A 51125-nucleotide genomic window follows, 5' to 3' on the forward strand; every position below is an offset into this window, starting at 1 on the left:
GTAAGCTTGTAAGCTTGTAAGCTTGTAAGCTTGTAAGCTTGTAAGCTTGTAAGCTTGTAAGCTTGTAAGCTTGTAAGCTTGTAAGGTTGACTATCCATCCGGTGTTTAGGGAGTTGCAAGTAAGCGAAGTGAGTTAACATTTTAAGCTGTCTGCATAGGAGAGGTAGAATTATTGCGCGACTTTAAAAAGATGCTTGACAAAAGAGCTATAAGTCGCAACTATAATCAGGAACGATAATCGTTCTCAGGGAAAACAAAGGAATGTAACATGGATAAGAAATTGCTCGGTATCGCTTCAGTTATCTTGGCAAGTTCGCCTGCCGTACAGGCTACTGCTTTGCCACCGGCACCGGTTGAGACTGAGGCGCAGCTTCAAGTCAATGCAGCGGGCCAACCAGTCGCACCCTTTACTAAACATGAACAACTCAAGGAGTCTCTTGCCAGCGTCTGCACACTTCCGAGTGCTCACCAGCATTCGATGTGCAATTAGAGCTCGTCTAAAGCTGTAGGTCTTTAAGCGGATCTGCACCAGCTTGACTCTAAATAGATGCGAAGCTTGTCTTCGCATCTATCTCTAATTATGCTTTCTCGGAAGGATATCTCGTGAACACCAAACGCGTAGACTTCAGTTCTATGACCTATCCTGATCTTGTAGCATTCATGCAGCAAGAGAATACACCTCCTGGTGCAAGTCATGCGCTCGACTATTTGATCGAGGCGTCGACTGTTACCTCTGGCTCTTATCTTCTAGATTTAGCTTGCTCTACAGGATTTAGTTCAAGGTATTGTTATGAGCAGGTAGGAAGCCGGGCCGTAGGTATTGATACAAGTAGTGCTGCAGTCAGCGTTGCTAATGAAAAAACAAACGAACTAAATGCGGCCGATAAATTACAATACTTAGTGGCCGATGCTTGCGCATTGCCATTCGAAAATGAGTCATTCACTCATGTGCTAGGTGGTTGTAACTTTGGTTTCATCCAAGATCGCCAGCGCGCATTGTCAGAATGCCATCGAGTTCTAAAGCATGCTGGAATCTTGTGCATCTCAAACTTTTTTTTCAGGTTGACGCCCCCGGAATTTATACTAAATGCGGTCGAGAAAGCACTAGGCTGGCGTCCAGAACCCTCTTGGACATACGATTATTGGAAGGAATTTTTTACGGAGCATGGATTTACACTCGGCTCCGAATTTACGTACGAACTGTTTGCTGAAAGTGAGGATGCACTGGCAATGCGTGTAAGGCGTTATTTATGTCAAGAAAATCCTGAAACTAGAGCTATGGCGACGGATCAACAAGAAGCTTTATATAGTCACTTTTTTGAAATTCGAAAAAGCTTGAACGCTCAGAAAGATTTTCAAGGAGTGGCTTTCCAGACATGGCACAAATAGCTCCCCCGGAAAAATTCATGGAGACTGTCCGGAATCATATCTTAGAGGAGGCCAGCCCTGATCGGCCTTTTTTCATTTTTGATCTTGAAAGTGCCCGAGCGAAAGCGGAAAGCTTTATGCATTCTGCAAAAAAGCACTTTGATGGGGTCGTGCTCGCGGCTTCGTTGAAATCGTGTAATTTAGGGGCGTTTTGTCAAATGCTCAAAGATAACCATTACTGGGTGGAGGCCTGTTCAATAGAGGAAATCAATTTAGCGTTACAAGCAGGCTTTGAAAGCAGCCAAATAATTTTTGATGGCCCGCTTAAGCTTGATGACGAACTGTTGTTCGCTGTTAAGCACGAGGTGCTGGTGCAGGTTGATAGCATTAGTGAAGTCGAGAGGCTAGGGTCTATATGTTCGAGCATCAGAAAGAAATGCCAGATCATAATTCGCTTATCGCATCTTTATCGAGACACTGGATATTCCCGCTTCGGCTGTACATCAAATGAGTTTGAAGAAATTCTCTTGCCCTGCCTTCGCAGGTACGAGTGCATAGAGCATGTCGGATTTCATCTTAATGCTGGGTCAAATCTGCCGGCGACGACAGCCATAACTGACACGCTGGCGCTATGGGCTTCTTTCCTAGTCAAACATATGCCGGAGCGAGGAATACTAGACTTGGGAAGCGGTTTTCCAGCAGACTCATTCTCAAAAGATATCAACATCAAAACACCCTCTGCTGACATTTTTTTTAAAGAAATCTCTCAAAAAGCTCAAGCATTGTTTGGGCAAGTAAATCAGCATTGGCGTTACATCTTTGAGCCGGGTAGATGCCTCAGTGAGGATTATGGCTATCTCTGCGGTAGGGTTTTTAGTACTAAGTGGCGTAATGGCATAGAGCTTCTCCAAACAAACGTAGCTTCAAACTGGGTTCCCTCAATCCATCAGTGGGCTCATTCGATCGTACCCGTATCAAATTTTCCAGAAGCACCGACGCGTCACGCTCAGTACCTAGTGGGTTTTAATTGCTTCGAAGCGGATTACATTACAGCTCTCGGGGAAACGTTTTCTCTCAAGGAAAATGATCATTTCCTTATAAAAGGGTGTGGAGCGTATGACCTTCAAACTATGACTCAGTGGGTCAGGTGTAAGCCTGTGGTTTATAAGTACGACGACAGACGTCTTGGTTTATGTCGGTCGCCATCCAAGCCTAATTGTCTGGTGCTTGACGACATTTATTGCGTATCCGAAGACATTAAAATTACAGAAACTCTGTCTTTGGTCAACGCTAAGCCTTCATACGCTAAGGACTTGTTCGAACTCATAACAAAAAATAAAAAAAACTTTGAAAGGTATATGCACTGGCCTAGAAACACAAGATGTCCGAAAGACGTAGAGGGGTTTTTAATTTCATGCTCAAAGGAACATCAAGAAGATATCTCCAAAACGTATATACTTTGTGAATCAGGTAAGCCCTGCGGTGTTCTGTCTTTTAATTCGATGGATCTCGTGAATAAAACCGCTTATTTAGGTTACTGGTTGGATGTTGATATGCAAGGGAAGGGCGTTCTATCAGTTGCGGTAAAAAAACTGATTGAAACTTATGTGGAAAAAAGCCAGATATGCCGCTTCGTTATCAAGGCTGCCGTAAAAAATGGAAAAAGCAATGCGCTGGCATTGCGCTGTGGTTTCAGTTATGAGGGCACACTTAAAAAAGCAGAGCGTATAGGGGATGAGTTTCTTGATCAAAATATATATGCGTTGGTTCTATAACCGCTTGACGCAGAGTTGTTAGCAACACTGCTGAAAGACGGCCTGTCGAGCAAAGAGGCTTTGATGCCCTGATAGATCTTAAGCGATCAAGCGGTGGTCGGGCCAACAGCGTGTGACCAGAGCCTTGGGGCGCAAAGCTGGGGGCGGCTCAGTCTGGTCGATTAGCCATCGTCTCTTTCTGCTTCATCTATTGGAGCGAAGATTTCTCAGGCGCCATAACCATTTTCCAAGCGCCTGATCTGCTCGATGGCGTCCTGGACGGGCAGATCATTGGGGGGCGCGGGTCAGCAAGGTCACCCTCTTTGAGCAGGCGGATATCGCTACCCTCCATAGGGTGCTCAACGAGCGCTCCAGAAACATCGTGGGGCGTGCTGAGCTGCAGCGAATGAAGCCCCATGCGTGGTTGATCAATACCGCCCGCAGTGGTTGGTTGATCAGCAAGCGTTGTTGAGCGCGCTTCAGGCGGGCCAAATTGCCTTCGAGGATCGATCTTTGCTGACAACCGATCCTGTCCGACCTGTTTGTAGGCGCTGGCTCCCCCGTGGTGCAAGCAAGGCTGCCGAATCCTGGTGGAAGGGGCTACCCGTGGGCAGGCTGTTCGTAGGAAATGCTAGCGATGAACCAAGTCGCTTCGCCCGTCGGAGTCTGCACCACGACCTGGTCCCCTTCCTCTTTCCTCAGTAGGGCGCGGGCCATGGGGGAATCAATCGAGATGTAGTCCTTCCGACCGTAGATCTCATCGTACCCGACGATTCGGAAACGCTTGCTCTCACCATCTTCATTGTCGATCTCAACCCAGGCGCCAAAGAAGACTTTGCCCTCTTGCTCGGGGGCATAGTTGACAACCCGGATGTCCTCCAACCGCTTCCGGAGGTATCTGATCCGACGATCAATCTCTCGAAGAAGCTTTTTATTGTATTGGTAATCCGCGTTCTCACTCCGATCCCCTAGAGAGGCGGCCCAGGTAACCTTCTGAGTGATTTCGGGACGGTAGGTGTGCCAGAGGTGGTCTAGTTCAGCCTTCAGAGCAGCGTGCCCTTCTCTGGTGATGATGTTGGTCGGCAACCTCTACTCCTGATACAGATACGGTGGCACCTGGATCAATGGGGACGGAGCCGCCAGGAGATGTCCTTAGGCAATCGCCGCCGAGATGATGATCCAAGTCAAATCCAAGCGAGACTACCACGCCTTGGATTGCTGTTTGAACAGCTTCCGATAGGGCAGTACTTAGGGCCTATGCCTAGGACTTTCCGGGTGGCTTCTGAGGCGCCGCTTCTTGAGTGACGCAGCGGCTTTGCTATGAGACCGGTTGTTTGGGGTGAACGGAGCTGCTGAATGGGTGTTCGTCTGTTGCTGCAAAGGTGGGCTTAACAGTTCTCCCTCCGTGATCTCTCTGGTGCACCAGAATATGCGGGCAGGGTGAAGCCGCCTCAGGCTGCTTGGATGGATTCGGCAGGTGCGGGGTACGTCCAGTGTGGAAGTGCTGCTTGGTTGGATCGCTAATGCTGTTCTGGGGTTGGGGTGATAATACCAGTACAACAAGAAGCTGCTGCGCGAGATCGACCGCCGCGTGCGTTACCTGCGCAAGCGCCTGGAAGACGTCAAGGTGGTCGAGTACTCGTTGCGCTTTTGCATCGTCGGCTATGACGAGATCCACGGGCGCAACGACTATATCTCCATCGACTCGCCCATGGCCCGGGCGTTGCTCAAGAAGGAGGAGGGCGACGAGGTGGTGGTGCACACCCCCCCGGGTGAGGCAACCTGGTACGTCAACCGCATCAGCTACCCGGCTAGCGATGCCCGATAGACCTCTACCAGCACTTGTGCCGCTGCTGCGATCTGCTCATCGGTGAGCGCTGCATAACCGATCAGCACGCCGGCGGGCCAGGTGTGTTTGCGGCAGAACAGACCGATCGGCTGCAACACCAGCCCGCATTGCCGGGCCCGCTCGCAGAACGCCTGCTCACTGACGCCGTTGGGCAACCAGAGGACGAAGTGCAGGCCGGATTGCTCGCCGCTGACGGTCATGCCTGGCTCTGCCGCGAGACGCTCAAGCAGCAGGTCCCGGCGGCGTTGGTAGGTCTGCCTTGCGATGCGCAGGTGCCGTTCATAGTGACCGCGCAGCAGATACTGGCGCACCGTCCGCTGGGCGATGATCCCCGGCGTCTGCCCTGTTGCCGCCAACCAGTCGATGAGCCGTGCGCGCAAGGTTCGCGGTACAACCGCGAAGCCCAGCCTCAGCCCACTGAACAATGTCTTGTTGAAGCTGCCGCAGAACAGCACCCGGTCATGCTGGTCGAGCGCCTTGATCGCCGGCAGTGGCGCGCAGGCATAGTTGTATTCGCTGTCGTAATCATCCTCGACGATGTAGGCATCTCGGGTCTGTGCCCAGTCCAGCAGCGCCTGGCGTCGCTGGACGCTCATGCAGATGCCCAGCGGAGCCTGGTGCGCGGGGGTGGTGTGCACTGCGCGGACGTTGTCGTGCCTGGCCAGTTGTTCTACGTCCAGGCCTGCCTGGTCCACGGCGACGCAGATCACACGCCTGCCGGTCTGTTCGAATATGCGTGCGGCCCAGGAGTAACCCGGATCCTCCAGGGCGATGGCGTTGTCCTTATCCAGCCACTGGCTGATGAAGTGCAGTGTGTGGCGAATGCCCTGGGTCACGACGATATCCTCGACGTCGCACTCTATGCCCCGATAAAGGCGGATGTGAGTTGCGATAGCCTGGCGCAGCAACCTGTCACCCGCGTGCGGAACGCTCTCGGTGATCGCCGCAAGGGCATCGGCGGCCAGTTGCAGATGACGCTGTTCAAGCAGCGTCGGGTCTGCCAGCCGGGCGACGAAGGGCACGCCCGTCTGCAACCGGGCTTCTGGCAGGGCGGCAGGGCTGGCGCAGGGCGCGGGCTCGCGGGGGCAAGCGAGCGCGGCCAGGGGCTGGTCGTTGGCCGCGATCAGCGCATCGGGACGCAGCGGTGCGACCACTGAGCCCGCGCCTTGTCGGCGCAGGATGCAACCTTCCAGGGCGAGTTGTTCGAAAACCAGCTCGACGGTGCCCCGCGCCACTCCCCACCGCTGGGCGAGAGTGCGGGTGGAGGGCAAGCGTGTGCCGGGCGCCAGATGGCCACAGGCGAGCAGATCTTGCAGGAAGGCATAGAGCAGCTGGTGCTTGCGGGCCGAAGGTTTGGCGGGCAGCTCGAACGGCAGGGCAAGGTCAAGGGCAAGCGGTTGTTTGCCTCTGGCCATAAGTGGTCCACATGCAGGAAGGCTTAATGGACCTTCATGGTAGCCAGCGCAATCCCTAAGCTCAATCCACGTAACAGTTTGTTGCGGTGCGCAAAGAAGCGCGCCCGATTCCATTGTGCGTTCAGGCGCAGACGGAACCGGTATTCATTCTTTGTCAGGAGTCAACGAGTCATGACGGTTCTGCAGTTGTTGCCCATGTTGCTGGCCCCGCACCACGAACAGGTGATGCTGGCATGAGTGCGCCGAGCGCGAGTCCCTGGTTGACCCTGGCGCTGTTGAGCGCCGTGGTGGTGCCGCAGGTGGGGCTGGGCGTGATGGTGCCGGCATCGGCGCGGTTGGCTCAGGACCTTCATGTGGGGATGGCGAGCGTGCAGAACACGCTTGTGGTGTATATGGTCGGCTACGCCGTATCGGTGATCATGGCCGGGCTGCTTTCCGATCGGTTCGGCCCCAGGGCCGTGCAGTTGGGCGGTCTGGCGCTGTCGATGGTCGGCGCCTTGCTGGCGGCCAGCGCCGAGGGCTTCACTCTGTTCATCCTCGGCCGTTTGCTGCAATCGCTGGGCGGCTGCGTCAGTACCGTGACCACACGCCTGGTCGTCAGGGAGGTGTACCCCGAAGCGCAACGTCTGCCGGTTCTGAGCACCCTGGCCTCGGCCACTGCCGTCACGCCTTGCGTGGTGCCATTTCTGGCCGGTGCTGTGCTGCCTGAGCTGGGGTGGCGCGGGGTGCTGGTGTGTGCCGGCGCATTCAACCTGCTGGTGTTGCTGGTGTTCGTCGGACTTACCCGGCCCACGGCAGGCGGCGGGCAGCCGATCGGCTCGGTTGGCGCCATCTGGCGCGTGTACCGGCGCAATATGAGCAACCCTGGCTATCGGCGCAATGCGGCCTGCATCAGCCTGGTGTGGATGAGCTACTTCGCGCTGCTGTCGTCGTCGTCCCATGCCTTCCAGCAGGTGCTGGGTTTCAGTGAGCTGGAGTATGGCGCGCTGATCGGCGCCTGTGCCTGTGGCTATGTGGCGGGCAGCACCATCGCGCGGCGCCTGAGCCAGACCCACGACCTGGACGCGCTGCTGGCGCTCGCCGCGATGATCGGCTTGGGAGGTTGCATAAGCCTGTCCCTGGGGCTGCTGTTGGTGGGCCTGGGTACACTGTTGTTCTTGCTGCCGATGATCGCGCTGCTGGTCTGTACCGGTATGGTCATTCCGATCACGCAGGCAGGGTTGTTGCGTTGCGTCAGCCAGGACGTCGGCATGTCGTCGGGGCAGTTCTTCTTTCTGCAGATGATGGCCGGCGCCCTGTACTCACTGTTCCTCAGTTGCATCCCGCCGCTGGACCTGAACCATCTGGCGATCGCCGTCGCTGCCCCGATAGTACTCATGGCGGGGGTGGTGGGCCGGCTGCGCCTGCGCGGCCGCCTACAGGCCAGCCAGCCCTGAACCCTGGCCTGCGCAGGGCTCAACCCTCGCGCAGCACGGTCAGCGGGCTGCTGTTCAGTGCCCGCCGGGTGCCATAGCCACCGGCGGCGCCGATCAGCAGCGCGCCCAGCAGCGGCAGCAGGAGCAGCGCTGGGTGCGGCGCCCAGGCCAGGTCGAAGGCATGGCGGTACAGGCCGAAGGTGATCAGCTCGCAGCCGAGTGCCGCGAGCAGGCCGCTGGCGGCGCCGAGCAGGCCGAACTCGATGCGTCGTGCCTTTACCAGCAGCGGGCGTGCCGCTCCCAGGGCCCGCAGCAGGGCACCTTGGCGGATGCGTTCGTCGAGGGTCGCCTGCAGGCCGGCAAACAGTACCGCCAGCCCCGCAGCCAGCACGAACAACAGCACGTACTCCACCGCCAGGGTGACTTGGGCGAGGATGCTGCGCAGCTGGGCGAGCAGCGCATCGACCTGCAGCACGGTCACCGCCGGGAAGGCCCGGGACAGCGCGACGATTTCCTGGTCGTGGCCCGGCGCCAGGTAGAAGCTGGTGAGGTAGGTGGTGGGCAGGCCTTGCAGGGTGCCCGGCTGGAAGATCATGTAGAAGTTGGGCTGGAAACTGTCCCAGTGCACGCTGCGCAGGCTGCTGACCCGGGCCTGGCGTTGCTGGCCGCCGATGTCGAAGGTCAGCAGGTCGCCCAGTTGCAGGTGCAGGCTCTGCGCCAGCTCCGCCTCCACGGAAACCCCGGGGGCTTCATCGTTGGCGGGTGTCTGCTGCCACCATTGGCCGGCGCTCAGGGCATTGCCCTGGGGCAGCTCGGCGGCCCAGGTCAGGCTGAGGTCACGCTGGATGGCGCGCTCGCCAGTGGATTCCTTGCTGACCAGCTGGCGCACCGGCTGCTCGTTGATATGGGTCAGGCGGCCGGGAATCACCGGGTACAGCGGCGCGGCGGTGGCGTTGATCTGGGCCAGGCGCTCGGCGAACGGCTGGCGCTCATCGGGCAGGATGTTCAGGGCGAAATGATTCGGCGCGTCCTTGGGCAACTGCGCCTGCCAGGTGTCGAGCAGTTCCGCCCGCAGCAGGGCGACCAGGCCCATTGCCAGGAGGATCAGGCCGAAGGCGAGGGCCTGGCCGGCGGCGGCCAGCGGGTGACGCAGCAACTGCCCGAGCCCCAACCGCCAGGCCAGCGGCGCGCCGGCCAGCAACCGGCGCAGGCTGCGCAGGCCGAGCAACAGTAAACCCCCCAGCAGCAAGGCGGCGATCAGCCCGCCGCCGAGCAGGGCGAAGGTCAGCAGCAAGTCCAGGCTCAGGCGCCACATGATCAGGCCCAGGGCGAGCAGTGCGGCGCCGTACACCAACCAGCTGCTCGGTGGCAGTGGCAATAGGTCGCGGCGCAGGACCCGTAGCGGCGGCACGCGACCCAGGGCTGCCAGGGGCGGCAAGGCGAAGCCGGCCAGGGCTACCAATCCGGTGCCGATGCCGGCCAGCGCCGGGGTGAGGCCACCGGGCGGCACCTGGCTGGGCAGCAGGCCTTCGAGCAGGCGGAACAACCCCAGCTGGGCGATCCAGCCGAGCAGTGCGCCGATGACTGCAGCGGCGACACCGAGCATTGCCAGTTGCAGGCTGTAAAGGCCAAGGGCCTGGTGCCGGGACAGGCCCAGGCAGCGCAGCAGGGCACTGGCATCCAGGCGCCGCGCGGCGTAGCGGCTGGCCGACAAGGCCACGGCGACGCCGGCCAGCAGCACCGCCACCAGGCTCGCCATGTTCAGGTAACGCTCGGCCTTGCCCAGTGCGCCGCCGATCTGCCGGTTACCGTCGCGAGTGTCGAGCAGGCGCTGGTTGGCGGCCAGGCTTTTTTCCGCCGCCTGCCGGTACGTTTGCAAGGCGTCGATATCACCGCGCCACAGGTCGCGGTAGCTGACCCGGCTGCCCGGCTGGATGACGCCGGTGGCGTCCAGGTCGGCGAGGTTCATCAGCACCCGAGGGGTCAGGCTGTAGAAGTTGCCGGCGCGGTCGGGCTCGTAGGTCAGCACGCGGCTCATGCGCAGGGTCTTCATGCCGACGTCGATGCTGTCGCCGATGGCCAGGCCGAGCGCCGCGAGCAGGCGCGGTTCGACCCAGGCCTCTCCCGGCGCCGGGCCGCCACCGGGCGTCTCTGCGGTATAGGGCGCCGGGGCGCTGCGCAATTGGCCGCGCAGCGGGTAGGCGGAGTCGGCCGCCTTGATGCTGGAAAGCTGGATGCCGCTGTCGCCGCCAACCACGCTGGTGAACTCCACCACCCGCGCATGACGCAGGCCCAGCGCGGTGCCGCTGGCGATCTGCTGCGCGGCGGGTGGGGCACTGCCCTGCAGGACCAGGTCGGCGCCGAGGAACTCGCTGGCGCGCAACTGCATGGCGCCGTTCAGGCGAGCGCCGAAGTAGCCGATGGCGGTGCTGGCCGCCACCGCAACCAGCAGGGCGAAGAACAGCACGCGGACTTCGCTGGCGCGCGCGTCACGCAGCAACTGGCGCAGAGCAAGGGTGCACAGGCGTGGGAACGATAGGCGGGTCATCAGGGCTCCAGGGGCGTCACCAGGCGTCCGGCATCCAGGCGGATCAGGCGGCGGCAGCGCTTGGCCAGGCGTTCGTCGTGGGTTACCAGCACCAGTGTCGTGCCGCGCTCCTGGTTCAGTTCGAACAAAAGGTCGCTGATGCGCTCGCCGGTGTGGCTGTCGAGGTTGCCGGTGGGCTCGTCGGCGAACAGCACGGCCGGTTGCGCGGCGAAGGCGCGGGCGATCGCCACCCGCTGCTGCTCTCCGCCGGAGAGCTGGCGCGGCGTGTGGCTCAGGCGTTTGCCCAGGCCGACCCGCTCAAGCAGGTCGCGAGCGTGCTCGCGGGCATCGCGGCGACCGTCGAGCTCCAGCGGCAGCATGACGTTCTCCAGGGCGTTGAGGCTGTCGAGCAGTTGGAACGACTGGAACACGAAGCCGACGTGCTCGGCGCGCACCCGGGCGCGCTGGTCCTCGTCGAGGGGGCCGAGGTCGTGTCCGGCCAGTATCACCTTGCCGGCACTCGGCCGGTCGAGCCCGGCGAGCAGGCCCAACAGCGTGGACTTGCCGGAACCGGAGGCACCAACGATGGCCAGGCTGTCGCCTTGGGCGAGGTCGAGGGAGAGCGTGTGGAGGATGGTCAGGTCGCCTTCCGCGCTGGGGACCACTTTGCTAAGGTTCTGCGCAACGAGAATGCTGGGGCTCATGGAGAATCCGATGCGAATGTGGTGGTTGAGTGCCGGTCTGGCCCTGTGTTGCCTGGCCCAGGGCGCGGCAGCGGGAACATTGCTGGTCGTGGGCGATAGTATCAGCGCCGGTTTTGGCCTGGATACCCGTCAGGGTTGGGTCAACCTGCTGCAACAACAACTGCGCAAGGAGGGTTTTGACGACCAGGTGGTCAATGCCTCCATCAGCGGCGACACCAGCGCGGGCGGCCAGGCGCGGCTGTCGGCGCTGCTTGCAGCGCACAAGCCGGACCTGGTGGTGCTGGAGTTAGGTGGCAACGATGGCCTGCGCGGGCAGCCACCGCAGCAATTGCAACAGAATCTTGCGGCAATGATCGACCAGTCCCGCGATGCGGGGGCCAAGGTCGTGCTGCTGGGCATGCGCCTGCCCCCCAACTACGGTGTGCGCTACACCACGGCGTTCGCCCAGGTCTACGAGCAACTGGCCACGGAGAAAAAGGTGCCGCTGGTGCCGTTTTTCCTGGAAGGCGTGGGCGGGGTGCCGGAGCTGATGCAGGCCGATGGCATCCACCCTGCAGCCGCCGCCCAGCAGCGCTTGCTGGAAAATGCCTGGCCGGCGATAAAACCCTTGCTGTGATGCTTTTATCGGGGGCCGCTTTCGGCTAATGTTGCGCCCCCCGTTTCGAGTGCCCCCGATGCCGCGCCCTGCCTGGTCCCTGTACGCCTACCAACTGATCGAGCCCGACGAGCAGCTCGACCTGTTTGCCTGCCAGGAAGTGCGCATCCACCTCGCCGCCCGCCAGCTCGAGCTCGGCGTGCCTGTCGACCGCACCTTGTGCGGTGGCCTGCTGCCCGCGCAGCCGCGCTGGTCGAGTGTCGAGCGGGCCATCTACCGTGACGAGCGCCTGTGTGAGTTGTGCAAGGCAATCCTCGATGCCCAGCGGCGTGGCATGCGCCCGGTGTGGCCGGAACTCTGAGTGCCTTTCATCATCTGAAATGCTTGCGCCTCCCGCTTGTTTCGGCGCGGGTGTACAATCGATTCCCTTGACTGACCTTTCGAAGGATTTCCCGGATGTTGCCGCGCTTTCCCGCCGTCACCCGTAGCCTGACCCTGGCCGCCTTGCTGGCGACAGGCCCCGCTGTTGCGCTGGAACTGCCGTTGCCACCCCCCGGTGAGGACGTCGTCGGTCAGGTCCACACCATCCAGGCCAAGTACGAAGACACTTTCGCCGATATCGGCACCGCCAACGACCTTGGCTACCTGGAGATGATCGCCGCCAACCCCGGCGTCGACCCATGGCTGCCGGGCGCCGGTACCGAGATCATCCTGCCGACCCGCTACATCCTGCCGCCAGGGCCGCGCGAAGGCATTGTCATCAACCTGGCCGAGTACCGCCTCTACTACTACCCGAAAGGGCAGAACGTGGTGCATACCTTCCCGCTGGGTATTGGTCGCGAGGGTTGGGGGTCGCCGATCGCGAACACCAAGATCACCGCCAAGACACCTAATCCGACCTGGACCCCGCCGGCCTCGATCCGTGCCGAGCACGCCGCCGATGGCGACATCCTGCCGACCGTGGTGCCGGCCGGGCCGGACAACCCGCTGGGGCCGTTCAAGTTCACCCTTGGGGTGCCGGGCTACCTGATCCATGGCTCGAACAAGAAGTTCGGTATCGGCATGCGCACCAGTCACGGTTGCTTCCGCATGCTCAACAACAATGTGCTGACGCTGTCGAAGATGGTCCCGGTGGGCACCCCGGTACGTATCATCAACGAGCCGTACAAGTTCGGTATCAGTGCTGGCAAAGTCTATCTGGAAGCCCACACGCCGCTGGACGATCAAGGCAATCCGTCGGTGGTCGACAAGCACACCGCCGTCATCAACGCGCTGCTCAAGCGTGAAGACCTGGCCAACAACTTGCGCATGAATTGGGACATGGTTCGCGATGTGGTCGCCGCCGAAGATGGCATGCCGGTCGAGATCGCCGTGCCTACCAATGGTGCAAGCGCGCCGATGGTGTCGAGCATTCCACCGGAATTGCAGTAAGCGATTACCCGCCGTTAACTAGCGGGGCACTTAGGGGTCGCCTTGCGGCCCATCGCGGGGCAACCCCGCTCCTACAGGTAGGCGTGCGCTGCGCTGTAGGAGTGGGCCTGCCCCGCGATGGGACGCAAGGCGGCCCCTGTTGTTTGGCCTTGCAGCAACAGGCTTTCTTCGAGGCAATAAAAAAGCCGACCCACAAGTGGGTCGGCTCCATAACAATCCGTGAGGATTATTACTTGCGGCTGGCTTTGTCCAGCATACGCAGAGCGCGCTCGTTGGCTTCGTCAGCGGTCTGCTGAGCCTTCTGAGCAGCTGCCAGAGCGTCGTCAGCTTTGCGGTAGGCTTCGTCTGCACGAGCCTGGGCGCGAGCTGCTGCGTCTTCGGTAGCAGTCAGGCGAGCTTCGGTTTCTTTGGATACGCTGCTGCAACCGGTAGCCAGAACTGCGGCCAGAGCCAGAGCAGAGAATTTCAGAACGTTGTTCATCGTGTTCCCCTTCAAGGACTTTCTATTAAATAGCCATCTCTCGGAAAAGAGAAACTGGCCGGCGTACATAGTACCCATTACTTGTAGTAAGTAAACTGACTGAGCGCAAGAACTGCAAAAAAAATGCTGCCGAGGGCTCTGGCGACAGGGTTTGTAAACAAAGTGTGAAAACCATGGGCAGCGTTCGCAAGCGATTGTAGTACAGGAACTTTTTTGTTGAACTAAGGGTGACTTTAACTGTCTGTCAGCGTCTTAGCCCTACAACATCCGGATGCTGTTGCCAGGCGGTGCAGGCGTTGCTGTCAGCATTTTCATTCAGGGCAGCTTGAGCATTCTTGCTGGCGCCGCCTACTATTTGAGGGTGCCATCGACGCAGAACGATCCAAATCGTGCTGCTGTCCAAGGGGCACAGGTGGCGTGGAGGTTCCTCCGCCGGATAAACCACATCGGTAAGGTATGGGTCTGCCGACAAGACCTGCGAGGAGTAGTGATGAGCGAAACGCTGACCATCCACCATGACCAGGCCGGTCATCAGTTCGAGACCACCGTGGACGGTCACCGGGCGTACCTGACGTACATGGACCTGGGCAAGCAGACGCTGGACATCTATCGCACCTTCGTTCCCAACGCCCTGCGCGGGCGCGGGATTGCCGCCGCGCTGACCGAAAAGGCCCTGGAGTACGCCGAGCAGATGGGCTATACGGTCATCCCGTCGTGCTCTTATGTGGAGCGCTACATGGAGCGCCAGCAGCGTCATTCGAGCAAGGCCTGACCTGGCAGCACGCACACATGAAAACGCCGGGCATTGCCCGGCGTTTTCGTTTGCGCGATTTCTCAGCCGCGCTGACGCTTGGGCAGCACATCCTTGAGCTTGGCGTGCATGCTGCGCAGGGTCTTCTCGGTGGCGGCCCAGTCGATGCAGGCGTCGGTGACCGACACGCCATACTGCAGTTCGTCGAGGTTCTTCGGAATGGCCTGGCAGCCCCAGTTCAGGTGGCTCTCGACCATCAGGCCGATGATCGACTGGTTGCCTTCGAGGATCTGGTTGGCCACGTTCTCCATGACCAGTGGCTGCAGGGCCGGATCCTTGTTGGAGTTGGCGTGGCTGCAGTCGACCATGATGTTCGGCTTGATCTTCGCCTTGGCCAGGTCCTGTTCGCACAGGGCGACACTCACCGAGTCATAGTTGGGCTTGCCGTTGCCGCCGCGCAGCACCACGTGGCCGTAGGCGTTGCCCTTGGTGGTGACGATGGACACGCCACCTTCCTGGTTGATGCCCAGGAAGCGGTGCGGCTTGGACACCGACTGCAGGGCGTTGATCGCCACGGTCAGGCCGCCATCGGTACCGTTCTTGAAGCCGACCGCCGAGGACAGGCCGGAGGCCATCTCGCGGTGGGTCTGGGATTCGGTGGTGCGGGCGCCGATGGCCGACCAGCTGATCAGGTCCTGCAGGTACTGCGGGGAGATCGGGTCGAGCGCTTCGGTGGCGGTGGGCAGGCCCTTCTCGGCCAGGTCCAGCAGCAACTGGCGGCCGATGTGCAGGCCGTCCTGGATCTTGAACGAGTCATCGAGGTACGGGTCGTTGATCAGGCCTTTCCAGCCGACGGTGGTGCGTGGCTTCTCGAAGTACACGCGCATGACCAGGTACAGGGTGTCGGAAACTTCCTCGGCCAATACCTTCAGGCGCTCGGCGTACTCGTGGGCGGCCTTGATGTCGTGGATCGAGCACGGGCCGACCACCACGAACAGGCGATGGTCCTTGCCGTCGAGGATATTGCGCACCACTTCACGGCCGGCAGTCACGGTCTGCAGGGCCTTGGCGCTGAGGGGGATTTCCTTCTTGAGCTGATCAGGGGTGATCAAGGTCTCGTTGGAGGCAACGTTAAGGTCATCGATCGGTAAATCAGCCATCGTGTTACTCGTCAGGTCACGGGTGCCGGCCGCCAGCAATCCCCGTGCGGCCCAGCAGCAGATTGTTCGCAGCGGGGAGGCCGAACCTTAGCGCGTTAGCGGGGGCGCGACAATGGGCTGGGCCCCGTCGATACGGGGTTTTTGCCCGCCAAGCGGCATTTGGGCGCGAGCTTGCGGCCTGGCGGGACGATTTCACCGTGGCAGCAACACCTGCGTATAGTGCTGACCCATAACAATGACTCTTGACCAGGAGCACGGCATGGCGTCCCTCGACCCTCAGGTTGGCAATCCCCGTATCGGCATCATTGGCAGCGGCGCAATCGGTGGCTTCTATGGCTTGATGCTCGCCCGCGCCGGCTTCGACGTGCACTTTCTGTTGCGCAGTGAATACCAGGCCGTGCATGAGCAGGGGCTGCAGCTCGACAGCGCCGTGCATGGCCAGGTGCGCATGCCCGTGCAGGCCTACGCCTCTGCCGCCGACATGCCGCCTTGCGACTGGCTGCTGGTGGGGGCCAAGGCCACCAGCAATGCCGAGCTGGCGCCCTTGATCGTGCAAGCCGCAGCGCCGCGGGCCAGGGTGGTATTGCTGCAGAATGGCCTTGGGGTCGAGGAGCAGCTGCGCCCGGCCTTGCGCCCGGACATGCACCTGCTGGGTGGGCTGTGCTTCATCTGTGTCAACCGCGAGCGCCCCGGGGTGATTCGTCACCAGTCGTTGGGCGCGGTGAACCTGGGCTATCACAGTGGGCCCGCACAAGATGATGCAGTGGTCGTGGTGGAGGAGGGCGCGGCGCTGTTCCGGGCCGCGGGCATCGACTCCCAGGCCATGGCCGACCTCGACCAGGCGCGTTGGCAGAAGCTGGTGTGGAATGTGCCCTACAACGGCCTTTCGGTGCTGCTGCAGGCCAGCACCACACCCCTGATGGGCGATGCCGACAGCCGTGCGCTGATCCAGGCTCTGATGGCGGAAGTGGTGGCCGGCGCCAGGGCCTGTGGCCTTGAGTTGCCGCAAGGCTATGCCGAACACCTGTTCCGGGTTACCGAGAAAATGCCGGACTATTGGCCAAGCATGTCTCACGACCATGCCTTGCAGCGGCCGCTGGAGCTGCAGGCGATCTACGCCGAGCCCTTGGCCCGCGCACGCGCGGCGGGGTGCGAGTTGCCGCGCATGGAGGCGTTGTACCAGGCACTGGCGTTTCTCGACCGGCGTAACCGGCAGGCCTGAAAGCCGCAGCGGCTGTGCGCCGGACGGCCAGGCGACGGCCCATGGCGCTGCTAAGCTCAAGCTTGCTCTGCCGAAGCGGCAGTCGAGGAGGTCGAATGATCCGTTCCATGCTGTTCGCTACAGACCTCGGTGTTTACGCGCCCTTCGTCATGCAGCACGCCTTGGCCCTGGCGCGGACCTTCAACGCGGAGCTGTATGTGATCCATGCCGTGGAGCCCATGGGCCAGTTCGCCGAATCCTTGCTGCAGAGCTACCTCGATGAGCAGACTCTCGATGCATTGCACAGTGAGGGCGTGACTACGGTCATGGCCAATATCGAGCAGCGGGTGCTGGAAAACTTTCGCGAGGAACTGGGCGAGGTCGCCGATCTGGCGCTGATCCGTGCGGTACGGGTGCGTCAAGGCGACCCGGCGCAGGTGATCCTTGAACAGGCCCAGCGCCTGGCCGTCGACTTGCTGATCTTTGGCAGCCACAGCGCAGGGGCCGGGGTGGACGTGCCGATCGGTCGCACGGCGGTGCGGCTGCTGCAGCTGTCGCCGGTGCCGGTGTACATGGTGCCGTTGGCCCAGCATCTTGGGCGTAGGAAAGTGTGAGTGTGGCGGTAGGTTTTTTCCTGCGAACGTAACAAAATAGTTCTAGATTTATTTCTCTAGCCACTAATATAGTTATAACTCGTTGCTGCCGGCGCGCCGGTGACCTACCGCCTTTGAGGGATATCTATGAAGCTTCAGCAACTGCGCTACATCTGGGAAGTGGCGCACCATGACCTCAACGTTTCCGCGACGGCGCAGAGCCTCTATACCTCCCAGCCCGGGATCAGCAAGCAGATCCGCCTGCTCGAGGATGAGCTGGGCGTCGAAGTCTTCGCCCGCAGCGGCAAGCACCTGACCCGTGTCACCCCGGCGGGCGAGCGCATCATCAATACTGCCGGTGAGATCCTGCGCAAGGTCGAGAGCATCAAGCAGATCGCCCAGGAATTCTCCAACGAGAAAAAGGGCACCCTGTCGATCGCCACCACCCACACCCAGGCGCGCTATGCGCTGCCGCCGGTGATCAGCAATTTCATCAAGCAATACCCGGAAGTCGCCCTGCACATGCACCAGGGCTCGCCCATGCAGATCGCCGAGATGGCGGCTGACGGCACCGTCGATTTTGCCATCGCCACCGAGGCGCTGGAGCTGTTCGGCGACCTGATCATGATGCCGTGCTACAAGTGGAACCGTTGCGTGGTAGTGCCTCAGGGGCACCCGCTGACCAAGCTGCCTAAGCTGACCCTGGAGGCGGTGGCTGAGTACCCGATCGTCACCTATGTATTCGGCTTCACTGGTCGCTCCAAGCTCGACGAGGCGTTCAACCACCGTGGCCTGACACCGAAGGTGGTGTTCACCGCGGCCGACGCCGACGTGATCAAGACGTATGTGCGCCTGGGCCTGGGCGTGGGTATCGTGGCCAAGATGGCGGTGGACCCGAAGCTCGACAGCGACCTGGTGTGCCTGGATGCCAGCGAACTGTTCGAAGCCAGCATCACCAAGATCGGTTTCCGTCGCGGCACCTTCCTGCGTGGTTTCATGTGCGACTTCATCGAGAAGTTCGCCCCGCACCTGACCCGTGAGGTGATGGCCAAGGCGATCCAGTGCCATAACAAGCAGGAGCTCGAAGAGCTGTTCGAGGGTGTCGAGTTGCCGGTGCACTGACAGCAGTCGCAAGCTGCAAGCTACAAGAAAGAGCAGCCCGTACGCGGTCTGCTCCTTTTTTCTTGTCGCTTGCAGCTAGGGATCTGCAGCTGCTTTCAAGCCTTGCTGATCAGGTTGCCCGCGTGCAGCCCGCATTCCTTCTGGGTCGACTCCTCCCACCACCAACGTCCTTCGCGCTCATGCTGGTTCGGCAGCACCGGGCGGGTGCACGGCTCGCAACCAATGCTGATGAAGCCGCGCTCATGCAGGCTGTTGTAGGGCAGCTCGAGCATGCGGATGTAGCCCCAGACTTCCTCGCTGGTCATCTGCGCCAGCGGGTTGAACTTGTACAGGGGGTGTTCGGGGGTGGAGAAAGCGCTATCGATCTCCAGGGCAGCCACTTGGCTGCGGGTGCCCGGGCTCTGGTCGCGGCGCTGGCCGGTGGCCCAGGCGCTGACGGTGGCCAGCTTGCGGCGCAGCGGCTCGATCTTGCGGATGCCGCAGCACTCGCCGTGGCCGTCCTTGTAGAAGCTGAACAGGCCCTTTTCCTTGACGAACGGGTCGAGCTTGGCGCGGTCCGGGCTGAGGATTTCGATCGGCAGGTTGTACTGCTCGCGCACCTGGTCGATGAAGCGGTAGGTTTCCGGGTGCAGGCGACCGGTATCGAGGCTGAACACCTTGACCTGCTTGTTCAGCTTCCAGGCCATGTCCACCAGCACCACATCCTCGGCACCGCTGAAGGAGATCCACAGGTCGTCGCCGAAGTGTTCGAAGGCGAGCTTGAGGATCTCCTGCGGGGACTTGCTGGCGTAGGTCGCGGCCAGGGCGGCGACGTCGAAGGGTTGGCTCATCAGGCGGTTTCCATCGGGTGAGTGGCGCTGTGCGCTCGTAGTGGTCAGATGGTAACAAAAAATGGCGGGGCAGACGCCTGGCGATCGCGGGGCAAGCACGCTCCAACGGAGTTCTACAAGGCTTGCAGCGTTTCCATCAGCACGCGCACCTTGGCGATCGACTCTTCGTATTCGGCCTGCCAATCCGAATCGGCCACCACCGCGCCACCGCCCCAGCAACTGACCTGGCCGTCCTTGACCAGCAGGCTGCGGATGGCGATCGAGCTGTCCATCTCGCCGCGCACGTCGAGGTACAGCAGCGAGCCGCAGTACAGCGCCCGGCGCGTCGGCTCCAGCTCGTCGATGATCTGCATGGCGCGGATCTTCGGCGCGCCGGTGATCGAACCGCCGGGGAAGCTGCCAGCGATCAGGTCCAGGGCGTCCTTGCCGGCGGCCAGCTGGCCGACCACGCTGCTGACCAGGTGATGGACGTTGGGGTAGCTCTCCAGGCTGAACAGTTCCGGGACCTTCACCGAGCCGGTCTGGCAGGTGCGACCGATATCGTTGCGCAGCAGGTCGACGATCATCAGGTTTTCCGAGCGGTCCTTGGCGCTGGCCAGCAATTCGGCGGCGTTGCGGGCGTCCTCGCGCGGGTCGGCGGAGCGCGGCCGAGTGCCCTTGATCGGGCGGGTCTCGACCTCGCCCTGGCTGACACGGATGAAGCGCTCGGGTGAGAAGCTCAGCAGCGCCGTGCCTTCATCCAGCTGCTGGTAGCCGGAGAAAGGCGTTGGGCAGGCGGCGCGCAGGGCCTGGTAGGCGTGCCACGGGTCGCCCTGGCATGGGGCGCGGAAGCGTTGGGTAAGGTTGATCTGATAGCAGTCGCCGGCCTGGATGTAGCGCTGGACCTGGTCGAACGCTGCCCGGTACTGCGCGGCGTGAAGATCGCCGGTCATCGGCGCGAGCAACTGAAAGTCAGTCGATTCGGCCGAGGGGCTGGCTTCGAAGATCGCGATCAGGCGCTGCCGCTCGGCTTGGGGCAGGCTGGGGTGGAGCACCAGTTGGCTGCTGCCCAGTCGATGGTCGGTCACCAATGCCCACGCATACAGCCCGAGCTGCGCATCAGGCAGCTTGAGGTCGTCGGCCGCCAAGGCGGGCAGATGCTCCAGGCGCCGGCCGAAATCGTAGCTCAGGTAGCCGATCAAGCCGCCGGCGAAGGGCAGTTCGATGCCGTCGGGCAGCTGGGCTTCCCCCAGGTCCACCAATGCCTGGCGCAGGCGTTGCAGATAAGCCTGGCCGTTTTCATCGGTGCGTGCCTGCAGCTGTTGCAGGGGCCAGGCGCTGAGCAGATCGTAGCGACCCCGTTCGGCGCTTGGACGGGCGCTGTCGAGCAGGATCGCGCCGGGCGCGCGGCGCAGGCGTTCGAAGTAGAAGGCGGGGTCGGGCTGGTAGGGCAGGGGGTGCAGCGTACAGGTCGGCATCAGAGTGGACGGCGATGAAAAAGCGAGGAGGGCGATTGTAGACCTGTGGGGGGGATGCGCCTAGCGCTGGCAGCGACATTTAGATGTTGCGCAAAGACAGGGGTCGTGGGAGCGGGCTTGCCCCGCGATAGCGCAGGCTGCCTTTATGCCAATCGCGGGGCAAGCCCGCTCCTACGAGGTTTCAGCCTGGATGAACGTGCCCGAACAGGCCTTGCGAGACCTTCACGCGCTGCTCGGCATCCTCGCTGCGACCTTCCTTGGCCAGCATCTCCAGGTGCGCCTCGATGGCGTGGGTGCGTTGCGTGAGCCCGCAGTCGTTGGCGATCTGGATGTTCAGGCCGGGGCGGGCGTTGAGTTCGAGGATCAGCGGGCCCTTGTCCTGGTCCAGCACCATGTCCACGCCGATATAGCCCAGGCCGCACAGCTCGTAGCAGCTGGCCGCAAGCTTCATGAAACCGTCCCAGTTCGGCAGTTGCACGCCGTCCACTGCGTTGGTGGTGTCGGGGTGCTTGCTGATGATCTTGTTCAGCCAGGTGCCGCGCAGTGTCAGGCCGGTGGCCAGGTCCACACCAACGCCGATGGCGCCCTGGTGCAGGTTGGCCTTGCCGCCGGACTGGCGGGTCGGCAGGCGCAGCATGGCCATCACCGGATAGCCCATCAACACGATGATGCGGATGTCGGGCACCCCCTCGTAGCTGATGCTCTTGAAGATCTGGTCCGGGGTGACCCGGTACTCGATCAGCGCACGGTCGCGGTGCCCGCCCAGCGAATACAGGCCGGTAAGGATGCTGGAGATCTGGTGCTCGATCTCCTCATGGCTGATGATCTTGCCCGAGACCGTGCGGTAGCGGTCCTCGAAGCGGTCGGCGATCACCAGGATGCCGTCACCACCGGCGCCCTGGGCCGGCTTGATGACGAAGTCGCTGCGCCCGCCGATGATCTCGTCGAGCTTCTCGATCTGCTTCTCGGTCTCGATGATGCCGTACATCTCCGGGACATGGATCCCGGCCGCCAGGGCGCGCTCCTTGGTGATGATCTTGTCGTCGACGATCGGGTACAGGTGGCGCTTGTTGTACTTCAACACGTAGTCCGCGTTGCGCCGGTTGATACCCATGATGCCCCGGGCCTCCAGGGCTTTCCAGGTCTTGATCAGGCCGAACATCAGGCGTCAGCCTTCTTCAGGAATGCCTTGAAGCGCACGAGCTCGGTCAGGCGGTAGCCGCGGTAGCGACCCATCGCCAGCATGAAGCCCACCAGGATCAGCAGCACCGCCGGGAAGGTGAAGACGAAGTACACGGCTTCCGGCACGGTCATCAGCAGGTGCGCGATGGAGGCGGCGAACAGGGTGCCGATGGCTACCTTCATGGCATGGCCGCCGCCACGCTCTTCCCAGGTGATCGACAGGCGTTCGATGGTCATGGTCAGGATCACCATCGGGAACAGCGCCACCGACAGCCCGCGCTCCAGGCCCAGCTTGTGGCTGAACAGGCTGATGGCGGCGATCAGCACCACGACGAAGGTCAGCACCACCGACAGGCGCGGCAGCATCTGCAACTTGAGGTGTTCCAGGTACGAGCGCAGCGACAGGCCAAGGGCGGTGATCACCGTGAACAGGATGATGCCGAAGCCCAGTTGCGTCTCGCGGAAGGCCAGGGCGATCAGTACCGGGGTGAAGGTGCCCAGGGTCTGGATGCCGATCAGGTTGCGCAGCACCAGGATCACCAGCACGCCGATCGGGATCATCACCATGATCATGAAGGTCTGCTGGGTCTGTAGCGGCAGGCCGTACAGCGAGTACTCGAGGAAGTCGGCGTCGGTGTTCTCGTCGGTCAGCTTGGCCAGGCGGATGGCGTTCATCTCGCTGTTGTTCATGCTGAAGGTGACGGTGGCCTTCTTGCCGCCATCGACGGTGATCAGGTTGTCGTCGCCGGTCCACCACAGCAGGCGGTCGCTGGGCAGGCCCTGTTCGCCGGTCTCCGGGTTGAAGTACAGCCAGTCGTTGCCGTTGAAGCTGCGCAGCCACAGTTCAGGGCTCTGCGGGGTGTCGGCCACCAGGCGGATGGTGTGGACCTTCTCCAGCGGAACGTGGGCGATGGACAGCAGCAGGTCGATGACCTGGGCTTTCTTCAGCGGCGAGTTGTCGCCGGCCAGCAGCAGCTTGGCGTTGTCGTCGTTGGCGTTGTTGACCCGCTTGATGGTCTCGCTGACGAAGGTCTCGACGTCAGCCGAATGCTGGCGAATCGGTGCCATCAGCGCCTCGGCGGCAATCTTCTCCGGGCCTTCGACGGCCAGGCTGTCGCGGAAGGTCGGGCCTTTGATCTTGGCCTTCTCGTTGCTGTAGCGCTTGGTCAGCACCAGGCGGTAGTAGAGGGTCTGGTTGCCGCTGGCGCGACGGGCCGACCAGGTCACCTTGCGGTTGCCGTCGGCGCGGTTGACGCTGACCCCGTAGTTGTTGGAGATGAAGCTCTCGTTGAGGCTCACGTAGTCACGGTTCAGCGGGGGCACGAACATCTGCACCTTGACCGGGTCCTTGGCGCTGGCAACGAACTCGACCTTGGCGTCGATGTTCCACAGGTCATCGGTCTCGTCCTCGGTCACCGGGATGCCGAGGGCGAAGATCTGGTAGGCCGTGATCGCGATGCCCAGCACCACCAGGATGGTGATCAGGACTTTCAGGTGGAGGGTAAGAGAGCGCATCGGAATTACTCTGCTTTGGTAGCTTCGGTGGCACAGGCAGGTTTGCCGGCCGCGTATTTAAGGCTTGGGTCGACCAGCGCACCGAAGTGCTTGAGGGCCTCGGAGCCGATCAGCAGCGGGAACTGGAAGGCGCTGCGGTCGGTGAGGTTGACCTCGATGGTGCGTCGCGTCTGGCCCATGCAGATGTCGAGTTCGATGACCGGGCGGGCAGTGTAGGCCTTGCCCGAATCGGCGTCATAGTCCCCGGCGCGGCGCTTGATCTTGCTGACGCGGGCCAGAGGGCGTTCGATGGGGTGCTTGTGCGCGGCGTCGATGGCCAGGTAGAAGCGCACCCAGCTCTCGCCGTTGCGCTTGAAGCGCTTGATGTCGCGGGCGCTGAGCGAGGCGGTCTTGGCGCCGGTGTCGAGCTTGGCTGCCACTTCCAGGTCAAGGTCGCCCAGGCGGGCGTATTCATTGAGACCGTACACGGTCTTTTCGGCCGCGGGCGCGAGTGCCGGCAGCAGGGTCAGGCAGAGCAGCAATGAAGCGGGTTTGAGTCTCATAATCCTGGCGCGGTGCTGTGCAAAGTTCAGGGCAAGGCGACTGGCCAAGCGTCCTCATTGATCTGTCATGGGCATGAAATGATGACAGACACACTATCCATGCTCCCGAAGGAGCGCGGCATTCTATCACGCCGGTGCCTTGACGCCAGCGCGCCCGCGATCTGACCGCGGGTGGGCTTGGTTAGTTCGTTATTAGACGATTGTCGACAATGTTCTTTTTGTCTTTGACTGTAGCTCTCTGTTTAGCTAGTTTTGCCGTCATTGATTTTAAAGGTGTCGACAATCATGCTGGATGCATCCCAGGCCGTGGCACTGCCGCAGGACGAGACCGAGACCCTCTCGGAGCATGTCTTCCGGCGTATCCAGGCCGCCATCGTCAAGGGCGAGATCGCCCCCGGCAGCAAGATTTCCGAGCCTGAGCTTGCGCGTACCTACGGCATCAGCCGTGGCCCGCTGCGCGAAGCCATTCACCGCCTCGAAGGCCAGCGCCTGCTGGTGCGCGTGCCCCATGTCGGCGCTCGGGTGGTGTCGCTGAGCCACGCCGAGCTGATCGAGCTGTACGAAATCCGCGAATCGCTCGAAGGCATGGCCTGCCGCCTGGCCGCCGAGCGCATGAGCCAGGCCGCCATCGACGAGCTGCGCCATGTGCTCGATACCCATGAGCGCGATGCCGCGTTCCAGGCCGGGCAGGGCTATTACCAGCAGGAAGGCGACTACGACTTCCACTACCGGATCATCCAGGGCAGCGGCAACCAGACCTTGTACAAGATGCTCTGCGGCGAGCTGTACCAGCTGGTGCGCATGTACCGCATCCAGTTCTCCTCCACGCCCAACCGCCCGCGCCAGGCCTTCGCCGAGCACCACCGTATCCTCGATGCCATCGAAGCCCGCGACGGTGAGCTTGCAGAACTCCTGATGCGCCGCCACATCGGCGCGTCCAAACGCAATATCGAGCGCCACTACCAGGGTGCCGACAACAATAGCCCACGAGGTGAGTCATGACAGTGAAGAGCACGCCCGGCCAGCGTTTCCGTGACGCGGTCGCCGCCGAACATCCGCTGCAGGTGGTCGGGACCATCAACGCCAACCACGCCCTGCTGGCCAAGCGCGCCGGTTTCAAGGCCATCTACCTCTCCGGTGGTGGTGTCGCCGCCGGCTCCCTGGGCCTGCCGGACCTGGGCATCAGCGGCCTGGACGATGTGCTCACCGACGTGCGGCGCATCACCGATGTGTGCGACCTGCCGCTGCTGGTGGATGTCGACACCGGCTTCGGCGCCTCGGCCTTCAACGTCGCCCGCACTGTCAAGTCGATGAGCAAGTTCGGCGCCGCCGCCATCCATATCGAGGACCAGGTCGGCGCCAAGCGCTGCGGTCACCGCCCGAACAAGGAGATCGTCTCGCAGCAGGAGATGGTCGACCGCATCAAGGCGGCCGTGGATGCACGCAGCGACGACAGCTTCGTGATCATGGCCCGTACCGACGCCCTGGCGGTGGAAGGCCTGAACGCCGCGCTGGATCGCGCCGCCGCCTGCATCGAGGCCGGCGCCGACATGATCTTCCCCGAGGCGATCACCGAGTTGCACATGTACAAGACCTTCGCCGACCGGGTGAAGGCGCCGATCCTGGCCAATATCACCGAGTTCGGCGCCACGCCGCTGTACACCACCGAGGAATTGGCGTCGGTCGACGTGTCGCTGGTGCTCTACCCGCTGTCGGCCTTCCGCGCCATGAACAAGGCGGCAGAGAACGTCTACACCGCGCTGCGCCGCGACGGCACGCAGAAGAACGTGATCGACACCATGCAGACCCGCATGGAGCTCTACGATGCCATCGGCTATCACGCCTTCGAGCAGAGCCTCGATGCGTTGTTCGCGCAGAAGAAAGGGTAAGCGAATGCCCGTACCGGCCTGGTGAGAGCGGGCTTGCCCCGCCATCAGGCCGGTACAACCCGCCAGGATTAGCCAGCAAGACTTCGATAACAAATTCAAGAAAGGAGAAACACCATGGCCGAAGCAAAAGTACTCAGTGGCGCGGGCCTGCGTGGCCAGGTGGCCGGCCAGACCGCGCTGTCGACCGTCGGCCAGGCCGGTGCCGGCCTGACCTACCGCGGCTATGACGTGCGCGACCTGGCCGCAGGCGCCGAGTTCGAGGAAGTGGCCTACCTGCTGCTCTACGGCGAGCTGCCGAGCAAGGCCGAGCTGGCCGATTACAAGCACAAGCTCAAGGGCCTGCGCGACCTGCCACAAGCCTTGAAGGAAGTGCTCGAGCGCATTCCGCGCGATGCCCACCCGATGGACGTGATGCGCACCGGCTGCTCGGTGCTCGGCACTCTGGAGCCGGAGCTGACCTTCGACGCCCAGCGCGACAAGACCGACCGCCTGCTGGCGTTGTTCCCGGCGGTGATGTGCTACTGGTACCGCTACACCCACCACGGCGTGCGTATCGACTGCAGCAGCGACGAAGACACCCTCGGCGGCCACTTCCTGCACCTGCTGCACGGCAAGAAACCGAGCGAGCTGCACGTCAAGGTGATGAACGTCTCGCTGATCCTCTACGCCGAGCACGAATTCAACGCCTCGACCTTCACCGCCCGGGTCTGTGCCTCGACCCTGTCCGATCTGTACTCCTGCGTCACCGCCGCCATCGGCTCGCTGCGCGGCCCGCTGCACGGTGGCGCCAACGAAGCCGCCATGGAGCTGATCGAGCGCTTCCAGAGCCCGCAGGAAGCCACTGCCGAGCTGCTGCGCATGCTCGAACGCAAGGACAAGATCATGGGCTTCGGTCATGCCATCTACAAAGAGTCCGACCCGCGCAACGAAGTGATCAAGGGCTGGGCGAAGCAGTTGGCCGACGAGGTGGGCGACAAGGTCCTGTACCCGGTCTCCGAAGCCATCGACAAGACCATGTGGGAGCAGAAGCGCCTGTTCCCCAATGCCGACTTCTACCATGCTTCGGCGTACCACTTCATGGGCATCCCGACCAAGCTGTTCACCCCGATCTTCGTCTGCTCGCGCCTGACCGGCTGGGCCGCGCACGTGTTCGAGCAGCGCGCCAACAACCGCATCATCCGCCCGAGTGCCGAGTACACCGGCGTCGAGCAGCGCGAGTTCGTGCCGATCGAGCAGCGCTGAGGCAACGACCGCTGGGGCTGCCATGCAGCCCTTTCGCCGGCAAGCCGGCTCCCACAATGTCCATGCGTTGCTGTGGGAGCCGGCTTGCCGGCGATGGGGTGCGCAGCGCCCCCAAGGCCTGACCTGCAAACCGAATACCGTGAGCCTGATAACGATATGAACACCGCATTCCGCAAGAACCTGCCAGGCACCGCCCTGGACTACTTCGACGCCCGTGCCGCGGTCGAGGCGATCAAGCCCGGCGCTTACGACGGCTTGCCTTATACCTCCCGCGTACTGGCCGAAAACCTGGTGCGCCGCTGCGATCCGGCCACCCTCGATGCATCGCTCGAGCAACTGATCGAGCGCAAGCGCGACCTCGACTTCCCCTGGTTCCCGGCCCGCGTGGTGTGCCACGACATCCTTGGCCAGACCGCCCTGGTCGACCTCGCCGGGCTGCGCGACGCCATCGCTGAAAAAGGCGGCGATCCGGCCGCGGTCAATCCGGTGGTGCCGGTGCAACTGATCGTCGACCATTCGCTTGCCGTGGAATGCGGCGGCTTCGACCCGCAGGCGTTCGACAAGAACCGCGCCATCGAAGACCGCCGCAATGAGGACCGTTTCCACTTCATCAACTGGACCAAGCAGGCGTTCAAGAACGTCGATGTGATCCAGCCGGGCAACGGCATCATGCACCAGATCAACCTGGAGAAGATGTCGCCGGTGATCCACAACGACCGCGGCGTGGCCTACCCCGACACCTGCGTCGGCACCGACAGCCACACCCCGCATGTCGACGCCCTGGGCGTGATCGCCATCGGTGTCGGTGGCCTGGAGGCCGAAAACGTCATGCTCGGCCGCGCCTCGTGGATGCGCCTGCCGGAGATCGTCGGCGTCGAGCTGACCGGGCGCCTGGCGCCGAACATCACCGCTACCGACCTGGTACTGGCCTTGACCGAGTTCCTGCGCAAGCAGAAGGTGGTCGGCGCCTACCTCGAATTCCACGGTGCTGGCGCCAGCGCGCTGACCCTGGGCGACCGTGCCACCATCTCCAACATGGCTCCGGAGTACGGCGCCACCGCGGCGATGTTCGCCATCGACCAGCAGACCATCGACTACCTCAAGCTGACCGGCCGCGATGACCAGCAGGTGCAGTTGGTGGAAACCTACGCCAAGGTCGCCGGCCTGTGGGCCGACAGCCTGGCCAAGGCCGAGTATGAGCGCACCCTGAGCTTCGACCTGTCGAGCGTGGTGCGTAACATGGCAGGCCCGTCCAACCCGCATGCCCGCGTGGCCACCAGCGACCTGGCAGCCAAGGGCATTGCTGGACAATGGCAAGAGGTGCCGGGGCAGATGCCGGATGGCGCGGTGATCATTGCCGCCATCACCAGCTGCACCAACACCAGCAACCCGCGCAACGTGATCGCCGCTGGCCTTATCGCACGCAACGCCAACAAGCTTGGCCTGGTGCGCAAACCGTGGGTCAAGTCGTCGCTCGCGCCGGGCTCCAAGGCGGTGCAGCTGTACCTGAAGGAAGCCGGCCTGGAGCAGGAGCTGGAGCAACTGGGCTTCGGCATCGTCGCCTTCGCCTGCACCACCTGCAACGGCATGTCCGGCGCGCTGGACCCGTTGATCCAGCAGGAGATCATCGATCGCGACCTGTACGCCACCGCCGTGCTGTCGGGCAACCGCAACTTCGACGGGCGTATCCACCCCTACGCCAAGCAGGCGTTCCTCGCGTCACCGCCGCTGGTGGTGGCCTACGCCATCGCCGGTACCATCCGTTTCGACATCGAGAAGGACGTGCTGGGCGTGGTCGACGGCAAGGAAATCCGCCTCAAGGACATCTGGCCGAGCGACGAGGAAATCGACGCCGTGGTGCGCGCCTCGGTCAAGCCCGAGCAGTTCCGCCAGGTGTACATCCCGATGTTCGCCATCGAGGAAGACAAGGGGCCGAAGGTCGCGCCGCTGTACGACTGGCGTCCGATGAGCACCTACATCCGCCGCCCGCCGTACTGGGAAGGCGCCCTGGCCGGTGAGCGTACCCTGCGCGGCATGCGCCCGCTGGCGGTGCTGCCGGACAACATCACCACCGACCACCTGTCGCCGTCCAACGCCATCCTGCTGGATAGTGCCGCCGGTGAATACCTGGCGAAGATGGGCCTGCCGGAGGAAGACTTCAACTCCTACGCCACCCACCGTGGCGACCACCTGACCGCGCAGCGCGCCACCTTCGCCAACCCCAAGTTGTACAACGAGATGGTGCGCAAGGACGACGGCAGCGTGAAGCAGGGTTCGCTGGCGCGCATCGAGCCGGAAGGCAAGGTGACCCGCATGTGGGAGGCCATCGAGACCTATATGCAGCGCAAGCAGCCGCTGATTATCGTTGCTGGTGCCGACTACGGCCAGGGTTCGTCCCGTGACTGGGCGGCCAAGGGCGTGCGTCTGGCGGGCGTCGAGGCGATTGTCGCCGAGGGCTTCGAGCGCATCCACCGTACCAACCTGGTGGGCATGGGCGTGCTGCCGCTGGAGTTCAAGGCGGGTACCGACCGCAAGACCTTGGGCCTGGACGGCAGCGAAACCTACGACGTGCTGGGCGAGCGCAAGCCGCGCGCGACGCTGACCCTGGTGGTCACGCGGCGCAACGGCGAGCGCGTCGAGGTGCCGGTGACCTGCCGCCTGGATACCGCCGAAGAGGTATCGATCTATGAGGCGGGTGGGGTGTTGCAGCGCTTTGCCCAGGACTTCCTGGAAGGCACTGCATAACGCAGATGAATGCATAGCGGTTCGTGGGAGCGGGCGTGCCCTGCGATGGCCAAGACATCGCCATCGCGGGGCAAGCCCGCTCCCACGGACGGATAAGGAACAATAACCATGGCACATGCACCACAGGTAAAAATCCCCGCCACCTACATCCGTGGTGGTACCAGCAAAGGCGTGTTCTTCCGGCTGCAAGACTTGCCCGAGCGCGCGCAGGTCCCAGGCCCGGCCCGCGACGCCCTGCTGCTGCGGGTGATCGGCAGCCCCGATCCGTACGGCAAGCAGATCGACGGCATGGGTGGCGCCACCTCCAGCACCAGCAAGACGGTGATCCTGTCTAAAAGCATCAAGCCCGACCACGACGTCGACTACCTGTTCGGCCAGGTCTCGATCGACAAGGCCTTCGTCGACTGGAGCGGCAACTGCGGCAACCTGTCCGCGGCGGTCGGCTCGTTCGCCATCAGTGGCGGTCTGGTCGATGCAAGCCGTATTCCACGCAACGGCATCGCTACCGTGCGGATCTGGCAGGCCAATATCGGCAAGACCATCATCGCCCATGTACCGATCACCGAAGGCGAGGTGCAGGAAACCGGCGATTTCGAGCTCGACGGCGTGACCTTCCCGGCCGCCGAGGTGCAGCTGGAGTTCCTTGACCCGGCCGCCGACGAGGAGGGCGGGGGCGGGGCGATGTTCCCCACCGGCAACCTGGTCGACGACCTTGAGGTGCCGGGCGTCGGTACCTTCAAGGCGACCTTGATCAATGCCGGTATCCCGACCATCTTCGTCAATGCCGCTGATATCGGCTATACCGGCAGCGAGTTGCAGGACGCCATCAACGGCGATGCCGCCGCGTTGCAGCGTTTCGAGACCATCCGTGCCCATGGTGCCGTGCGCATGGGGCTGATCGAACATATCGACCAGGCCGCCGGGCGCCAGCACACGCCGAAAGTGGCGTTCGTCGCGGCGCCGAGCACCTACACTGCCTCCAGTGGCAAAGCCGTGCCTGCCGAAGAGATCGACTTGCTGGTGCGTGCGCTGTCGATGGGCAAGCTGCACCACGCGATGATGGGCACCGCAGCGGTGGCCATCGGTACCGCCGCGGCGATTCCCGGGACGCTGGTCAACCTGGCTGCCGGTGGCGGAGAACGAAGTGCCGTGCGTTTCGGCCATCCGTCCGGGACACTGCGGGTCGGGGCCGAGGCGCGTCAGGTGGACGGGCAATGGACCGTGACCAAGGCAATCATGAGCCGAAGCGCTCGGGTGCTGATGGAGGGCTGGGTGCGCGTGCCCGGTGATAGTTTCTAAGGCATCAGTAGTGCTCGGCATTCGTTGAGCGGGGCCGCTTTGCGGCCCCTGTTATCAAGGAGCCACGAATGAGCGCAAACGTAGACCTCAACACCCGTCCCGACTACGACCAGGTCCTGCAGACCCTCGCCGACTATGTGCTCGGCTACCGCGTCGAGTCCTCCGAGGCGCTGAACACCGCCCGCCACTGCCTGATGGACACCCTGGGCTGCGGCCTTTTGGCCCTGCGCTTTCCCGAGTGCACCAAGCACCTGGGGCCGTTGGTCGAAGGCACGATTGTCCCCCACGGCGCCCGCGTGCCAGGCACCAGCTACCGCCTCGATCCGGTCAAGGCGGCCTGGGACATCGGCTGCATCGTCCGCTGGCTGGACTACAACGACACCTGGCTGGCGGCGGAGTGGGGCCATCCTTCGGACAACCTTGGTGGCATCCTGGCGGTCACCGATCACCTGTCGCAAAAACGCGTGGCCAATGGCGAGGCGCCCCTGGCCATGCGCGAGGTGCTCGATGCCATGGTCATGGCCCACGAGATCCAGGGCGTGCTGGCGCTGGAGAACTCCTTCAACCGGGTTGGCCTGGACCATGTGCTGTTGGTCAAGGTCGCCTCGACAGCAGTGTGTGCCAAGCTCATGGGCGCCAGCCGCGAACAATTGCTTTCGGCACTCTCTCACGCCTTCGTCGATGGTCAGGCCCTGCGCGCCTACCGTCATGCGCCCAACGCCGGCTCGCGCAAGTCGTGGGCGGCGGGGGATGCCTCCAGTCGTGGCGTGCGCCTGGCCGATATCGCGCTGCGCGGCGAGATGGGTGTGCCCGCTGCGCTGACCGCCAGGCAGTGGGGGTTCTACGACGTGTCGTTCAGCCACACCAACAAGGACCTGGCGCTCAAGCCCGAGGCGCGGCGTGAACTGCGCCTGCCGCAGCCGCTGGGCAGCTATGTGATGGAAAACGTGCTGTTCAAGATCAGCTTCCCCGCCGAATTTCATGCCCAGACGGCCTGCGAAGCTGCGGTGATCCTGCACCCGCAGGTGCGCAACCGCCTGCACGAGATAGACCGCATCGTCATCACCACCCACGAATCGGCGATCCGCATCATTTCCAAGGAAGGGCCGCTGGCCAATGCCGCGGACCGCGACCACTGCCTGCAATACATGACGGCGGTGCCGTTGATATTCGGTGACCTGGTGGCCGAGCACTACGAAGATGCCTTCCATGCCGCGCACCCGAGCATCGACCGCCTGCGCGAGAAGATGGTGATCGTCGAGGAACCGCGCTTCAGCCGCGAGTACCTGGAGGCCGACAAGCGTTCCATTGCCAATGGCGTGCAGGTGTTCTTCAAGGATGGCAGTCACACGCCGCAGGTGGTGGTGGAGTACCCGATCGGGCATCGACGCCGGCGGAAGGAGGGGATGCCGTTGCTGGAGGCGAAGTTCAGGGAGAACCTGGCGACGCGCTACGTGCGCCAGCGCTGTGAGGAAATCGTGGCGTTGTGCAAGGACCAGGCGAGGCTGGAGGCCATGCCCGTGCACAGGTTTGTCGATCTGTTCGTGATTTGATGTTGTCTGTTGCGGCCTCATCGCTGGCAAGCCAGCTCCCACAGGTTTAGCGCAGACCTTGAGCACTGCGCGATCTTGTGGGAGCTGGCTTGCCAGCGATGAGGCCGGCGGTTCTAACAAAAAAGCCCCGGTATCGCTACCGGGGCCTCTTCTTACCACTTGTAATTTACCACTTGCAGCTGCTTACGCCTGAACCACCGGGATCTTGGCGTTGGCCGCGGCTTCGCGGAACTCGGCGATCTGGTCGAAGCTCAGGTAGCGGTAGACGTCGGCAGCCATGCTGTCGATGTCCTTGGCGTACTGCATGTACTCTTCAACGGTCGGCAGCTTGCCGATGATCGAAGCGACAGCAGCCAGCTCGGCCGAGGCCAGGTACACGTTGGTGGCGTCGCCCAGACGGTTCGGGAAGTTACGGGTCGAGGTGGAGACCACGGTCGAACCGGTCTGTACACGTGCCTGGTTACCCATGCACAGCGAGCAGCCTGGCATTTCCATGCGCGCGCCGGCCTTGCCGTAGATGCCGTAGTAGCCTTCTTCGGTCAGCTGGTGAGCGTCCATCTTGGTTGGCGGGGCCAGCCACAGACGGGTCGGGATACCGCCCTTGACCTTGTCCAGCAGCTTGCCGGCGGCGCGGAAGTGACCAATGTTGGTCATGCACGAACCGATGAACACTTCGTCGATCTTCTCGCCCTGTACCGAGGACAGCAGGCGGGCGTCGTCCGGGTCGTTCGGCGCGCAGAGCACAGGCTCCTTGACGTCGGCCAGGTCGATTTCGATGATTTCGGCGTATTCGGCATCGGCGTCGGCCGACAGCAGCTCAGGCTTGGCCAGCCAGGCTTCCATGGCCTGGGCGCGGCGCTCCAGGGTGCGGGCATCGCCGTAGCCTTCGCCGATCATCCAGCGCAGCAGGGTGATGTTGGACTGCAGGTATTCGGCGATGGCCTTCTCCGGCAGCTTGATGGTGCAACCGGCGGCGGAGCGTTCGGCCGAGGCGTCGGACAGCTCGAAGGCTTGCTCGACGGTCAGGTCGTTGAGGCCTTCGATCTCCAGGATGCGGCCGGAGAAGGCGTTCTTCTTGCCTTTCTTCTCGACGGTCAGCAGGCCTTTCTGGATAGCGTAGTAAGGGATGGCATGGACCAGGTCACGCAGGGTGATGCCAGGCTGCAGCTTGCCCTTGAAGCGCACCAGGATCGACTCCGGCATGTCCAGCGGCATGACGCCGGTGGCAGCGGCGAAGGCCACGAGGCCCGAGCCTGCCGGGAACGAGATGCCGATCGGGAAGCGGGTGTGCGAGTCGCCACCGGTGCCGACGGTGTCAGGCATCAGCATGCGGTTCAGCCAGCTGTGGATGATGCCGTCGCCCGGGCGCAGCGACACGCCGCCACGGGTGCGGATGAAGTCTGGCAGGGTGTGGTGGGTGGTGACGTCGATCGGCTTCGGATAGGCCGCGGTGTGGCAGAACGACTGCATTACCAGGTCGGCGGAGAAGCCCAGGCACGCCAGGTCTTTCAGCTCGTCGCGGGTCATCGGGCCAGTGGTGTCCTGGGAACCGACGGTGGTCATCTTCGGCTCGCAGTAGGCACCTGGGCGCACGCCCTGGCCTTCCGGCAGACCGCAGGCGCGACCGACCATCTTCTGCGCCAGGGTGAAGCCCTTGGTCGAAGCGGCAGGTTGCTCTGGCTTCTTGAACAGGTCCGATGGGGCCAGGCCCAGCTCAGCACGGGCTTTCTCGGTCAGGCCACGGCCGACGATCAGCGGGATGCGACCGCCAGCGCGGACTTCGTCCAGCAGCACTTCGGTCTTCAGCTCGAAGCTGGTGACCAGTTCGTCGCTGCCGTGACGGCGTACTTCACCTTTGTAAGGGTAAACGTCGATGACGTCGCCCATGCCCAGGTTGGTGCAGTCGAATTCGATCGGCAGGGCGCCGGCGTCTTCCATGGTGTTGTAGAAGATCGGGGCAATCTTGGTGCCGAAGCAGAAACCACCGGCGCGCTTGTTCGGTACATACGGGATGTCGTCGCCGAAGAACCAAAGCACCGAGTTGGTGGCGGATTTACGCGAGGAACCGGTACCGACCACGTCACCGACGTAGGCGACCGGGAAGCCCTTGGCCTTGACCGCTTCGATCTGCGCCAGCGGGCCGACCGAACCAGGCTGCGAAGGCTCGATGCCGTCGCGGGCCATTTTCAGCATGGCCAGGGCATGCAGCGGGATGTCTGGGCGCGACCAGGCGTCCGGGGCAGGGGACAGGTCGTCGGTGTTGGTTTCGCCAGGCACCTTGAACACGGTCAGGGTGTACTTGTCGGCGATCGCCGGGCGCGAGGTGAACCACTCGCCGGCAGCCCAGGATTCCAGCACGGCCTTGGCGTGGGCATTGCCAGCCTTGGCTTTTTCGGCCACGTCGTGGAAGGCATCGAACATCAGCAGGGTGTGCTTGAGCTGTTCGGCCGCGACGGCGCCCAGTTCGGCGTCGTCCAGCAGCGCGACCAGCGTTTCGATGTTGTAGCCACCCTGCATGGTACCCAGCAGCTCGGTGGCGTGCTTGCGGTCGATCAGCGGCGACTTGGCTTCACCCTTGGCGACAGCGGAGAGGAAAGCGGCCTTGACGTAGGCGGCTTCGTCCACTCCTGGCGGAACGCGGTTGGTGATCAGGTCTACGAGGAAGGCTTCTTCGCCGGCCGGCGGGTTTTTCAGCAGCTCGACCAGGCCTGCAGTTTGTTCGGCGTTCAGCGGCTGGGGCACGATACCCAGAGCGGCACGCTCTTCGATATGTTTGCGGTAGGCTTCAAGCACAGTTATTACCCTCATCAGTGGTCCCTAAAGGGAGTCCGGGACGCTCATCCAGCATTCTCCTGCACCCATGCGCTTAAGACGGCTTTTTGAGCCGGCAAGCCAGGGTCGCAGAGAATCCTTACAGAAGCTGTTTTCAAAGTTTTACGCCTGTAGAACGGAAGGCTGATGAGGGGTTGGCCGTGGCCATGCGCTCGCATGGACAGGGCCAACGCCGTTCTACCGGATGAACTGTGCTCGTGACGCTTTGAAAACAGCTTCCAACGGACATGGTTGCCTTGAAAAGGCGGAGTGATTCTACGGCAAAAATTAGCCGAAAGTAAGGCGGCGAAGAAGACTTTAACGGGTGACCCTGGTTAGACAAAGGGCTAACATGGGGCCGTGTTCCACCGCCAAGCCGTTGTTTTTTCATGTCCAACCAATCCATCAAGACGCCTTGCGTCGGCCTCTGCTCTACCGTCTACGGAGACCTGGTTTGCCGCGGCTGCAAGCGCTTCCACCACGAAGTGATCCACTGGAATGGCTACGACGACGAGCAGAAGCGCGCCGTGTGGCTGCGCCTGGAGCAACTGCTGGTGCAGGTGATGATGGCCAAGCTGGAAGTGTTCGACAAAGCGCGCTTGCGCGAGCAGCTCGAACAGCGTTCGATCCGCTATGTGGCACAGCAGTCGGAATATTGCTGGGCCTACCAGCTGATCGCCCGCGGGGCGCGGATGATTCGCGACCTGGAGGCCTACGGGATGGCCTTGCTGCCGGAGTTCCGCGACTGGGAGCTGCCCCAGCTGCGCGACGCCATCGACCGGGAATTCTTTTTGCTCTCCGAGGCGCATTACCAGCGCTACATCGCGCCGGCGTTTCTGCAGCAGATCGGTGAGTAACCTGTTTCCCTCTGCCTTGCGTGGGCAGGTCTGGCGAGGATGACTCTCTACTCACGGTCGGGAGAGTCATCTTGAGTTACTACCAGTTCCAACCCATGTTGTGTTTCAACGCACGCTGCTGGTGGCAGCATGAGGACAAGCGCCTGGATTGTCGCCACTGGCCGCCGGCGGCCTCCGAGGCAATGCCTGTCTGGGTCACGTTCGACAGCGGCGACCGTGATGATGGGTGGGTACGATGCGAGCCCGAGCCGCCGCGCCAGTCCGATAAAATATTGTGCAATACGTTCTGGTTCGGCGTGTACGCGCTCGGCGAGCAGTACGCCTACGACATCCGGCCGGCTTACTCGGGAGCCACGTTGGAGCTCTGGCCAAGGCTGGAGCGGGTGCTGGATACCAACATCGATGGCTACCTGGGCATGTACGACGTGCCGACCGAGCCCTACCGGTGGTATGAGCCTACGGCGCCGCTTTGGCAGCTGGAAGGCCTCGATCCTGCAAGCTTGGCGTCTGGCGCACGGCGCTGCAATCTGCAGTGGTACAGCCCAAAAGGCAAGGCCGTGCGGCGCATCAGCGATTTGACCCGGTCGTACCTCGATGATTGGAAAGGGGTCAGGGGAATGGTAAGCCTGGAGGTGCACGAAGTGCCCGTGCCGCCACACCCTAGGCCGAAAACCTGAGCGGCTGTTCAGTCCCCGGTGTACTCGCACCCGCTGGTGCAGGTCTCGTGAATGCGCACCTTCGACAGTTCCGGCAGCAGCGGCTTGACCTGATCCCAGATCCACTTGGCGATCACTTCGCTGGTGGGGTTTTCCAGGCCGGGAATATCGTTAAGGTAGTTGTGGTCCAGCTGCTCGTAGATCGGCTTGAAGATCGCCTTGATCTCGGAGAAGTCGCGGATCCAGCCGGTGTGCGGATCGAGCGGGCCGGTCAGGTGCAGGGCGACCTTGAACGAATGGCCATGTAGGCGGCCGCACTTGTGGCCGGCAGGGACGTTGGGCAGGCGGTGGGCCGATTCGAATGTGAACTCTTTGAAAATTTCCACGCTGGCATAACTCTGTGTGAATCAACGATGCGCGCAGTCTACCAGCATGCCCGCTACAAGGCTTGCAACTGATCCTGCAACCGCCCGGTGGCGATCAGCTCCAGCAGTTCGTCGCCCAGGCGCCGGCTTTCGGCGATGGCCTTGTACCAGTAGCGCTTGCGGCTCGGCGCATCGCCCATGAAACGCTTGAAGTCGTTGCGATCCGGCAGCTTGCCGTAGGGCAGGGCGGCGAGGTACTGCGGCGACGGGGTCATCAGCAACACATTCTGCAGGCGTGTGGCGTTGCCCTTGCGCCAGGGCAGGGCCTTGTCGAACCAGCCGGGCACCACCTTGTCGGTGAAGTGCGGGTAGAGCACCAGGTCGTCGCCCCGGTAGGGCAGGTCCAGGTGGTAGTCGAGCAAACCGCCGTCGCGGTAGGTGCCGGCACCCGCGCCGGGGATGTCGCGCACACCCTCCATGACCATCGGGATCGAGCCCGAGGCGAGCAGGGCGTGGCGCAGGTTGGCCAGGTCCAGCGGTAGGCTGCGCGAAGGGAAGTCGGTGAGCGCCTCCAGCGGCGGCGCGGCACGTTCATCGTGCAGGATAACCCGCTCGAAGTGCCGCGCCAGGTGCGAGCGGCCCAGCAGGTTGCTGGCGATCACCGAGCCCAGCCCCACCCCCAGGCGTGCGCGGTGGTCGTGGGCGAGTTGGCCGTGGCTCTTCACCACCAGGATGTTCAGGCGATAGTGCGGGTTGGCGAGGATCTGCCCATCGCGGCCCTGCAGCAGGTCGTCGAGCATGCGTTGGCAGCTCTGGCTGATTTCCCTGGGGGTCACGCCCTTGGCGAAATCCTGCTCGGTATACAGCTCGCCCAGGCGGCGGATGCCGGCCACCGGGTCGTCGAGGCAGGCACTGGCGAAACGCCAGGAGCCGATCGAGGCGCCGATCAATGCCCGTTGCCGTGGTGCCGTCGGCAGCCATTCACCGAACAGCGCCAGGTCCAGGCCCTGGATTCCCAAGGGCTTGGGGCCACCGGCGGCGCCCGGCAGCACGCCGACATCGGCGGCCAGCAGGCCGCGCTCGCGGATCTGCCGCAAGGCGCGCTGGCCGGCCTTGAAGGTCAGGGCGGGGTACTTGATGTGGATGGCGCTCATGGCGGGGTCTCGGGCAGGGCAGGCGGACAGTATAGGGCTTTATCGCGAGGCGGCGATGCCATCACCGCCCCACGTGGCCGCGACAAGGTCGCAAGCTGCGCTATCATGCGGCCAGCTGTTTTCAGGTTGAGTTAAGGACCGGTGGTTAATCTTAACCCCGTAGACAAATTGCACATCTCGCAGGAGAGAACCTCATGAAAACTTTGACTGCCCTTGTTACTACCGCCGCCCTGATGCTTGGCGCGAGCGTTGCCTTGGCCGATGTGCCGGCTCACGAGATCAGCGGCCTGGAAAAGGCAGGTACCGTTCAGTCGTTGCAAAAAATCGCAGACATCGCCAAGGCCAAGCACCCCGGCTCCACCATCAAGGATTCCGAGCTGGAAAACACCTATGGCCGTTATGTGCTCAAGGTCGAGCTGCGTGATGCGCAGAACGCCGAATGGGACGTGGACGTTGATGCCAAGACTGGTGAAGTGCTGCGGGACGCTCGGGACAACTGATGAGCGATCTACCGCGAACGGCGCGCTATCTTGCCTTTGCGCTGTTGACCGTCTGTTCGCTGGCCGCCGCGCGCGACCTGGACCAGGATGAAGCCCTGGAGCTTCGGCAAAAGGGCATCATCCTGCCACTGGAGCAATTGCTCGAAGCCGCCCTGGGACGTTACCCCGGGGCACGGCTGCTGGAGGCGGAGCTGGAAGAGAAGCACGAGCGCTACGAGTACGAGGTCGAACTGCTGACCCCGGCAGGCGTGGTGCGCGAGATCAAGCTCGACGCCCGCACCGGCGCGCTGCTCAAAGACGAGGAAGACGACTGAATGCGCCTGCTGCTTGTCGAGGACAATGTCCCCCTGGCCGATGAACTGACCGCCACCCTGCAGCGCCAGGGTTATGCCGTGGACTGGCTGGCCGATGGCCGCGATGCGGTGTACCAGGGCCAGAGCGAACCCTACGACCTGATCATCCTCGATCTGGGCCTGCCTGGGCTGCCGGGGCTCGAAGTGCTGGGGCAATGGCGCGCGAGCGGCCTGGCCACCCCGGTGCTGATCCTCACCGCCCGTGGCTCCTGGGCCGAGCGTATCGAGGGACTCAAGGCCGGGGCCGACGACTACCTGAGCAAGCCCTTCCACCCCGAGGAGCTGCAACTGCGCATCCAGGCCCTGTTGCGCCGGGCCAAGGGGCTGGCCAACCAGCCGAAACTGGAAGCGGCCGGCCTGCATCTGGACGAGTCGCGCCAGTGCGTGAGCCGTGAGGGTGTCGATGTCCAGCTCACCGCCGCCGAGTTCCGTCTGTTGCGCTATTTCATGCTGCATCCGGGGCAGGTGCTGTCCAAGAGCCACCTGGCCGAGCACCTTTACGACGGGGAAACCGAGCGTGATTCCAATGTGCTGGAAGTGCACGTCAACCACCTGCGGCGCAAACTGGGGCGCAGCGTGATCGAGACCCGCCGCGGCCAGGGCTACGTGTATGCCGGGAGCGCCGCGTGAAGTCGATCCAGGCGCGCCTGAGCCTGGGCCTGGTGGCGGTACTGGTAGTGGTTGGGCTGGCCCTGGCGCAGTTGACCCTGTGGCTGTTCGAGGCGGGCCTGCAGCGTTACCTGGAAGCTGGCCTGCGCAAGGAAAGCGAAAACCTGCTGGTGGCGCTGGTGCGTGGCCCGTCCGGCCTGCAGTTGGACGAGCGACGGCTGTCGGCAGCCTACCAGCAGCCGTTCTCGGGCTACTACTTCCGCATTGATTTCGACCAGGGTACCTGGCGCTCCCGATCGTTATGGGACATGGACATGCCCAAGCCTGGCAAGCCCGGCCTGGACGATGGCCACGAACTCGGTCCCGACGGCCAGCAACTGCTGGCCTATCGCGGGGACTACCGGCGGCTCGGCCAGGACATCTCAATCAGCGTGGCCCAGGACTACTCACCGGTGCGTGAGGGCTTTCGACGCATGCAACAGATCGGCCTCGGCCTGGGGCTGGTAGCGTTGATAGTGGTACTGGTGCTGCAACGCCTCACCGTGACCCGCTCGTTGGGCCCGCTGGAGCGGGCGCGCCAGCAGATCGCCCAGTTGCAGCAGGGCCAGCGCTCGCAACTGGACGCCGAAGTGCCCAGCGAACTGCAACCGCTGGTGGACCAGATCAACCACCTGCTGACTCATACCGAAGACAGCCTGCGTCGTTCGCGCAATGCCTTGGGCAACCTCGGTCATGCCTTGAAAACGCCGCTGGCGGTGCTGATCAGCCTGGCTGCCAGCGAACGCCTGCAGGCGCTGCCCGAGGTGCGCGCGCAGATGCGCGAGCAACTGGAGCAGATCCAGCAACGCCTCGCCCGCGAACTCAACCGCGCGCGCCTGGCCGGCGATGCCTTGCCTGGCGCGCAGTTCGATTGCGACGCTGAACTGCCCGGGCTGCTGGCGACGCTGGGGATGATCCATGGTGAAGGCTTGCTGCTCGAACGCGACGCGCCGCCCGGCCTGTTGCTGCCCTGGGACCGCGAGGATTTACTGGAGCTGCTCGGCAACCTGCTGGACAACGCCTGCAAATGGGCCGACAGCGAGGTGCGCCTGGGCATCGCGCCCACCACCGAGGGCTACCAGTTGATGGTCGATGACGATGGCCCGGGCATCCCTGAGGCGCAACGCCTGCAAGTGCTCGAGCGCGGCTCGCGGTTGGACGAGCAGGTCGATGGCCATGGCCTGGGGCTGGGCATCGTGCGCGACATCGTCGAGGCCTGGGGTGGGCGCATTGCGCTGCTGGAAAGCCCACTGGGCGGGTTGCGAGTGAGTATCGAGCTGCCCCGCAAGGTCCGCTGAATCAATCCGTTCCTGCCGAGGGACCGGATCAAGCCTGCAAAAAAATTGCAGTACAGCCGCAGTTTTTTGAATTGGCCCAGCGCCACCCGCGCCCGGCACAATGCCGGCCACGAAACCTTGCGGTTTCCATCTCTCCAAGGAAGGAGCCCCTTGCGCCACTGCATTGCGCAACACAGGGCCCAGGCCGGTCGCGCTGGGCTTTCTTTTTACAATCAGAAGAACACGATCAAAATCACCTCGATGTCTGTCTCGCGTCCCGAATCCCGCCTGCAGCGCCTGCTGCCGGCGCCCCTGAACATCCCTCCCCGAGAATGGTTGCGAGCAGGCCTAGGCGCGCTGCTTGGACTGTTTCTTGCGGGTTACCTGTGCAGCCTGGCCTATGGGCCATCGATCGCCCTGCATTTGCTGGGGCCGCTGGCAGCCTCGGCGGTGCTGGTGTTCGCCGTGCACTCGGGCCCGTTGGCCCAGCCCTGGCCCGTACTGGGCAGTTATGCGTTGGCGGCTGCCGTGGGCCTGGCCATGCGTCACGCATACGGCGATGGGTTGTGGGTCGCGGCCGCGGCGTTGGGCATCGCCATCCTGGCGATGTGCCTGCTGCGCTGCCTGCACCCGCCCGGTGGCGGCGTGGCGGCCAGCGCCGTGCTGGCCGACCCGGGGTTGGTGGCCATGGGTGACCACCTGCTCGAGCCGGTATTGCTCAATGCGCTGATCCTGGTCGGCGTGGCCGTGCTCTACAACCGCCTGACCGGCGTGCGCTACCCCAAGGGCGCGGCTCCGCGCCGCGACCTGCACCACACCCACGACGCGCTGCCGGGCGAGCGGGTCGGCATCTGCGCCGCAGACCTGGACCAGGCCCTGGAGGAGATCGGCGAGTTCGTCGATGTCACCCGTGACGAGCTGGAGCGGATCATCCTGGCCACCGAGCAACACGCCCTGCACCGTAGCCTGGGCGGCATCACCGCCAGTTCGGTGATGTCCCGCGACGTGCAGTGGGCAACGCCGCGCACCACCCTCGAACAGGCCTGGAGGCTGCTGTCCGGCCATCACCTCAAGACCCTGCCGGTACTGGAAGAGGGGCGCTTGGTGGGGATCGTCAGCCTCAGCGACCTGGTCGGCCCGGCCATGGCGCGTGGGCGTTTCAGCTGGCGTGGCCTGTTCCGGCGCAAGGTGGTGCGCTTGGAACAGGTGATGAGCCGTCGGGTGGTCAGCGTCGGCAGCCAGCATCCGCTGGAGCGCCTGTTACCGTTACTCAGTGAGCAGGGGCTGCACTGCCTGCCGGTGCTCGACGATGAAAAGCTGGTGGGGGTGATCACCCAGACCGACCTGATCGCCGGCCTCAAGCGGCACCTGCTCACTGCCGCGGCGCAGGGCTCAGATCACCGGGTCCCAGCGCTGTGACCAGTCGCTTTCGCCAGCGGCCACCAGCCGGCGCAACACGCTGAAGGCCTGCTGCAACGCCTCGCTGTCGCGCTCGCGGGCATGCACCAGGAAGGTCGGGTAGGTGAACTCCGGCGCCTGGGGCACGCGCTCGAACACCCCGCTTTGCAGGTAGGCCTGGACCACCCGGGTGCGGAAATAGCCGCTGCCGCCGTGCTCGAGAATGAACTGCAGGGCCAGGGGCCCGAGGTTGAAGCTCAGGGCCGGGCGCGACAGCTCGGGCAGGGCGGCGTCGTGCTGGCGGCGGAAAGCTTCGCCCCAGTCGATGTAGATGTACGGATCGGGCGCATCGACCCGGCGCACACGGATCAGCTTCTCTTCCATCAATTGCTCGACTTGCAGGCCAGGACCATAGGTCGGTTGGTAGACCAGCGCGGCGTCGAGCAAGCCCATCTCCACCTTGCGCAGCAGTGCTTCGCCATCGCTGACCTCGCTGCGGATGGCATGGCTGGGCAGGCCCTGGTGCAAGGCGCTGACCCAGTCGAGCAGCATCGGATTGCCCAGGCTCACTTCGGCGCCCACATGCAGCACCAGCTGGCAGCCCTGGGGCAGCGGCAGGTCACGGCGCGCCGCCTCCCAGGTCTGCACCAGCTGGTTGGCATAGCTGACGAAAGCCTCGCCGTCAGCGGTCAGGCTGGCGCCGTTGCGGCTGCGCACGAACAGCTGGCAGCCCAGTTGCTGCTCCAGGCGCTGCACGCGGGCGCTGATCGCCGTCTGCGAGACGAACAGCCGTTCAGCCGCGGCGACCAGGCTGCCGCAGCGGACGATTTCCAGGAAGGTACGGGCCTGATCGATGTCCATGGTGCTGCTTCTGTGGCTGGAGAGGCGGCCTATTCTAGAGCCATTGCACCTGTTTGGGGCGCTGGTTCAGCCACGTGCCAGCTCAGCCACGCGCCAGTTCAGCCAAATGTGCCGTGGCCTCTTCGCTCTTGAGCACCAGCACATCGCCTTCCAGCGCATCCAGGACCACTTCCGCCGTGTTGCCGATCAGCGCCCCGGAGATGCCGGTGCGGGCCACGGTGCCGAGGATGGTCACCACAGCGTCAAGTTTCTTCTCGGTATAGGGAATCAGTACGTCGGCCGGTCCTTCGGCGATATGCAGCCTGTCATCGGTAATATCGAATTCCGCCTGGAACGCCGTGCACGCCTCGCGATAGCGTTTCTCGATGGTCTCCGTGAGCTGATAGACCGGGTCGGAAGCCGACAGCATCGGCGATGGATGGGCGCTGATCACGTGCAGTTGGCCTTTGGCCAGGCTGGCGATGTCATAGCCGTGATCAATGATGCTGGCGTGCAACAGACGATGGGCCTCGTCCTGGTTGCCCACATCCACCGCCGCCAGGATCACGCCGCCGGTCCAGGGGCGTTCGCTCTTGACCATCAGCATCGCGCAGGGGCACGCGCGCAGCAGCTTCCAGTCACTGGGGGTCAGCAATGCCTTGCGCAAGGGGTTTTCCGGGCGGTGCTCCTTGATCACCAGTTCACAGCCTTCCGCTTGCTGCACATGGATGATCGACTGGTGCAGGCTGTCCTTCCACTTCTGTTCATGGGTGACATTGTCGTAGCCATCATCATGCAACTGGCTGCTTAGCAGGCTCAACAGCGCGCTGTGGTCCTGCTTCTTGTCGCACATCAGCAGGTGCAGGCGCGCACCGGTCACCCCGGCAATCAGTTTGGCCCGGGTCAGGGCCCGGCTATGGGCGTGCTCGGGGTCGAGGACGACGAGGATGCTGCGCACGGCTTGCATGGACGTGAACTCCTTTCGCGGATGGCGACCAATGCTTGACTATAGACGGCGCGGCGGCTGTTGCCGGTTGATCTGCATCAAGCATAGTCACTGGCGCTCGCCACCGCCGCCGGTATAATCGCCGGTCCCGCCGATGTCCCGTGTGATTGTGAGTACCATGTCCCTGATTCCTGAAATCGATGCCTTCCTGGGTTGCCGCACCCCTGACGCCTGGATCGAGGCGGCACTGGCCGACCAGGAAACCCTGCTGATCGATCACAAGAATTGCGAGTTCAAGGCCGCCAGCACGGCGCTGAGCCTGATCGCCAAGTACAACAGCCATCTCGACCTGATCAACATGATGTCGCGCCTGGCCCGCGAGGAACTGGTGCACCACGAGCAAGTGCTGCGTCTGATGAAGCGCCGCGGCGTGCCGCTACGGCCGGTGTCGGCAGGGCGCTATGCCTCTGGGCTGCGGCGGCTGGTGCGGGCGCATGAACCGGTGAAGCTGGTGGACACCCTGGTAGTGGGGGCTTTCATCGAGGCGCGCAGCTGCGAACGCTTCGCCGCCCTGGTGCCGCATCTGGACGAGGAGCTGGGCACCTTCTATCACGGCCTGCTCAAGAGCGAGGCGCGACACTATCAAGGTTATCTGAAGCTGGCTCACCAGTATGGCGACGAAGCGGACATTGCCAGGGTTGTGGAGCAGGTGCGCGAAGCGGAGGTCGGGCTGATCACCTCGCCCGACCAGGAACTGCGCTTCCACAGCGGCATTCCCCAGGCGCAAGCCGCCTGAGTTATTGCCGGCGACCGAGCAGCAACCCGACCACCAGGCCGAAGCCTGCGGAAATCGCCACGGTCTGCCAGGGGTGGCCTCCGATATACTCCTGTGTCGCCTCGACCACCGGCTGCGCCTTCTGGCCCAGGCGGCTGGTGGCATCGCGCGCCTGGCGCAACTTGAGCCCCAACTGCGCGCGCATGCCTTCGGCTTCCTCGCCGACCAGCGACGCGCTGTCGCTGAGCAGCTTCTCGGATTCCTCGATCAATGCCTGCAGTTCGCTGAACACCTGATCCTTGATCTGGTCGTTGTTGCCTTGCGCAGCGGTTTTCCTGGCCATGTACACATCCTCGTGAAGGGTTGGGCGTTGAACAGTGGATGCCACGGTGACGGGAAAGTTGCAGTGGCGTACCGGTGGCGCGTCGACGCAGTGTAAGATAGCGCCCATTTTCCAGCGGCAGGTAATACCCGATGAGTTTCAATCTGGCCAACATGAGCTTCCAGGAACGGGCGCAGATCGAGGCAGAAAAGGCCCGCTTGTTCGACTACTGGCAGAACAACCTGGGCAAGGCCAAGGGTGAGGCGGCGCGACTGATCGCAGAGAAGCCGCGGCGCAAGGGCAAGTGGGCGGAATGGGTACGTGCCGAACTCGACGGCATGTCGCCGCCGGAGTTCAACCAACTGGTGCGCAGCGAAGTGAACAAGATGATGGCCGCCGCCAGCGCCAACCGCTGAGCCAGGCGAACACCCCGAACGCCTGCGCTGGAGCATCCAACAGACCTTCCTGACTGGAGTTCCCTCGATGCCCAAGTCCATCGTCGCCGCCCTGCAGATCGGTTCGCTGCCTGGCGGCAAGGCCGCCACCCTGGCGCAGATCCTCGACTACGAGCAGGCCATCCATGATGCCGGCGCCAGCCTGGTGGTGATGCCCGAGGCCTTGCTCGGTGGCTACCCGAAAGGCGAAGGGTTCGGCACCCAGCTCGGCTATCGCCTGCCCGAGGGGCGTGAAGCCTTCGCCCGCTATTTCGCCAATGCCATTGATGTACCGGGGCCCGAGACCGACACCTTGGCCGGCTTGTCGGCGCGTACCGGAGCGAGCCTGGTGATCGGCGTGATCGAGCGCAGCGGCAATACCCTGTATTGCACGGTGCTGTTCTTCGAGGCGCACACCGGCCTGGTGGCCAAGCACCGCAAGCTGATGCCCACCGGTACCGAGCGGCTGATCTGGGGCAAGGGCGACGGCTCCACACTGCCGGTAATCGAAAGCCGTGCCGGGCGCATCGGCGCGGCAGTGTGCTGGGAGAACTACATGCCGCTGCTGCGCACTGCGATGTACGCCAAGGGTGTGCAACTGTGGTGCGCGCCGACAGTGGACGAGCGCGAGCTTTGGCAGGTGAGCATGCGCCATATCGCCGCCGAGGGGCGCTGCTTTGTCATCAGCGCCTGCCAGGTGCAGGATTCGCCCGCCGCACTGGGCCTGGAGGTGGCCAACTGGCCGGCCGAACGGCCATTGATCAACGGCGGCAGCGTGATTGTCGGCCCACTTGGGGAGGTGCTGGCCGGGCCGCTGGTGGGCGAGCGTGGCCTGCTTTGCGCCGCGGTCGATACCGATGAACTGGTGCGTGCGCGCTACGACTTCGACGTGGTCGGCCACTATGCGCGGCCGGATGTGTTCGAGCTCAGCGTGGACGAGCGTCCGCGGCCCGGAGTACGTTTCGTCGGTTCATCCGGCGCAGGTGAGTGATCTGCCAGCCTGCCGGTAAAGCTGATTACCAGGCAGGGCCTGCGGTCGTTGGCAGGTCGAGCTTGCCTTTGTCGGTAAAGCGCACGGTACCCAGCGGCCCTCCCGCCAGCTTGCCGCGCAATACATAGGGCAGGCCCTGCAGCGAGTCCACCCGGCTCAGGCCGTAGGCCTGGCGCAGGAAGGCGAAGGCGGTGACGCTCACCGGCACCACCAGCACCGCTTCGTCGTAGCGGCCGATATGCCCGCGCTGGTCGCTCACCCCGGCCGCCAGGGGCTGGTCGTTGACCTCCAGGTTGAGGGCGATGCCGTTGAAATCCACCGGGGTTTCGTTGGGGTTCTGCACGCGGATCTTCACGGCCATGCGCAGCTCCAGGTCCCGGCCGGGCAGGGGGTCGATGCCGATCACGCTGATGTTCAGCGGGTCGCGACCCTGGAACAGGGCGCAGGCATTCAGGCCAAGGGTCAGCAGCAGGATCAGGCAGACGCGGGCATACATGGTGATCAAGGCCTCGTGGCGCGGGCGAGTCGGCAGTGTCGCAAATGCGCGGTGGTGATGAAAGCGGGGCCTGCCGACGTTCCGGGCCTAGCGCGAGCCGAATGTCATGCGCAGGTCTTCCATGAAGGCTTGCTGCGCCTCGCCGGGTGTTTGCCCGCGATGCCTGGCCAGGGTGAACGGCACCACGAAATCCAGCGCGGTATCCAACGCCCGCAACAGGCCTTGGGCTTCCCAGGGCGCGGCGCCGTGGCACGGCAGAAAGCCGATGTGTCGTCCTGAAAGGATGAACGTCAAGGCGCTGTCGATCTGCTCTGCCACCGCCATGCTGTGGCGGCTCTGGAAGGGCTCGCCCTGTTTGAGAAAACGATAGGGGTGGCTCACTTGGTCCGCCTCGAGCAACTGCTCGCGGGTTATCTGGGCCTGGGTGAACAAGACGTGCCCCTTGCCGCAGTAAAGCCTCTGGCGCTCCTCGAACAGCGGCAGGTAGTCGAACGCCGCCTGGTTGCCGGAGAAGTAGCTGATGGCGCAGTCCAGGCGCTGCTCCAGCAGCAAGCGTTCGAGTTCGGCCGGTGGCGCGCTGGTCAGTTCCAGGCGCACGCTCTCGTCACGCTGGCGAAACCGCGCGATGGCCTGGGCCAGGCGCAGGCTGACGTCACGGTCCTGGTTCTCGGCCAGGCCGATGTGCAGCGTGCCCAGCAAGCGCCCGGCCACGCCATTGGCCTGCTGGCGGAACTGCTCGATCTGCAGCAGCAGGCCGCGGGTGGCCTGCAACAGCAACTCGCCTTTCTCGGTCAGCCGGAAGCCGCCCTTGCCCCGGCTGCACAGGCGATAACCCAGGCGGGTCTCCAGTTTCGCCATCTGCTGGCTGATGCTGGGCTGGCTGAGCCCCAGCACACCCTGGGCGGCGCTGAAGCCGCCGGCCTCGACTACAGTGACGAACAGCCGCAGCAGGTGCAGGTCCGGGTCGTGCAATTGTCCGAGCATCACATTGCCCCTGGTGAATGTCAGCTTCACAAAGTTGCCATTTTTGCAATGTAACCCGGCAGGCATGCTGGCGGCATCCACCCCTATGCCGAGGTGCCCGCCATGCGTTCGACGTTGTGCCTGCTTTCATTGCTGATCGCCCTGCCGCTGCAGGCCGAGGAGAAGGTCGTCAACCTGTACAGCTGGGCCGACTATGTCGCCCCGCAGACCCTGGAACGTTTCGAGAAGGAGACCGGCTACAAGGTCCGCTACGACACCTTCGACACCACCGAGGTGCTGGAGACCAAGCTGCTCACCGGTGGCAGCGGCTACGACGTGGTGGTGCCGTCGGCCACGGTGTTGGCCCGAGCCCTCAAGGCCGGCGCCCTGCAGCCGCTGGAGGCGCAGGCGATGCCCGGCTATGCCAACCTCGACCCGGACCTGCTGGCCAAGCTGGCCGAGGCCGACCCCGGCAACCGCCATGCCGTGCCTTACACCTGGGGCACGCTGGGGCTGGGGGTGAATGTCGAGGCCGTGCGCCAGCGCCTGGGCGATGTGCCCCTGGACAGCCTCGACCTGCTGTTCAAGCCTGAGTACGCCAGCCGCCTGAAGGACTGCGGCATCGCCATGCCGGACTCGCCACAGGAAGTGATCGGCGTGACCCTCAACTACCTGGGCAAGGACCCTTACAGCCAGGACAAGGCCGATCTGGACGCAGCCCAGGCGCTGTTGCAGCAACTGCAGCCGTCGATCAGCTACGTGGCCAACGGCCGCCAGATCAATGACCTGGCCAATGGCAGTGTGTGCCTGGCGCTCACCTACAACGGCGACGCCGCCATGGCCGCCGACCAGGCGCGCCGCGCCGGCAAGCCATTCGAGCTGATCTACCGCATCCCCCGTGAGGGCACACTGGTGTGGCAGGACAACCTGGTAATCCCCAAGGACGCACCGCATCCCGAGGCTGCACGCGCCTTCATCACCTTCATGCTGCGCCCCGACTCAGTGGCGGCGCTGACCAACACGCTGTTCTTCGCCAACGCCAACCAGGCCGCCACGCCGCTGGTGGACGAGGCGATCCGCGACGACCCGGACATCTATCCCCCGGCCGCGGTGCGCCAGCGCCTGTTCGCCGACCGCAGCATGGCGCTGGCCGACCTGCGCCAGCGCAACCGCCTGTGGACCGCCTTCCGCAGCCGGCAGTGAATGACAACAACAGGAGATATACCGTGGACCGCGCCCAAGACAACGACCAGGCCATCACCCGTGACAGCCTCTACGGCACTGCCGCCGAGAGCACCTACGCCGGCATCACCAGTTTCTCCCGGCGTCGCTACAGCCGCGATTTGCGGGGTGTCGACGTGGTGGTCAGCGGCGTGCCGTTCGACACCGCGACCAGCAATCGGCCCGGCGCGCGCTTCGGCCCGCGGGCGATCCGCGCCGCCTCGGTGCAACAGGCCTGGGCCAGGCACTGGCCCTGGGCGTTCGATCCGTTCGACCACCTGGCGGTGATCGACTATGGCGACTGTGCGTTCGATAGCGGTACGCCGCGGTCGGTGCCGCAGAGCATCGAGGCGCATGCCGAGCACATTCTCGAGGCCGGCTGCGCCATGCTCACCTTGGGCGGAGACCATTTCATCAGCTATCCGCTGCTCAAGGCCCATGCCCGTCGGCATGGCCCGCTGGCGCTTGTGCACTTCGACGCGCACAGCGACACCTGGCCGGACGAGGAGGGCCAGCGCATCGACCATGGCACGATGTTCTGGCACGCGGCGCGGGAAGGGCTGGTGGACCCGTCACGCTCGGTGCAGATCGGCCTGCGCACCACCAACGACGATAGCCAGGGCTTTGCCATTCTCGACGCTCGCCAGGTGCATCGCCAGGGCACCGAGGCGATCGTCGCTGCCATCCGCCAGCGGGTAGGCGACCGGCCCGTGTACCTGACCTTCGATATCGACTGCCTGGACCCGGCCTTCGCACCCGGCACCGGCACGCCGGTATGTGGCGGCCTGAGCACGGTACAGGCGCTGGAGATACTCGGCGGGTTGCGTGGGATCAACCTGGTGGGCATGGACCTGGTGGAGGTGGCGCCGGCCTATGACCATGCCGATATCACTGCGCTGGCAGGCGCGACCCTGGCGATGGAGATGCTGTGCCTGTATGCGGCGCGGCACAAGGTTGATAGAGCCGGGTAACGCCAGGGCCGCGCTGCGGCAATTGCCGGCACGCCGACTACCACAGGAAGGCGCATGGCTCAAGGCTGGTGCGCACGGTGTGGGAGCCGGCTTGCCGGCGATTGGGCTGCATGGCAGCCCCAGGGGGCGCATACTGAAACATCAGGACCCAAATTCATCCTTTTGCGTCGAACCCTGCGCGCCGTAGGCTATCCAACCTTCGAGCGCGCCTTTTCGTACCGGAGGTGAAGCATGAATCCCACACTGCCAATCCTGGGCCTCGGCCTGTTGCTGGCCTTGCCACTCCAGGCCGCTCCCTTGGCGCCGCCGCTGATCGCCGCCAACGACACCAATAACCCGTACAACAGCCCGATCATGCGCGCCAATCCCAACAGCCGTCAGGGCAGCGTGCCGGCAATGCCGCCTGTGCGCGGCCCGTCCACGCAACCCAACCCGCGACCTCCCACACTCGATAATCGCGGCATCGGCAACGGCGAAAACCTGCGCCGCGAACAGCAGACCCCGAACCTGGAACCCACCCCCCCACC

The 51125-nt window shown here is 63.4% G+C and carries 50 protein-coding genes and 2 pseudogenes; 33 read left to right on the plus strand and 19 right to left on the minus strand.

Going from position 1 to position 51125, the window contains the following annotated elements:
- Positions 1-268 precede the first annotated feature (268 nt).
- From AC3WL2_RS16980 to AC3WL2_RS16995, 4 genes and pseudogenes are all read left to right on the plus strand, one after another.
- A complete protein-coding gene (locus AC3WL2_RS16980; RefSeq protein WP_146022594.1) occupies positions 269-490 on the plus strand; it encodes a hypothetical protein in 222 nt (73 codons plus the stop codon).
- Between the two features lie 113 nt (positions 491-603).
- Complete coding sequence (locus AC3WL2_RS16985) at positions 604-1389, plus strand: class I SAM-dependent methyltransferase (protein WP_207238350.1); 786 nt, start codon at positions 604-606, stop codon at positions 1387-1389.
- Positions 1377-3143: a GNAT family N-acetyltransferase gene (locus AC3WL2_RS16990; protein WP_102683248.1), complete on the plus strand. Its 1767-nt coding sequence runs from the start codon at positions 1377-1379 to the stop codon at positions 3141-3143. Before AC3WL2_RS16985 ends, AC3WL2_RS16990 begins: the two co-directional genes overlap by 13 nt.
- A gap of 292 nt (positions 3144-3435) precedes the next feature.
- A pseudogene (locus AC3WL2_RS16995) lies at positions 3436-3594 on the plus strand (NAD(P)-dependent oxidoreductase); the annotation flags it as partial.
- A gap of 128 nt (positions 3595-3722) precedes the next feature.
- On the opposite strand, the gene greB (AC3WL2_RS17000) reads toward AC3WL2_RS16995, so the two are convergent.
- A complete protein-coding gene (greB, locus tag AC3WL2_RS17000) occupies positions 3723-4208 on the minus strand; it encodes a transcription elongation factor GreB (RefSeq protein ID WP_102683250.1) in 486 nt (161 codons plus the stop codon).
- A gap of 463 nt (positions 4209-4671) precedes the next feature.
- Between greB (AC3WL2_RS17000) and greB (AC3WL2_RS17005) the strand changes: the two are divergent.
- Positions 4672-4764 (plus strand): annotated as a pseudogene (gene greB, locus AC3WL2_RS17005) (transcription elongation factor GreB); the annotation flags it as partial.
- Positions 4750-4950, plus strand: a complete 201-nt coding sequence (locus tag AC3WL2_RS17010; RefSeq protein ID WP_492574031.1) for a GreA/GreB family elongation factor — start codon at positions 4750-4752, stop codon at positions 4948-4950. The pseudogene greB (AC3WL2_RS17005) and the gene AC3WL2_RS17010, both read left to right, overlap by 15 nt.
- Here the strand turns inward: AC3WL2_RS17010 and pdxR are convergent.
- Positions 4926-6386 carry a MocR-like pyridoxine biosynthesis transcription factor PdxR gene (gene pdxR / locus AC3WL2_RS17015; RefSeq protein WP_102683251.1) on the minus strand — a complete coding sequence of 487 codons (1461 nt, stop codon included), beginning with the start codon at positions 6384-6386 and terminating at the stop codon, positions 4926-4928. The genes AC3WL2_RS17010 and pdxR overlap by 25 nt on opposite strands.
- Before the next feature lie 233 nt (positions 6387-6619).
- On the opposite strand from pdxR, the gene AC3WL2_RS17020 reads away from it, so the two are divergent.
- The gene (locus AC3WL2_RS17020) at positions 6620-7822 is read left to right on the plus strand and encodes an MFS transporter (protein WP_102683252.1); all 1203 of its coding nucleotides are present in this window, start codon (positions 6620-6622) and stop codon (positions 7820-7822) included.
- 19 nt (positions 7823-7841) lie between these two features.
- On the opposite strand, the gene AC3WL2_RS17025 is transcribed toward AC3WL2_RS17020, so the two are convergent.
- Positions 7842-10349, minus strand: coding sequence for an ABC transporter permease (locus AC3WL2_RS17025; RefSeq protein ID WP_102683253.1), 2508 nt, complete (start codon positions 10347-10349; stop codon positions 7842-7844).
- Positions 10349-11032, minus strand: coding sequence for an ABC transporter ATP-binding protein (locus tag AC3WL2_RS17030; protein ID WP_102683254.1), 684 nt, complete (start codon positions 11030-11032; stop codon positions 10349-10351). Before AC3WL2_RS17030 ends, AC3WL2_RS17025 begins: the two co-directional genes overlap by 1 nt.
- A 10-nt stretch (positions 11033-11042) precedes the next feature.
- Between AC3WL2_RS17030 and AC3WL2_RS17035 the strand changes: the two genes are divergently transcribed.
- From AC3WL2_RS17035 to AC3WL2_RS17045, 3 genes are all read left to right on the plus strand, one after another.
- The gene (locus AC3WL2_RS17035; protein ID WP_173862436.1) at positions 11043-11648 is read left to right on the plus strand and encodes an arylesterase; all 606 of its coding nucleotides are present in this window, start codon (positions 11043-11045) and stop codon (positions 11646-11648) included.
- A 58-nt stretch (positions 11649-11706) separates the two neighbouring features.
- On the plus strand, positions 11707-11988 hold the full coding sequence (locus tag AC3WL2_RS17040; RefSeq protein ID WP_102683256.1) for a hypothetical protein: 282 nt from the start codon (positions 11707-11709) through the stop codon (positions 11986-11988).
- Positions 11989-12083: 95 nt separating this feature from the next.
- Entirely contained in the window at positions 12084-13058 is a 975-nt protein-coding gene (locus AC3WL2_RS17045) for a L,D-transpeptidase family protein (protein WP_102683257.1), read from the plus strand.
- Positions 13059-13287: 229 nt separating this feature from the next.
- On the opposite strand, the gene oprI is transcribed toward AC3WL2_RS17045, so the two are convergent.
- A complete protein-coding gene (gene oprI, locus AC3WL2_RS17050; protein ID WP_003259780.1) occupies positions 13288-13539 on the minus strand; it encodes an outer membrane lipoprotei OprI in 252 nt (83 codons plus the stop codon).
- 490 nt (positions 13540-14029) lie between these two features.
- Here oprI and AC3WL2_RS17055 point away from each other — a divergent pair, with 490 nt between their 5' ends.
- On the plus strand, positions 14030-14311 hold the full coding sequence (locus AC3WL2_RS17055; protein WP_031315036.1) for a GNAT family N-acetyltransferase: 282 nt from the start codon (positions 14030-14032) through the stop codon (positions 14309-14311).
- Between the two features lie 62 nt (positions 14312-14373).
- Here the strand turns inward: AC3WL2_RS17055 and AC3WL2_RS17060 are convergent, their stop codons facing one another.
- The gene (locus tag AC3WL2_RS17060; RefSeq protein WP_011533136.1) at positions 14374-15450 is read right to left on the minus strand and encodes a 3-deoxy-7-phosphoheptulonate synthase; all 1077 of its coding nucleotides are present in this window, start codon (positions 15448-15450) and stop codon (positions 14374-14376) included.
- A 259-nt stretch (positions 15451-15709) separates the two neighbouring features.
- Here AC3WL2_RS17060 and AC3WL2_RS17065 point away from each other — a divergent pair, with 259 nt between their 5' ends.
- The 3 genes from AC3WL2_RS17065 (at position 15710) to cysB (ending at position 18366) form a co-directional block, all read left to right on the plus strand.
- Positions 15710-16672: a putative 2-dehydropantoate 2-reductase gene (locus AC3WL2_RS17065; protein ID WP_102683258.1), complete on the plus strand. Its 963-nt coding sequence runs from the start codon at positions 15710-15712 to the stop codon at positions 16670-16672.
- Between the two features lie 95 nt (positions 16673-16767).
- The gene (locus tag AC3WL2_RS17070; protein ID WP_046854907.1) at positions 16768-17265 is read left to right on the plus strand and encodes a universal stress protein; all 498 of its coding nucleotides are present in this window, start codon (positions 16768-16770) and stop codon (positions 17263-17265) included.
- Between the two features lie 126 nt (positions 17266-17391).
- Positions 17392-18366: an HTH-type transcriptional regulator CysB gene (cysB, locus tag AC3WL2_RS17075; RefSeq protein WP_011533140.1), complete on the plus strand. Its 975-nt coding sequence runs from the start codon at positions 17392-17394 to the stop codon at positions 18364-18366.
- A gap of 95 nt (positions 18367-18461) precedes the next feature.
- Here cysB and AC3WL2_RS17080 read toward each other — a convergent pair whose 3' ends face one another.
- The 5 genes from AC3WL2_RS17080 to rloA all read right to left on the minus strand — a co-directional run bounded on the left by AC3WL2_RS17080 (position 18462) and on the right by rloA (position 23892).
- The gene (locus tag AC3WL2_RS17080; protein ID WP_102683259.1) at positions 18462-19196 is read right to left on the minus strand and encodes a phosphoadenylyl-sulfate reductase; all 735 of its coding nucleotides are present in this window, start codon (positions 19194-19196) and stop codon (positions 18462-18464) included.
- Positions 19197-19309: 113 nt separating this feature from the next.
- Entirely contained in the window at positions 19310-20653 is a 1344-nt protein-coding gene (gene pabB, locus AC3WL2_RS17085; RefSeq protein WP_102683260.1) for an aminodeoxychorismate synthase component I, read from the minus strand.
- A gap of 181 nt (positions 20654-20834) precedes the next feature.
- Positions 20835-21815, minus strand: a complete 981-nt coding sequence (locus AC3WL2_RS17090; RefSeq protein WP_102683261.1) for an alpha-L-glutamate ligase-like protein — start codon at positions 21813-21815, stop codon at positions 20835-20837.
- Entirely contained in the window at positions 21815-23350 is a 1536-nt protein-coding gene (gene rloB, locus AC3WL2_RS17095) for an osmotic stress tolerance membrane protein RloB (RefSeq protein WP_102683262.1), read from the minus strand. Before rloB ends, AC3WL2_RS17090 begins: the two co-directional genes overlap by 1 nt.
- Positions 23351-23355: 5 nt before the next feature.
- On the minus strand, positions 23356-23892 hold the full coding sequence (rloA, locus tag AC3WL2_RS17100; protein ID WP_102683263.1) for a retropepsin-like aspartic peptidase RloA: 537 nt from the start codon (positions 23890-23892) through the stop codon (positions 23356-23358).
- A gap of 285 nt (positions 23893-24177) precedes the next feature.
- Here rloA and AC3WL2_RS17105 point away from each other — a divergent pair, with 285 nt between their 5' ends.
- From AC3WL2_RS17105 to prpD, 6 genes are all read left to right on the plus strand, one after another.
- Positions 24178-24894, plus strand: coding sequence for a GntR family transcriptional regulator (locus AC3WL2_RS17105; protein WP_102683264.1), 717 nt, complete (start codon positions 24178-24180; stop codon positions 24892-24894).
- Entirely contained in the window at positions 24891-25781 is an 891-nt protein-coding gene (gene prpB / locus AC3WL2_RS17110; protein ID WP_038706441.1) for a methylisocitrate lyase, read from the plus strand. The genes AC3WL2_RS17105 and prpB overlap by 4 nt, the downstream gene beginning before the upstream one ends.
- A gap of 114 nt (positions 25782-25895) precedes the next feature.
- Positions 25896-27023 carry a bifunctional 2-methylcitrate synthase/citrate synthase gene (gene prpC, locus AC3WL2_RS17115; RefSeq protein ID WP_102683265.1) on the plus strand — a complete coding sequence of 376 codons (1128 nt, stop codon included), beginning with the start codon at positions 25896-25898 and terminating at the stop codon, positions 27021-27023.
- A gap of 156 nt (positions 27024-27179) precedes the next feature.
- Positions 27180-29768, plus strand: a complete 2589-nt coding sequence (gene acnD, locus AC3WL2_RS17120; RefSeq protein WP_102683266.1) for a Fe/S-dependent 2-methylisocitrate dehydratase AcnD — start codon at positions 27180-27182, stop codon at positions 29766-29768.
- Positions 29769-29876: 108 nt separating this feature from the next.
- Entirely contained in the window at positions 29877-31067 is a 1191-nt protein-coding gene (gene prpF / locus AC3WL2_RS17125) for a 2-methylaconitate cis-trans isomerase PrpF (protein WP_102683267.1), read from the plus strand.
- Positions 31068-31135: 68 nt separating this feature from the next.
- Entirely contained in the window at positions 31136-32620 is a 1485-nt protein-coding gene (gene prpD / locus AC3WL2_RS17130) for a 2-methylcitrate dehydratase (RefSeq protein WP_102683268.1), read from the plus strand.
- Positions 32621-32803: 183 nt separating this feature from the next.
- On the opposite strand, the gene acnB is transcribed toward prpD, so the two are convergent.
- Positions 32804-35413, minus strand: a complete 2610-nt coding sequence (acnB, locus tag AC3WL2_RS17135) for a bifunctional aconitate hydratase 2/2-methylisocitrate dehydratase (RefSeq protein WP_102683269.1) — start codon at positions 35411-35413, stop codon at positions 32804-32806.
- A 407-nt stretch (positions 35414-35820) separates the two neighbouring features.
- Here acnB and AC3WL2_RS17140 point away from each other — a divergent pair, with 407 nt between their 5' ends.
- Both AC3WL2_RS17140 and AC3WL2_RS17145 read left to right on the plus strand, forming a co-directional pair.
- Entirely contained in the window at positions 35821-36288 is a 468-nt protein-coding gene (locus AC3WL2_RS17140) for a DUF1289 domain-containing protein (protein WP_023630591.1), read from the plus strand.
- A gap of 71 nt (positions 36289-36359) precedes the next feature.
- Positions 36360-36965: a hypothetical protein gene (locus AC3WL2_RS17145; RefSeq protein ID WP_102683270.1), complete on the plus strand. Its 606-nt coding sequence runs from the start codon at positions 36360-36362 to the stop codon at positions 36963-36965.
- 8 nt (positions 36966-36973) lie between these two features.
- Here AC3WL2_RS17145 and queD read toward each other — a convergent pair whose 3' ends face one another.
- Positions 36974-37330 carry a 6-carboxytetrahydropterin synthase QueD gene (queD, locus tag AC3WL2_RS17150; protein ID WP_023630589.1) on the minus strand — a complete coding sequence of 119 codons (357 nt, stop codon included), beginning with the start codon at positions 37328-37330 and terminating at the stop codon, positions 36974-36976.
- A gap of 53 nt (positions 37331-37383) precedes the next feature.
- The gene (locus AC3WL2_RS17155) at positions 37384-38463 is read right to left on the minus strand and encodes a patatin-like phospholipase domain-containing protein (RefSeq protein WP_102683271.1); all 1080 of its coding nucleotides are present in this window, start codon (positions 38461-38463) and stop codon (positions 37384-37386) included.
- Between the two features lie 194 nt (positions 38464-38657).
- Between AC3WL2_RS17155 and AC3WL2_RS17160 the strand changes: the two genes are divergently transcribed.
- The 5 genes from AC3WL2_RS17160 (at position 38658) to AC3WL2_RS17180 (ending at position 42660) form a co-directional block, all read left to right on the plus strand.
- The gene (locus AC3WL2_RS17160) at positions 38658-38963 is read left to right on the plus strand and encodes a PepSY domain-containing protein (protein WP_102683272.1); all 306 of its coding nucleotides are present in this window, start codon (positions 38658-38660) and stop codon (positions 38961-38963) included.
- Entirely contained in the window at positions 38963-39277 is a 315-nt protein-coding gene (locus AC3WL2_RS17165) for a PepSY domain-containing protein (protein WP_102683273.1), read from the plus strand. Before AC3WL2_RS17160 ends, AC3WL2_RS17165 begins: the two co-directional genes overlap by 1 nt.
- Positions 39278-39946 (plus strand): response regulator transcription factor, encoded by a 669-nt coding sequence (locus AC3WL2_RS17170; protein ID WP_102683274.1) that lies wholly within the window; start codon positions 39278-39280, stop codon positions 39944-39946.
- Positions 39943-41262 (plus strand): sensor histidine kinase, encoded by a 1320-nt coding sequence (locus AC3WL2_RS17175; RefSeq protein ID WP_102690695.1) that lies wholly within the window; start codon positions 39943-39945, stop codon positions 41260-41262. The genes AC3WL2_RS17170 and AC3WL2_RS17175 overlap by 4 nt, the downstream gene beginning before the upstream one ends.
- A gap of 240 nt (positions 41263-41502) precedes the next feature.
- A complete protein-coding gene (locus AC3WL2_RS17180; RefSeq protein WP_102683286.1) occupies positions 41503-42660 on the plus strand; it encodes an HPP family protein in 1158 nt (385 codons plus the stop codon).
- On the opposite strand, the gene AC3WL2_RS17185 is transcribed toward AC3WL2_RS17180, so the two are convergent.
- Both AC3WL2_RS17185 and AC3WL2_RS17190 read right to left on the minus strand, forming a co-directional pair.
- On the minus strand, positions 42634-43500 hold the full coding sequence (locus tag AC3WL2_RS17185; RefSeq protein WP_102683276.1) for a LysR family transcriptional regulator: 867 nt from the start codon (positions 43498-43500) through the stop codon (positions 42634-42636). The two genes, AC3WL2_RS17180 and AC3WL2_RS17185, sit on opposite strands and share 27 nt — an antisense overlap.
- Before the next feature lie 82 nt (positions 43501-43582).
- Positions 43583-44446, minus strand: a complete 864-nt coding sequence (locus tag AC3WL2_RS17190) for a universal stress protein (protein ID WP_102683277.1) — start codon at positions 44444-44446, stop codon at positions 43583-43585.
- Between the two features lie 157 nt (positions 44447-44603).
- Between AC3WL2_RS17190 and AC3WL2_RS17195 the strand changes: the two genes are divergently transcribed.
- A complete protein-coding gene (locus AC3WL2_RS17195) occupies positions 44604-45221 on the plus strand; it encodes a MiaE family protein (RefSeq protein ID WP_102683278.1) in 618 nt (205 codons plus the stop codon).
- A 1-nt stretch (position 45222) separates the two neighbouring features.
- Here the strand turns inward: AC3WL2_RS17195 and AC3WL2_RS17200 are convergent, their stop codons facing one another.
- Positions 45223-45543, minus strand: a complete 321-nt coding sequence (locus tag AC3WL2_RS17200; protein ID WP_031315252.1) for an ElaB/YgaM/YqjD family protein — start codon at positions 45541-45543, stop codon at positions 45223-45225.
- Positions 45544-45674: 131 nt separating this feature from the next.
- Here AC3WL2_RS17200 and AC3WL2_RS17205 point away from each other — a divergent pair, with 131 nt between their 5' ends.
- The gene (locus tag AC3WL2_RS17205; protein ID WP_023630897.1) at positions 45675-45938 is read left to right on the plus strand and encodes a hypothetical protein; all 264 of its coding nucleotides are present in this window, start codon (positions 45675-45677) and stop codon (positions 45936-45938) included.
- Between the two features lie 67 nt (positions 45939-46005).
- Positions 46006-46947: a carbon-nitrogen hydrolase family protein gene (locus AC3WL2_RS17210; RefSeq protein WP_102683279.1), complete on the plus strand. Its 942-nt coding sequence runs from the start codon at positions 46006-46008 to the stop codon at positions 46945-46947.
- Between the two features lie 25 nt (positions 46948-46972).
- Here AC3WL2_RS17210 and AC3WL2_RS17215 read toward each other — a convergent pair whose 3' ends face one another.
- Entirely contained in the window at positions 46973-47443 is a 471-nt protein-coding gene (locus AC3WL2_RS17215; RefSeq protein WP_102683280.1) for an LEA/WHy family protein, read from the minus strand.
- 87 nt (positions 47444-47530) lie between these two features.
- Positions 47531-48427, minus strand: a complete 897-nt coding sequence (locus tag AC3WL2_RS17220; protein WP_102683287.1) for a LysR family transcriptional regulator — start codon at positions 48425-48427, stop codon at positions 47531-47533.
- A gap of 102 nt (positions 48428-48529) precedes the next feature.
- On the opposite strand from AC3WL2_RS17220, the gene AC3WL2_RS17225 reads away from it, so the two are divergent.
- From AC3WL2_RS17225 to AC3WL2_RS17235, 3 genes are all read left to right on the plus strand, one after another.
- Entirely contained in the window at positions 48530-49609 is a 1080-nt protein-coding gene (locus AC3WL2_RS17225) for an extracellular solute-binding protein (protein ID WP_102683281.1), read from the plus strand.
- A 23-nt stretch (positions 49610-49632) separates the two neighbouring features.
- Entirely contained in the window at positions 49633-50598 is a 966-nt protein-coding gene (gene speB, locus AC3WL2_RS17230; RefSeq protein WP_102683282.1) for an agmatinase, read from the plus strand.
- Positions 50599-50829: 231 nt separating this feature from the next.
- The coding region (locus AC3WL2_RS17235) for a hypothetical protein (protein ID WP_102683283.1) at positions 50830-51125 on the plus strand (296 nt) is incomplete at its 3' end.

This window comes from Pseudomonas sp. FW305-96, assembly GCF_058783825.1.

What these genes read in the sequence shown, in the direction of transcription:
- AC3WL2_RS16980 (WP_146022594.1), top strand. Translation starts at nt 269, where the DNA reads ATGGATAAGAAATTGCTCGGTATCGCTTCAGTTATCTTGGCAAGTTCG.
- AC3WL2_RS16990 (WP_102683248.1), top strand. Translation starts at nt 1,377, where the DNA reads ATGGCACAAATAGCTCCCCCGGAAAAATTCATGGAGACTGTCCGGAAT.
- pdxR (WP_102683251.1), bottom strand. Translation starts at nt 6,386, where the DNA reads ATGGCCAGAGGCAAACAACCGCTTGCCCTTGACCTTGCCCTGCCGTTC.
- AC3WL2_RS17020 (WP_102683252.1), top strand. Translation starts at nt 6,620, where the DNA reads ATGAGTGCGCCGAGCGCGAGTCCCTGGTTGACCCTGGCGCTGTTGAGC.
- AC3WL2_RS17025 (WP_102683253.1), bottom strand. Translation starts at nt 10,349, where the DNA reads ATGACCCGCCTATCGTTCCCACGCCTGTGCACCCTTGCTCTGCGCCAG.
- AC3WL2_RS17030 (WP_102683254.1), bottom strand. Translation starts at nt 11,032, where the DNA reads ATGAGCCCCAGCATTCTCGTTGCGCAGAACCTTAGCAAAGTGGTCCCC.
- AC3WL2_RS17035 (WP_173862436.1), top strand. Translation starts at nt 11,043, where the DNA reads ATGCGAATGTGGTGGTTGAGTGCCGGTCTGGCCCTGTGTTGCCTGGCC.
- AC3WL2_RS17040 (WP_102683256.1), top strand. Translation starts at nt 11,707, where the DNA reads ATGCCGCGCCCTGCCTGGTCCCTGTACGCCTACCAACTGATCGAGCCC.
- AC3WL2_RS17045 (WP_102683257.1), top strand. Translation starts at nt 12,084, where the DNA reads ATGTTGCCGCGCTTTCCCGCCGTCACCCGTAGCCTGACCCTGGCCGCC.
- oprI (WP_003259780.1), bottom strand. Translation starts at nt 13,539, where the DNA reads ATGAACAACGTTCTGAAATTCTCTGCTCTGGCTCTGGCCGCAGTTCTG.
- AC3WL2_RS17055 (WP_031315036.1), top strand. Translation starts at nt 14,030, where the DNA reads ATGAGCGAAACGCTGACCATCCACCATGACCAGGCCGGTCATCAGTTC.
- AC3WL2_RS17060 (WP_011533136.1), bottom strand. Translation starts at nt 15,450, where the DNA reads ATGGCTGATTTACCGATCGATGACCTTAACGTTGCCTCCAACGAGACC.
- AC3WL2_RS17065 (WP_102683258.1), top strand. Translation starts at nt 15,710, where the DNA reads ATGGCGTCCCTCGACCCTCAGGTTGGCAATCCCCGTATCGGCATCATT.
- AC3WL2_RS17070 (WP_046854907.1), top strand. Translation starts at nt 16,768, where the DNA reads ATGATCCGTTCCATGCTGTTCGCTACAGACCTCGGTGTTTACGCGCCC.
- cysB (WP_011533140.1), top strand. Translation starts at nt 17,392, where the DNA reads ATGAAGCTTCAGCAACTGCGCTACATCTGGGAAGTGGCGCACCATGAC.
- AC3WL2_RS17080 (WP_102683259.1), bottom strand. Translation starts at nt 19,196, where the DNA reads ATGAGCCAACCCTTCGACGTCGCCGCCCTGGCCGCGACCTACGCCAGC.
- pabB (WP_102683260.1), bottom strand. Translation starts at nt 20,653, where the DNA reads ATGCCGACCTGTACGCTGCACCCCCTGCCCTACCAGCCCGACCCCGCC.
- AC3WL2_RS17090 (WP_102683261.1), bottom strand. Translation starts at nt 21,815, where the DNA reads ATGTTCGGCCTGATCAAGACCTGGAAAGCCCTGGAGGCCCGGGGCATC.
- rloB (WP_102683262.1), bottom strand. Translation starts at nt 23,350, where the DNA reads ATGCGCTCTCTTACCCTCCACCTGAAAGTCCTGATCACCATCCTGGTG.
- rloA (WP_102683263.1), bottom strand. Translation starts at nt 23,892, where the DNA reads ATGAGACTCAAACCCGCTTCATTGCTGCTCTGCCTGACCCTGCTGCCG.
- AC3WL2_RS17105 (WP_102683264.1), top strand. Translation starts at nt 24,178, where the DNA reads ATGCTGGATGCATCCCAGGCCGTGGCACTGCCGCAGGACGAGACCGAG.
- prpB (WP_038706441.1), top strand. Translation starts at nt 24,891, where the DNA reads ATGACAGTGAAGAGCACGCCCGGCCAGCGTTTCCGTGACGCGGTCGCC.
- prpC (WP_102683265.1), top strand. Translation starts at nt 25,896, where the DNA reads ATGGCCGAAGCAAAAGTACTCAGTGGCGCGGGCCTGCGTGGCCAGGTG.
- acnD (WP_102683266.1), top strand. Translation starts at nt 27,180, where the DNA reads ATGAACACCGCATTCCGCAAGAACCTGCCAGGCACCGCCCTGGACTAC.
- prpF (WP_102683267.1), top strand. Translation starts at nt 29,877, where the DNA reads ATGGCACATGCACCACAGGTAAAAATCCCCGCCACCTACATCCGTGGT.
- prpD (WP_102683268.1), top strand. Translation starts at nt 31,136, where the DNA reads ATGAGCGCAAACGTAGACCTCAACACCCGTCCCGACTACGACCAGGTC.
- AC3WL2_RS17140 (WP_023630591.1), top strand. Translation starts at nt 35,821, where the DNA reads ATGTCCAACCAATCCATCAAGACGCCTTGCGTCGGCCTCTGCTCTACC.
- AC3WL2_RS17155 (WP_102683271.1), bottom strand. Translation starts at nt 38,463, where the DNA reads ATGAGCGCCATCCACATCAAGTACCCCGCCCTGACCTTCAAGGCCGGC.
- AC3WL2_RS17160 (WP_102683272.1), top strand. Translation starts at nt 38,658, where the DNA reads ATGAAAACTTTGACTGCCCTTGTTACTACCGCCGCCCTGATGCTTGGC.
- AC3WL2_RS17165 (WP_102683273.1), top strand. Translation starts at nt 38,963, where the DNA reads ATGAGCGATCTACCGCGAACGGCGCGCTATCTTGCCTTTGCGCTGTTG.
- AC3WL2_RS17170 (WP_102683274.1), top strand. Translation starts at nt 39,278, where the DNA reads ATGCGCCTGCTGCTTGTCGAGGACAATGTCCCCCTGGCCGATGAACTG.
- AC3WL2_RS17180 (WP_102683286.1), top strand. Translation starts at nt 41,503, where the DNA reads ATGTCTGTCTCGCGTCCCGAATCCCGCCTGCAGCGCCTGCTGCCGGCG.
- AC3WL2_RS17185 (WP_102683276.1), bottom strand. Translation starts at nt 43,500, where the DNA reads ATGGACATCGATCAGGCCCGTACCTTCCTGGAAATCGTCCGCTGCGGC.
- AC3WL2_RS17190 (WP_102683277.1), bottom strand. Translation starts at nt 44,446, where the DNA reads ATGCAAGCCGTGCGCAGCATCCTCGTCGTCCTCGACCCCGAGCACGCC.
- AC3WL2_RS17195 (WP_102683278.1), top strand. Translation starts at nt 44,604, where the DNA reads ATGTCCCTGATTCCTGAAATCGATGCCTTCCTGGGTTGCCGCACCCCT.
- AC3WL2_RS17200 (WP_031315252.1), bottom strand. Translation starts at nt 45,543, where the DNA reads ATGGCCAGGAAAACCGCTGCGCAAGGCAACAACGACCAGATCAAGGAT.
- AC3WL2_RS17205 (WP_023630897.1), top strand. Translation starts at nt 45,675, where the DNA reads ATGAGTTTCAATCTGGCCAACATGAGCTTCCAGGAACGGGCGCAGATC.
- AC3WL2_RS17210 (WP_102683279.1), top strand. Translation starts at nt 46,006, where the DNA reads ATGCCCAAGTCCATCGTCGCCGCCCTGCAGATCGGTTCGCTGCCTGGC.
- AC3WL2_RS17215 (WP_102683280.1), bottom strand. Translation starts at nt 47,443, where the DNA reads ATGTATGCCCGCGTCTGCCTGATCCTGCTGCTGACCCTTGGCCTGAAT.
- AC3WL2_RS17220 (WP_102683287.1), bottom strand. Translation starts at nt 48,427, where the DNA reads ATGCTCGGACAATTGCACGACCCGGACCTGCACCTGCTGCGGCTGTTC.
- AC3WL2_RS17225 (WP_102683281.1), top strand. Translation starts at nt 48,530, where the DNA reads ATGCGTTCGACGTTGTGCCTGCTTTCATTGCTGATCGCCCTGCCGCTG.